The 57,671-nt window shown below is 47.0% G+C and carries 51 protein-coding genes (1 of these 51 running past the window's edge); 22 read left to right on the plus strand and 29 right to left on the minus strand.

All coding sequences use genetic code 11. From position 1 onward, the window contains the following. Positions 1–32: 32 nt before the first annotated feature. Complete coding sequence (locus tag ICN35_RS04250) at positions 33–290, minus strand: type I restriction-modification system subunit M N-terminal domain-containing protein (protein WP_216124543.1); 258 nt, start codon at positions 288–290, stop codon at positions 33–35. Between the two features lie 109 nt (positions 291–399). Between ICN35_RS04250 and ICN35_RS04255 the strand changes: the two genes are divergently transcribed. Further along, positions 400–702 carry a hypothetical protein gene (locus ICN35_RS04255; protein ID WP_216124545.1) on the plus strand — a complete coding sequence of 101 codons (303 nt, stop codon included), beginning with the start codon at positions 400–402 and terminating at the stop codon, positions 700–702. A 35-nt stretch (positions 703–737) separates the two neighbouring features. On the opposite strand, the gene ICN35_RS04260 is transcribed toward ICN35_RS04255, so the two are convergent. The 5 genes from ICN35_RS04260 to rpsU all read right to left on the minus strand — a co-directional run bounded on the left by ICN35_RS04260 (position 738) and on the right by rpsU (position 7,857). Beyond that, entirely contained in the window at positions 738–1,742 is a 1,005-nt protein-coding gene (locus ICN35_RS04260) for a HEPN domain-containing protein (RefSeq protein ID WP_216124547.1), read from the minus strand. A 628-nt stretch (positions 1,743–2,370) separates the two neighbouring features. Then, complete coding sequence (gene rpoD / locus ICN35_RS04265) at positions 2,371–4,851, minus strand: RNA polymerase sigma factor RpoD (protein WP_216124560.1); 2,481 nt, start codon at positions 4,849–4,851, stop codon at positions 2,371–2,373. Positions 4,852–5,082: 231 nt separating this feature from the next. Next, a complete protein-coding gene (gene dnaG, locus ICN35_RS04270) occupies positions 5,083–7,050 on the minus strand; it encodes a DNA primase (protein ID WP_216124563.1) in 1,968 nt (655 codons plus the stop codon). Positions 7,051–7,077: 27 nt separating this feature from the next. Continuing rightward, the gene (locus tag ICN35_RS04275) at positions 7,078–7,524 is read right to left on the minus strand and encodes a GatB/YqeY domain-containing protein (protein ID WP_215318755.1); all 447 of its coding nucleotides are present in this window, start codon (positions 7,522–7,524) and stop codon (positions 7,078–7,080) included. Positions 7,525–7,644: 120 nt separating this feature from the next. Further along, positions 7,645–7,857 (minus strand): 30S ribosomal protein S21, encoded by a 213-nt coding sequence (gene rpsU / locus ICN35_RS04280; RefSeq protein WP_011903537.1) that lies wholly within the window; start codon positions 7,855–7,857, stop codon positions 7,645–7,647. A 77-nt stretch (positions 7,858–7,934) separates the two neighbouring features. On the opposite strand from rpsU, the gene tsaD reads away from it, so the two are divergent. After that, positions 7,935–9,008: a tRNA (adenosine(37)-N6)-threonylcarbamoyltransferase complex transferase subunit TsaD gene (tsaD, locus tag ICN35_RS04285; protein ID WP_216124566.1), complete on the plus strand. Its 1,074-nt coding sequence runs from the start codon at positions 7,935–7,937 to the stop codon at positions 9,006–9,008. Between the two features lie 6 nt (positions 9,009–9,014). Here the strand turns inward: tsaD and folE2 are convergent, their stop codons facing one another. The 4 genes from folE2 to xseB are packed head-to-tail and all read right to left on the minus strand — an operon-like array spanning position 9,015 to position 12,930. Then, on the minus strand, positions 9,015–9,851 hold the full coding sequence (folE2, locus tag ICN35_RS04290; RefSeq protein ID WP_215318759.1) for a GTP cyclohydrolase FolE2: 837 nt from the start codon (positions 9,849–9,851) through the stop codon (positions 9,015–9,017). 25 nt (positions 9,852–9,876) lie between these two features. Then, on the minus strand, positions 9,877–11,778 hold the full coding sequence (dxs, locus tag ICN35_RS04295; RefSeq protein ID WP_216124570.1) for a 1-deoxy-D-xylulose-5-phosphate synthase: 1,902 nt from the start codon (positions 11,776–11,778) through the stop codon (positions 9,877–9,879). Between the two features lie 15 nt (positions 11,779–11,793). Continuing rightward, positions 11,794–12,696, minus strand: a complete 903-nt coding sequence (locus ICN35_RS04300; protein WP_216124572.1) for a polyprenyl synthetase family protein — start codon at positions 12,694–12,696, stop codon at positions 11,794–11,796. Continuing rightward, positions 12,697–12,930: an exodeoxyribonuclease VII small subunit gene (xseB, locus tag ICN35_RS04305; RefSeq protein ID WP_216124582.1), complete on the minus strand. Its 234-nt coding sequence runs from the start codon at positions 12,928–12,930 to the stop codon at positions 12,697–12,699. It abuts the gene before it with no gap. A gap of 161 nt (positions 12,931–13,091) precedes the next feature. Here xseB and ICN35_RS04310 point away from each other — a divergent pair, with 161 nt between their 5' ends. Both ICN35_RS04310 and ICN35_RS04315 read left to right on the plus strand, forming a co-directional pair. Further along, the gene (locus tag ICN35_RS04310) at positions 13,092–14,198 is read left to right on the plus strand and encodes an SRPBCC family protein (RefSeq protein ID WP_216124584.1); all 1,107 of its coding nucleotides are present in this window, start codon (positions 13,092–13,094) and stop codon (positions 14,196–14,198) included. 52 nt (positions 14,199–14,250) lie between these two features. Further along, positions 14,251–15,081 (plus strand): sulfurtransferase, encoded by an 831-nt coding sequence (locus ICN35_RS04315; RefSeq protein ID WP_216124587.1) that lies wholly within the window; start codon positions 14,251–14,253, stop codon positions 15,079–15,081. Positions 15,082–15,096: 15 nt separating this feature from the next. Here ICN35_RS04315 and ICN35_RS04320 read toward each other — a convergent pair whose 3' ends face one another. The 3 genes from ICN35_RS04320 to polA form a co-directional block, all read right to left on the minus strand. Further along, complete coding sequence (locus tag ICN35_RS04320; RefSeq protein ID WP_216124590.1) at positions 15,097–15,870, minus strand: ZIP family metal transporter; 774 nt, start codon at positions 15,868–15,870, stop codon at positions 15,097–15,099. A 6-nt stretch (positions 15,871–15,876) separates the two neighbouring features. Further along, on the minus strand, positions 15,877–16,737 hold the full coding sequence (locus tag ICN35_RS04325; protein WP_251369983.1) for a dienelactone hydrolase family protein: 861 nt from the start codon (positions 16,735–16,737) through the stop codon (positions 15,877–15,879). 68 nt (positions 16,738–16,805) lie between these two features. Further along, on the minus strand, positions 16,806–19,631 hold the full coding sequence (gene polA / locus ICN35_RS04330; RefSeq protein WP_216124593.1) for a DNA polymerase I: 2,826 nt from the start codon (positions 19,629–19,631) through the stop codon (positions 16,806–16,808). A gap of 85 nt (positions 19,632–19,716) precedes the next feature. Between polA and ICN35_RS04335 the strand changes: the two genes are divergently transcribed. The 3 genes from ICN35_RS04335 to ICN35_RS04345 are packed head-to-tail and all read left to right on the plus strand — an operon-like array spanning position 19,717 to position 21,901. Then, the gene (locus tag ICN35_RS04335) at positions 19,717–20,127 is read left to right on the plus strand and encodes a hypothetical protein (protein ID WP_255535704.1); all 411 of its coding nucleotides are present in this window, start codon (positions 19,717–19,719) and stop codon (positions 20,125–20,127) included. Positions 20,128–20,153: 26 nt separating this feature from the next. Next, the gene (locus tag ICN35_RS04340; protein ID WP_216124600.1) at positions 20,154–21,131 is read left to right on the plus strand and encodes a homoserine kinase; all 978 of its coding nucleotides are present in this window, start codon (positions 20,154–20,156) and stop codon (positions 21,129–21,131) included. Next, a complete protein-coding gene (locus tag ICN35_RS04345) occupies positions 21,128–21,901 on the plus strand; it encodes a BPSS1780 family membrane protein (RefSeq protein ID WP_216124602.1) in 774 nt (257 codons plus the stop codon). The genes ICN35_RS04340 and ICN35_RS04345 overlap by 4 nt, the downstream gene beginning before the upstream one ends. 34 nt (positions 21,902–21,935) lie before the next feature. Here the strand turns inward: ICN35_RS04345 and ICN35_RS04350 are convergent, their stop codons facing one another. Further along, entirely contained in the window at positions 21,936–24,299 is a 2,364-nt protein-coding gene (locus ICN35_RS04350) for a UvrD-helicase domain-containing protein (RefSeq protein ID WP_216124604.1), read from the minus strand. Between the two features lie 24 nt (positions 24,300–24,323). Between ICN35_RS04350 and ICN35_RS04355 the strand changes: the two genes are divergently transcribed. Together ICN35_RS04355 and galU are read left to right on the plus strand one after the other, a co-directional pair. Beyond that, positions 24,324–27,215 (plus strand): valine--tRNA ligase, encoded by a 2,892-nt coding sequence (locus ICN35_RS04355; RefSeq protein ID WP_216124613.1) that lies wholly within the window; start codon positions 24,324–24,326, stop codon positions 27,213–27,215. Positions 27,216–27,229: 14 nt separating this feature from the next. Continuing rightward, positions 27,230–28,114 (plus strand): UTP--glucose-1-phosphate uridylyltransferase GalU, encoded by an 885-nt coding sequence (galU, locus tag ICN35_RS04360; protein WP_216124616.1) that lies wholly within the window; start codon positions 27,230–27,232, stop codon positions 28,112–28,114. Positions 28,115–28,129: 15 nt separating this feature from the next. On the opposite strand, the gene ICN35_RS04365 is transcribed toward galU, so the two are convergent. Together ICN35_RS04365 and alaS are read right to left on the minus strand one after the other, a co-directional pair. Beyond that, entirely contained in the window at positions 28,130–28,357 is a 228-nt protein-coding gene (locus ICN35_RS04365) for a sulfurtransferase TusA family protein (RefSeq protein ID WP_216124753.1), read from the minus strand. A 14-nt stretch (positions 28,358–28,371) separates the two neighbouring features. Further along, positions 28,372–30,996 carry an alanine--tRNA ligase gene (gene alaS / locus ICN35_RS04370; protein ID WP_216124618.1) on the minus strand — a complete coding sequence of 875 codons (2,625 nt, stop codon included), beginning with the start codon at positions 30,994–30,996 and terminating at the stop codon, positions 28,372–28,374. Positions 30,997–31,127: 131 nt separating this feature from the next. Between alaS and ICN35_RS04375 the strand changes: the two genes are divergently transcribed. From ICN35_RS04375 to ICN35_RS04385, 3 genes are all read left to right on the plus strand, one after another. Then, positions 31,128–31,589: a tripartite tricarboxylate transporter TctB family protein gene (locus tag ICN35_RS04375; RefSeq protein WP_215295713.1), complete on the plus strand. Its 462-nt coding sequence runs from the start codon at positions 31,128–31,130 to the stop codon at positions 31,587–31,589. A gap of 19 nt (positions 31,590–31,608) precedes the next feature. Then, the gene (locus tag ICN35_RS04380) at positions 31,609–33,111 is read left to right on the plus strand and encodes a tripartite tricarboxylate transporter permease (protein WP_215295714.1); all 1,503 of its coding nucleotides are present in this window, start codon (positions 31,609–31,611) and stop codon (positions 33,109–33,111) included. 84 nt (positions 33,112–33,195) lie between these two features. Next, a complete protein-coding gene (locus ICN35_RS04385; protein ID WP_216124619.1) occupies positions 33,196–34,968 on the plus strand; it encodes a glutamine--tRNA ligase/YqeY domain fusion protein in 1,773 nt (590 codons plus the stop codon). Here ICN35_RS04385 and ICN35_RS04390 read toward each other — a convergent pair. After that, positions 34,949–35,845, minus strand: a complete 897-nt coding sequence (locus ICN35_RS04390; protein WP_251372040.1) for an SDR family oxidoreductase — start codon at positions 35,843–35,845, stop codon at positions 34,949–34,951. The two genes, ICN35_RS04385 and ICN35_RS04390, sit on opposite strands and share 20 nt — an antisense overlap. Before the next feature lie 27 nt (positions 35,846–35,872). Between ICN35_RS04390 and ICN35_RS04395 the strand changes: the two genes are divergently transcribed. Both ICN35_RS04395 and ICN35_RS04400 read left to right on the plus strand, forming a co-directional pair. After that, positions 35,873–36,913 carry a 2Fe-2S iron-sulfur cluster-binding protein gene (locus ICN35_RS04395; RefSeq protein WP_216124623.1) on the plus strand — a complete coding sequence of 347 codons (1,041 nt, stop codon included), beginning with the start codon at positions 35,873–35,875 and terminating at the stop codon, positions 36,911–36,913. A gap of 59 nt (positions 36,914–36,972) precedes the next feature. Continuing rightward, complete coding sequence (locus ICN35_RS04400; protein WP_216124627.1) at positions 36,973–38,163, plus strand: acetylornithine transaminase; 1,191 nt, start codon at positions 36,973–36,975, stop codon at positions 38,161–38,163. Between the two features lie 56 nt (positions 38,164–38,219). On the opposite strand, the gene ICN35_RS04405 is transcribed toward ICN35_RS04400, so the two are convergent. From ICN35_RS04405 to ICN35_RS04435, 7 genes are all read right to left on the minus strand, one after another. Further along, a complete protein-coding gene (locus ICN35_RS04405) occupies positions 38,220–38,933 on the minus strand; it encodes an ABC transporter ATP-binding protein (RefSeq protein WP_216124630.1) in 714 nt (237 codons plus the stop codon). Then, positions 38,930–39,706, minus strand: coding sequence for an ABC transporter ATP-binding protein (locus tag ICN35_RS04410; RefSeq protein ID WP_216124632.1), 777 nt, complete (start codon positions 39,704–39,706; stop codon positions 38,930–38,932). Before ICN35_RS04410 ends, ICN35_RS04405 begins: the two co-directional genes overlap by 4 nt. Next, positions 39,706–40,767: an ABC transporter ATP-binding protein gene (locus tag ICN35_RS04415; RefSeq protein ID WP_255534295.1), complete on the minus strand. Its 1,062-nt coding sequence runs from the start codon at positions 40,765–40,767 to the stop codon at positions 39,706–39,708. Before ICN35_RS04415 ends, ICN35_RS04410 begins: the two co-directional genes overlap by 1 nt. 19 nt (positions 40,768–40,786) lie before the next feature. Further along, positions 40,787–41,722: a branched-chain amino acid ABC transporter permease gene (locus ICN35_RS04420; protein ID WP_216124755.1), complete on the minus strand. Its 936-nt coding sequence runs from the start codon at positions 41,720–41,722 to the stop codon at positions 40,787–40,789. A 71-nt stretch (positions 41,723–41,793) separates the two neighbouring features. Further along, positions 41,794–42,957: a branched-chain amino acid ABC transporter substrate-binding protein gene (locus tag ICN35_RS04425; RefSeq protein WP_216124756.1), complete on the minus strand. Its 1,164-nt coding sequence runs from the start codon at positions 42,955–42,957 to the stop codon at positions 41,794–41,796. Between the two features lie 53 nt (positions 42,958–43,010). Next, complete coding sequence (ispH, locus tag ICN35_RS04430; protein WP_215318810.1) at positions 43,011–43,952, minus strand: 4-hydroxy-3-methylbut-2-enyl diphosphate reductase; 942 nt, start codon at positions 43,950–43,952, stop codon at positions 43,011–43,013. 3 nt (positions 43,953–43,955) lie between these two features. After that, on the minus strand, positions 43,956–44,402 hold the full coding sequence (locus tag ICN35_RS04435) for a peptidylprolyl isomerase (RefSeq protein WP_215295723.1): 447 nt from the start codon (positions 44,400–44,402) through the stop codon (positions 43,956–43,958). Between the two features lie 30 nt (positions 44,403–44,432). Here ICN35_RS04435 and radC point away from each other — a divergent pair, with 30 nt between their 5' ends. From radC to rpmG, 3 genes are all read left to right on the plus strand, one after another. Further along, entirely contained in the window at positions 44,433–45,128 is a 696-nt protein-coding gene (radC, locus tag ICN35_RS04440; protein ID WP_216124638.1) for a DNA repair protein RadC, read from the plus strand. A 155-nt stretch (positions 45,129–45,283) separates the two neighbouring features. Beyond that, entirely contained in the window at positions 45,284–45,517 is a 234-nt protein-coding gene (gene rpmB / locus ICN35_RS04445; RefSeq protein WP_088526345.1) for a 50S ribosomal protein L28, read from the plus strand. An 11-nt stretch (positions 45,518–45,528) separates the two neighbouring features. Beyond that, on the plus strand, positions 45,529–45,696 hold the full coding sequence (rpmG, locus tag ICN35_RS04450) for a 50S ribosomal protein L33 (protein ID WP_015421876.1): 168 nt from the start codon (positions 45,529–45,531) through the stop codon (positions 45,694–45,696). Between the two features lie 88 nt (positions 45,697–45,784). Here rpmG and ICN35_RS04455 read toward each other — a convergent pair whose 3' ends face one another. Genes ICN35_RS04455 through purN form a run of 3 tightly spaced genes read right to left on the minus strand, consistent with a single transcriptional unit; the run spans position 45,785 to position 49,197 of the window. After that, a complete protein-coding gene (locus ICN35_RS04455) occupies positions 45,785–46,984 on the minus strand; it encodes an acyl-CoA desaturase (protein WP_216124641.1) in 1,200 nt (399 codons plus the stop codon). A gap of 42 nt (positions 46,985–47,026) precedes the next feature. Further along, positions 47,027–48,571, minus strand: coding sequence for an RsmB/NOP family class I SAM-dependent RNA methyltransferase (locus ICN35_RS04460; RefSeq protein ID WP_255535706.1), 1,545 nt, complete (start codon positions 48,569–48,571; stop codon positions 47,027–47,029). Further along, a complete protein-coding gene (purN, locus tag ICN35_RS04465; RefSeq protein ID WP_216124644.1) occupies positions 48,568–49,197 on the minus strand; it encodes a phosphoribosylglycinamide formyltransferase in 630 nt (209 codons plus the stop codon). Before purN ends, ICN35_RS04460 begins: the two co-directional genes overlap by 4 nt. Before the next feature lie 39 nt (positions 49,198–49,236). On the opposite strand from purN, the gene ICN35_RS04470 reads away from it, so the two are divergent. Genes ICN35_RS04470 through dut form a run of 5 tightly spaced genes read left to right on the plus strand, consistent with a single transcriptional unit; the run spans position 49,237 to position 55,255 of the window. Beyond that, complete coding sequence (locus ICN35_RS04470) at positions 49,237–50,187, plus strand: bifunctional riboflavin kinase/FAD synthetase (protein WP_216124646.1); 951 nt, start codon at positions 49,237–49,239, stop codon at positions 50,185–50,187. Continuing rightward, positions 50,162–53,041 carry an isoleucine--tRNA ligase gene (gene ileS, locus ICN35_RS04475; protein WP_370625659.1) on the plus strand — a complete coding sequence of 960 codons (2,880 nt, stop codon included), beginning with the start codon at positions 50,162–50,164 and terminating at the stop codon, positions 53,039–53,041. The genes ICN35_RS04470 and ileS overlap by 26 nt, the downstream gene beginning before the upstream one ends. Positions 53,042–53,054: 13 nt before the next feature. Further along, positions 53,055–53,543 (plus strand): signal peptidase II, encoded by a 489-nt coding sequence (gene lspA / locus ICN35_RS04480; RefSeq protein WP_215295730.1) that lies wholly within the window; start codon positions 53,055–53,057, stop codon positions 53,541–53,543. Between the two features lie 9 nt (positions 53,544–53,552). After that, the gene (gene coaBC, locus ICN35_RS04485) at positions 53,553–54,764 is read left to right on the plus strand and encodes a bifunctional phosphopantothenoylcysteine decarboxylase/phosphopantothenate--cysteine ligase CoaBC (RefSeq protein ID WP_215295731.1); all 1,212 of its coding nucleotides are present in this window, start codon (positions 53,553–53,555) and stop codon (positions 54,762–54,764) included. 41 nt (positions 54,765–54,805) lie between these two features. After that, positions 54,806–55,255 (plus strand): dUTP diphosphatase, encoded by a 450-nt coding sequence (gene dut, locus ICN35_RS04490; protein WP_216124653.1) that lies wholly within the window; start codon positions 54,806–54,808, stop codon positions 55,253–55,255. Between the two features lie 74 nt (positions 55,256–55,329). On the opposite strand, the gene ICN35_RS04495 is transcribed toward dut, so the two are convergent. Both ICN35_RS04495 and clpA read right to left on the minus strand, forming a co-directional pair. After that, on the minus strand, positions 55,330–55,563 hold the full coding sequence (locus ICN35_RS04495) for a hypothetical protein (protein ID WP_216124656.1): 234 nt from the start codon (positions 55,561–55,563) through the stop codon (positions 55,330–55,332). Between the two features lie 33 nt (positions 55,564–55,596). Then, positions 55,597–57,671: the 3' portion of an ATP-dependent Clp protease ATP-binding subunit ClpA gene (clpA, locus tag ICN35_RS04500; RefSeq protein WP_215295734.1), read on the minus strand. The gene runs 232 nt beyond the window's last position; the window shows 2,075 of its 2,307 coding nt (coding positions 233–2,307); its start codon lies off the right edge, out of view — the gene reads right to left on this strand; its stop codon occupies positions 55,597–55,599.

Below are 57,671 nucleotides of genomic sequence, written 5' to 3' on the forward strand. Positions count from 1 at the left end.
AATTTAGTCAGACCACACTCAAGTTTGGATTATCAAACCCCAACAGAGTTTGTCGCTGGATGGCAAAAAGAATTAATAACGGGAGCCAGAGTTTCTAGATGAGATTGGTCCGATAAAACCAGACAGGTCATACCTGCTAAATCTGCGGCAAGCGCCTTATCTTGCTCTAGCGCATCTAAATACTTTAGGAAAAGAATCCAAGAGGTCTGTTCGGTGTAATCGAGCTCAGTTGATGAGCCACCATCGTTCTTGAGAATGGTATCGATATTCTTAAATGCTTTTTCAAACATAGTTTTTCTTAGTTTTGTAGGTAAAACAATTCTAATCGGTATGGATACCTAAACTTGTCTTATCGGGATAAGATTAAGGTTATAAAAACTATAGACAGGCCAAAATCCCATGAAATACCTAGTTGCCTTATTTTTAAGCGCCCAATTTTGGTCTGTTTGGGCTCAAGCCATTTATGACGCAAACGGTCAATATAAGGGCTACAGCCAAACTAGCCCAAGCGGCGTAACCAACATATATAACGCTCAAGGTCAAAACGTCCAATCATTTCAAACTGATAACGGACAAACTAACTTTTACAGCCCTCAAGGCCAATATCAAGGCTCCAGCACCACCCCAATCCAAACTACTCCGAATACAACAATCAATACACCTTGCCAAGCGCCTCAGGTTCCAACTGTTAAAGGATGGTAATAGGCAAGCGTTACTTTAAGTAACGCTTACAACCATCAATTCTTCGAAATAAAATTGGTAATTACGGAAAGCTTCATCCCGTAAATAATTTCATCCGTAGGATGTGGGTCTACGCCATCGTACTCAAAACTTCCATTTGTAGACATCAACAATGATTGATTGGTGAAATTCCCCCCTCTGTGTCCAAATGCAAGAGGCTTAGATGGCAATCCTTCAATTAGGTTGTATATTAAATTCCAAACTACTGAAGCTGTCTCATCAATTACTGAGTCAATTGTTAGCTTTAATTTTCTTTCAATTAAGTCAATAGAGCCTCCATGCATTAAAGCGTCCCTAACTTTGAATAATCTTTTTGAAATCACAATTGCATTCTCATGACCATACAGGCCTCCAATAAGTTTAGTTATTTGCGCTTTAGCCATCGGCACTTTTTCAATAGACTCATTACAACATTTGCACACTAAAGCACTGTTGCAATGAGCGCATTTGATCGCTTCTTTCACACTATCTTTTGAATTTTCACCGAGAATTTCAAGTGCCATCCAAAATTTAATAAACTGATCATCTGGACTATTTTCGATAACCCCATACCTAAAATATTTAAGTGCAGTCCTTATATAACTATGTATATCTAACTTTTCAATTTCAGAAGCTGTTATCAATAAGTCCTTATGTAGCTCGGGATCAGGGGGATCTCTCGTATCACTCTTAAGTAATATTTTGAAGTTTCTCTTCCTTTGATGAGGCACCCAATCAATAATTCTCATTGGGCAAAGTATTTCAAATCTAGAATGAGATGAGAAAGTCATTATGTCCAATGCACATGCCAACTCATTTTTAAATACACTTTGCACATTATCGATGTTTTCAGCCTCACCAATCACCGATGCCAATAACCGGGTATATTGGCCTGCATCATTTTTATCTGAATTTTTAAAGCTTATCTGGAAATTATTTTTAGTAGAAATTGGTGGTACCAATTCCTCGCCATATATAACTAAGTCTGGTTTTATTAAATAGTCGGCTCTAAAAATTGGCATTTCATTTCCTTGAGAACTTATAGGTTAAGAGAGCCTTAAGCCTAAATCAAGCCAAAAGACAAAACCCCCACCATTTCTGATGAGGGTTTGCTTTTCTGGTGGGCCCACCAGGACTTGAACCTGGGACCAAAGGATTCCGGTTTGTGTAGCTTTCACTACTCCCTGGACTATGCCTTCACCGTATTCATTTCTGAACTTAGGTGGGTGCCGTCTAGTCTCTACACGTTCAAAGTAATTTCTTACTAAGCTTCGCTCGGCGTTAGCTTGGATATTTCTACCTTTAGCTTTCTCCGAATTTGACACCATCCCTTATGCAGTTTCCACGCATAAGGCACAACTTTCGCTATGAGTCCTCTGCTCTAACCAACTGAGCTATGGGCCCTAAAACTTTATATTTACTACACACCTTTTTACAGATGTTGACCACTTCAAAACCACACTAAAACCGCATTTACTACACACCATGAAAAAAGCTCTGGTGTGTAAGCGGTGTGTAGTGAATTTATACCGCTTAATTCACCACTAACCTCTTGAATCTATTGAGATCTTTGCGACAAGACCCCTAGGGCTTCTTTCTTATGAGTCCTCTGCTCTAACCAACTGAGCTATAGGCCCGTTAATCCTTCGATCAATCTTCCTCTAGGAAAGTCTTGAGTTTGTCGCTGCGGCTTGGATGACGCATTTTTCTCAGAGCCTTGGCTTCAATCTGACGAATACGCTCACGGGTTACATCAAACTGCTTGCCTACTTCTTCGAGCGTGTGATCTGTACTCATCTCAACACCAAAGCGCATACGCAATACTTTTGCTTCGCGTGGTGTCAGTGAATCAAGAACATCTTTCACTACATCGCGCATCGAGTCATGCAATGCTGCTTCAGCTGGAGCCAAGGTGTTGCCATCTTCAATGAAGTCACCTAAATGAGAATCTTCGTCGTCACCGATCGGTGTTTCCATAGAGATTGGCTCTTTTGCAATCTTCATGATCTTACGAATCTTATCTTCTGGGATTTCCATCTTCAGTGCCAAGGTTGCGGCATCTGGCTCATGACCAGTTTCTTGCAAGATTTGACGGCTGATACGGTTCATCTTATTGATGGTCTCAATCATATGAACTGGAATACGGATCGTACGCGCTTGATCAGCAATAGAGCGAGTAATCGCCTGACGAATCCACCAGGTTGCATAAGTGGAGAACTTATAACCACGACGGTATTCAAACTTATCTACTGCTTTCATCAAACCAATGTTGCCTTCTTGAATCAAATCAAGAAACTGCAAACCACGGTTGGTGTATTTCTTAGCAATCGAGATCACCAAGCGTAAGTTGGCTACGGTCATCTCACGTTTTGCTTCACGCGCACGCTTCTCGCCCGCAATCATTTGCTTGTTCACTTCTTTTAATTCAGGAAGTGGGATAACCACATTCTTCTGAATATCAATCAACTTCTGTTGAAGTTCCTGAATCGCTGGTACGTTCCGTTGTAAGAGAGCGCTATAGGGCTTGTTCTCTTTGAGTAACTTGTCAGTCCAAGTGAGATTCATCGACATCTTAGGGAAATCTTTTAATACTTCACCACGATTAACGCCAACTTTATCTACCAACAAGTTAACGATGCCACGCTCTAGTTTCCACACTTGATCTACTTGTGAGCGCATCGTGTCACATAACTTCTCAACACTCTTCGCAGTTAAACGGAAACCCAGTAACTCTGCACGAATTGCATCTTGTGCCTTGATATAGGCCGGGCAGTTATAACCATCTTTATCAAAAGCACGACGCATCTTGTCAGCTTGCGTGCGAACAATTGCAAACTTCTCTAAGGAAATTTGCTTTAACTCTTCAAGCTGTTTAGCGTTCGCAGTTGCAGCGCCACCGCCACCACCTTCGTCTTCACCTTCCTCTTCACCTTCTTCAGCATCAGGATCAATCTCTGGCTCTTCTGGTCCAAGCTTGATGTCTTCCGCATTAGGATCTACCAAGCCATCAACGAACTGATCGATTTCCATTTCGCCGGAAGCAATCTTATCCACGTTGCTCAGAATCTCTGCAATCGTGACAGGGCAAGCAGCTAAAGCCATCACCATGTCTTTGAGGCCGGCCTCAATCTTCTTGGCAATGACGATCTCGCCTTCGCGAGTCAACAAATCTACTGTACCCATCTCACGCATATACATACGGACTGGATCAGTGGTACGACCGAACTCTGAATCTACTGTAGAGAGCGCTGCTTCAGCTTCTTCTTCAGCTTCTTCTTCAGACGCTGCAGCAGCAGTGTTATCAGACAGAATTAAGGTTTCAGCATCAGGCGCTTGTTCGTAAACAGTAATACCAATGTCGTTCAACAAACTGATCAAGGTTTCTAATGCATCAGCATCAGACAACTCGTCAGACATCACGTCATTCATCTCGCCATGGGTTAAATAACCCTTGGACATACCCATCTTGATCAAAGTCTTCAAGCGCGCACGACGTAATTCTTGTTGCTCTTCAGTACCTAACTGTTGTGCTGCGAATTCTTTTAAGAGGGCTTTTTCTTTCGCTTTACGCTCACGGGCTTTTTGACGATCCGTTAATACTGGCTCAGCGCCATCTGCAGGAGTCTCAGCTTTGGCTTTACGGCCGCGCTTTTTTTCTTCCTCAACGACTGGAGCAGCAAGCTCGGCGCCTTTTGCTTTTTTACCTTTTAACTCTTCTACTTTTGGTGCTGGTGCAGCCTTGCCTTTTTTAGCCGGCTCTACCTTTGCAACCTTAACTGGTACTTTAGCAGCAACCATGACCGATTTGGCTGGAACTTTTACCGGTGCTTTCTTGGCGGCTGGCTTGGCAGCAGCTTTCACTGGTGCTTTAGCTGCTTTCACAGGAGTCTTCACTTTTACAGCTGGCTTAGCAGGTGCTTTCTTGGCAGCTGGCTTGGCAGCAGCCTTTACTGGTTTAGCAGTGGCCTTCTTAGCCGCTGGCTTAGCAGCAGCCTTTACTGGTTTAGCAGGAACCTTCCTAGCAACCGGTTTTGTGGTCGCCTTTTTGGCTGTTGGTTTTGCAAGCGCTTTTACTGGCTTAGCTGGAGCTTTTGCTGTTTTAACTGGTTTTTTGGTCTTGGTATTAGGCATTTATTAGCACTTACTCACATTACTGTTATTGATCTCGACTGATAAAACACAGCCCCTTAACTCACTTACTCACTTACCCCAAATTTCTTCAAAATAAAGCGCAAGTGGCTGAATTAATTCGTTTTTTTCTTGGGAACAGAGGATTATAGTCGATTGCGACTTTTTTAGCCCCTGATTACCTAAAAATATGGGGTGTTTTTCAGGTATTTCTAGGGGTGTTTCAGTAAATTCTTAGGAGAATTTCAGCTTTTCACCCAATTCACGATATCGGGCTTTATCTTGGTCGCTGGCGGTCTCACCAGCGATTTTTTGGGCAATGTCGGTCATTTCTTGTTTGAGGTGAATCAACTCTAGTTTCTTAAAGGCCCCGTCTAAATCGGCAGCTGCCCCCTCAAGCTCCAAGTCAGAATCCATGACACGCTTTCTGAGTACTTCATACATTGAGGCAAGCTCACTACGAGAGAGTTGATCTTGAAACATTGCAAATGCCCCGGCGCCTACTGTGTCAGGTTTTCCGTTTTCCCCTGGAATCAATTCCACTTGATCACATTGAGATAAAAGATCTTTCATTAATGCGAGTGCATTGGCTGATCGTTGCTCAGCAGCTTTGAGTGCGAGTGCACGCTGATTGCTATCGAGCGCTTTACCTAAATGCGGAAACTGAATTAACACACGTAACATCTGCTCGGCTAAATCGGTTGGCGCTTTTGGTGGCTCAATATTCTGTGTCGCCACTCGCTTTGCAGAGCCTTTAGAGGCTTGCCATGGAGCGCCTTGTCGATTGCCGGTATTAGAGTAATTGCTTTGATTGTTTTGATAATGGGTTTGCTTTGCCTGAGCAGGCTGATAGCTTGTCTGTCGAACAGGCACTACCGTTAATCCGCAAAAAGCTTCTAACTCAGCAGGAGTGGTGTTAGTTCGAATGGCGAGCTCACGCAAAATTTGAGTACGCAACGCAATCGGTGGCATGGATAGTAGCAAAGGCTTGGCCGCATGATGCGTATGGGCTCTACCTTCCGGAGTTGTTAGATCGTGATCTTCGCTCGCAATCTTAAAGAAGAAGCTGGAGATCGACATTGCCTCTTTGATAACTTTTTCAAAAGCAGGTGCGCCATAAGCACGCACATAACTATCAGGGTCGTGCTCAGTTGGTAAGAATAGGAAACGAATTTCTTTATCGTCAGACATGAGAGGTAGACAGGCTTCAAGAGCGCGCTGGGCTGCACGTTGACCAGCAGAGTCGCCATCAAATGAAAAAACAACTTTGTCAGTTTGACGCAATAACATGCGTACATGGTTTGCAGTACACGCCGTACCCAGCGTGGCCACTGCATTAGGGAAACCCAATTGCGCCAGTGCTACAACATCCATATAACCTTCACACACCAAGACATATTCTTGCGCACGAATCGCTTGTCTTGCCTCAAATAAACCGTAAAGCGTATTGCCTTTAGAAAAGAGTGGTGTCTCTGGAGAATTTAAATATTTAGGCTCACCTTGATCTAAGATACGACCACCAAAGCCAATCGTTTGACCTTTGGGATTCCGAATCGGAAACATCACACGATCCCGAAAGCGATCGTAGCGCTTGACTGCTGGCTTAGTCACAGGGGAGCCTTCAGCCTGCTCCCCCTGAATCAGTAAGCCGCCTTCCACTAAAGTCTTGACTACTTCATCGTTGGCGTAGGAGCCAAAGACAGCTTCAAGACCTTGCCAACCATCAGGGGCATAGCCAAGTGAATATCGTTTAGCAATCTCACCAGTCAGGCCGCGCCCTTTTAAATACTCTACTGCGCGAGTACTACCCTTAAGTTGTTGGCAATACCAATCAGCTGCAGAACTCATCACCTCGCTAAGTGCCATCGCCTGCTGTTGTCTTGCAACATCATTCGCTGTGCGCTCTTCACGCGGTACATCTAAACCTGCAGAACGCGCGAGCTCTTCAATAGCATCGACATATCCAAGACCAGAATATTCCATCAGAAAACTGATGGCAGATCCATGGGCACCACAACCAAAGCAGTGATAGAACTGTTTGGTTGGTGATACAGAAAATGAGGGGGACTTCTCTGAATGAAAGGGGCACAAGCCTTGGTAGTTTGCGCCTGCTTTTTTTAACTTTACGTGCTGCCCAACCACATCAACGATGTCGACCCGATTTAAAAGATCGGCAATGAAGGATTGTGGAATGAGCGCCATAAGGCTAAGAGTATGGAGCGAGTTCTCTTATTTTGCGAGTGCGGCTTTTACTAAGCCAGATACCTTACCCATATCCGCTTTACCAGCCAATTGACCTTTGAGTACGCCAATGACTTTACCCATATCCTGTGGACCAGCAGCGCCTGTAGAGGCAACCGCGGCTGCTACTGCAGCAGCAACTTCAGCATCGGACATTTGGGCAGGCAAGTAAGCCTGCAGAATGACCATCTCAGCAGATTCCACCGCGACCAAATCATCACGCTGTGCTTTTTCAAATTGAGAGATCGAGTCTTTGCGCTGCTTGATCATTTTTTCAATTGTTGCAATGATGGCTGCGTCATCGAGCACAATGCGATCATCTACTTCGCGTTGTTTGATAGCGGCTAACAAAAGTCGAATGGTACCAAGACGTGCAGTCTCTTTAGCGCGCATCGCGTTTTTCATATCTTCGGTAATTTGATCTTTCAAACTCATTTGATTCTTTCTGATGTTGAATGTATCCAGTTTTATTTGGCTATTTAAAAAGCAAAAACCCGCTGCGTTTCACCGTCAGCGGGTTTCAAAGCTTCTCGGTGAAGAGAGCTTTAAATTCTATTAGTAAAGCTTCTTCGGCAACATTTGGCTGCGAATACGCTTGTAATGGCGTTTAGCAGCGGCAGCCTTTTTACGCTTACGCTCAGCCGTTGGCTTCTCGTAAAACTCGCGGGCACGCAAGTCTGTCAAAAGACCATTTTTTTCAATGGTGCGCTTGAAACGGCGCAATGCCACTTCAAATGGTTCGTTTTCGCGGAGGCGGACTGTAGTCATACTTATTTAACTCGTATATGCTCGATAAATATCGAAAAATTAACTGAATTGCGATTCTAGCACGACCAAACCAAAAAATGATTGTTTTAGGAATAGAAACTTCTTGTGACGAAACCGGGGTGGCTTTATACAACACCACCCCCTGGGAAGAGGGCAAACCTGCATTCCAAGGCATTCTGGGGCAGGGTTTGCATTCTCAGATCGCCATGCACCGAGATTACGGGGGCGTTGTCCCAGAGTTAGCCTCTCGAGACCATATTCGCCGGGTTTTACCCCTTTTAGACCAATCTTTGACCCAATCTGGCCTGAAATTAGCCGACATTGATGCGGTTGCTTTCACTCAAGGTCCGGGCCTAGCGGGCGCCCTACTGGTTGGCAGTGCTTTCGCCAAATCCCTCGCCCAAGGCCTCCATTTGCCCTCGATCGGGATTCATCACCTCGAAGGACACCTACTTTCGCCACTTTTGGGCCATACTGCACCCCAATTTCCCTTTATCGCCCTCCTGGTTTCTGGTGGACATACCCAACTCATGAAAGTCTCTGGCATTGGCCAATACGAACTTTTGGGTGAAACCTTAGACGATGCCGCGGGTGAAGCTTTTGATAAAACTGCCAAATTATTAGGTCTTGATTACCCCGGTGGTGCAGCTATTTCTAAACTCGCAGAACAGGGTCGCGTCGGAATATTTGATTTACCAAAACCGATGCTGTACTCTGGTGACTTGGATTTCTCATTCTCGGGATTGAAAACTGCAGTTCTGAATCAAGTCAAAAAGTTTGAAGAGAAAAAAGTATCTGATCCTACTAAGGTTGCACAATTTCATGCGGATCTTGCGAGAAGTTTTGTTGATGCCATCGTCGCAGTCTTAGTCAGTAAATCTGAAAAAGCACTAAAACAAACTGGCTGTCAGCATTTAGTACTTGCTGGCGGTGTTGGTGCCAACTTGCAATTGCGTGGCGCTTTAAATGAGAAGGCTACACGTCAAGGTTTTGAGGTGCACTACCCACCACTAGAGTTGTGTACCGATAACGGCGTGATGATTGCTTTTGCTGGTGCACTACGCATGCTTGCCAAAAATAATGGCTCCACAACTTCTGGAGCCTTTGATATCAAACCCCGTTGGGATTTGCAAAGCAATAATTTGGTTTAGCTTGCTTTATTTCTTATGACTGATACGAGCAAATGCACTGTGATTGTGGATAGACTCAAAGTTCTCAGCCTCAACTACAAAAGACTGGATACGCTGATCTGCCTTAAGATTGCCAGCTACATCACGCACTAAGTCTTCAACGAATTTAGGATTACTGTAGGAATGCTCAGTCACCCACTTCTCGTCTGGGCGCTTAAGTAAACCCCAGAGTTCGCTAGATGCCTCGCTCTCGGCAGCGGCAACTAAATCTTCTACAGTCATCTGTGTTTTGGAATCCAATGTCACCGTCATCGTGACATGTGAGCGCTGATTGTGCGCACCAAACTCCGAGATCTCTTTTGAGCAAGGGCATAAACTCATCACAGGTACTTGTGCGCGTAGAACCAATTCAATATCGGTACCACCAGCCGTATGTTGCGTATTTTGTTTAGCAGTGGCCATCCAAGTGACTTCGTAATCCATCAAGCTTTCGACACCAGAAACGGGCGCCGCTTTTTTAACGAAGTGGGTGTAAGTAAATTGCACATGGCCTTCTTTAGCATCTAACAAAGGCAACATCTCTTTTACGAGTGCGACAACCGTAGTGCTATCGACTGCCGCATCTTGCTTTTGCAAGAGCGCCATGAAACGAGACATGTGCGTGCCCTTGACATGCGCAGGTAATGCCACATCCATCTCAAAAGTACCAACCGATGGAAAGTTGCCAGTCTTGCTGCGAATCATCAGTGGATGACGTACACCCCGAATACCGACTTGCTCAATGGGCAACGCGCGCACATCCAAAGTGGATTGCACATCAGGCATTGCACTAGCTTTCAGAAAGGCGGGGTTCATGTCATTCATGACTCTATTTTCAAGCAAAACGGGCTTATTTGCCTGAAATTGCTGAATTTGCCATTAATACCGCAGGAAAACGCTTTTTAATAGAGTTTGTAATACCCTCGACATCCAAGCCACACTTAGTCATGAGCAGCTGATAGTCGCCATGTTCGATAAATTCATCAGGAAGACCTAACTGCAATAGGGGCTTGTTAATCCCGAGTGAGGAGAGCGCCTCCAAGCAAGCGCCACCAGCGCCACCTGCAATGGCGCCATCTTCAATGGTGACTAGATAATCATGATCAGCCGCTAATGATTTGATGAGATCAATATCGAGTGGCTTTACAAAACGCATATTGGCAACAGTCGCATCGAAACCTTCAGCTGCTTCTAATGCGGCATACAACAAAGTGCCAAATGCCAAGATCGCCACACGCTGTCCAGCGGGTGCGTTCGATTTACGACGAATCTCACCCTTACCCAAAGGCAAAGTACGCAGCTCTGTTGAAGGAATAGTGCCAACACCTGAACCACGCGGGTAACGCACGGCACTAGGGTGAGCTTGATGATATGCAGTCGTCAATAAATCGCGGCACTCTGCTTCGTCTGCTGGCGTCATCACCAACATATTTGGAATACAACGCAAGAATGGAATGTCATACGCACCGGCATGTGTTGCGCCATCAGCACCCACTAAACCTGCGCGATCGAGTGCAAATAAGACTGGCAAATCTTGCAGAGCAACGTCATGAATCAATTGATCGTAGGCGCGTTGCAAGAAAGTGGAATAGATCGCCACCACTGGCTTCATGCCTTCGCAGGCCATACCTGCTGCAAAAGTCACTGCATGTTGTTCAGCAATACCAACGTCGTAATAGCGTTTAGGAAAAGTCTTTTCAAATTCAACCAGACCAGAGCCTTCCCGCATGGCTGGTGTAATGCCAATCAACAAAGGATCAGCACGGGCCATATCGCAAAGCCATTCACCAAACACTTGAGTGAATGTTTTCTTGCTAGCAGCAGCTTTCTTGACGCCCTCTTTAGGATTAAATTTGCTTGGCCCGTGATATAGCACTGGATCAGCCTCAGCCAACTCATAGCCCTGACCTTTTTTAGTCACCACGTGCAAGAACTGTGGGCCATTTCCCTCGAGCGCTAGGCGGCGTACGTTCTGCAACATGGGAATCAAAGCATCTAAGTCATGACCATCAATCGGGCCAAAGTAGTTAAAGCCAAATTCTTGGAAGATGGTTGATGGTGAGACCATGCCCTTGGCATGATCTTCCAGGCGTTTAGCAAACTCGCGCAGTGGGGGTGCGATCGATAGCACGCTATCAATTCCTTTTTTGGTTGCAGAGTAAATATTTCCACTAAGCAATCTGGCAAGGTGACGATTAAGCGCACCCACTGCTGGTGAGATCGACATATCGTTGTCATTCAAAATCACCACAAGGGGCAAATCGTCATACACACCCGCATTATTCATCGCTTCAAAAGCCATGCCGCCCGTCATCGCACTATCACCCATCACAGCAACTGCAACTTGGCGTTCACCCTTGGTTTGAAAAGCACGTGCCATACCCATTGCTGCAGAAATACTAGTCGATGAGTGGCCAGTACCAAAAGCATCAAACTCGCTTTCAGCACGCTGAGGAAATCCTGATAATCCTTTGAATTGACGCAGAGTGCTCATGCGCTCACGACGACCAGTCAAAATTTTGTGCGGATAGCTTTGATGACCTACATCCCACACGATGCGATCGCGCGGCGTATCAAATACGTAATGCAAGGCAATCGATAACTCTACTGTGCCCAAGTTGGAAGACAAATGTCCACCAGTTTTGGAAACGGATTCCAAAACAAATTGGCGTAACTCATCGGCAAGAGCAGGCAGCTCTTCGCGAGAAAGTGTTTTTAAATCGTCAGGAGAATTAACGGAATGCAAAGTCATCGAATCTAGTTTGTCTCATTTGCCTCTATTGACAACCAATAGGGCTAAATCTTTTAAGGCCTGCGCTTGATCACCAAAACCATCCAAACTACTGATGGCGGTTTCTTGCAATTCTTTCGCCTGTTTCTGTGCATAGTCTAAACCCATCAAGGTCACATAGGTTGGCTTGTCATTGGCTGCATCTTTACCAGCAGTTTTTCCAAGAGTTTGGCTATCAGCCGTAGCATCCAGCACATCATCCACAATTTGGAAAGCCAAACCCAGGGCTTTTGAGTATTTTTGGAGTTGGGCCAATTGATTTGCATTGAGATCGGCAGCAATACCACCGAGTTCTACCGCACAAGAAAGCAAAGCACCGGTTTTCATGGCGTGCATTTGTTGTAAACCTGCCAGATCTAATTTCTTGCCAACGCTCTCTAAGTCAATAGCTTGACCACCCGCCATACCGCGCGAACCAGAGGCTGCAGCTAAGACACTGATCATGCGTAAACGATTATTCATATCGCACTGGGCGGTAGCCAGAATTTCAAATGCGCGGGTTTGCAAAGCATCGCCCACTAACAATGCAGTTGCTTCATCAAAGGCTTTGTGTACTGTTGGTCTACCGCGGCGCAAGTCATCATCATCCATGCAAGGCAAGTCATCGTGCACTAATGAATATGCATGAATACATTCGATCGCTACTGCTGCAGCATCTAATGCCGCATTCTTTTCCTGGGAAAATTGATCACCCAGTTCACCTGCCGCATAAACCAATAGAGGACGAATCCGTTTGCCGCCACCTTGTGCTGCATAACGCATGGCTTCATGTAAACGCTGAGGCGTTACCTGCGCAGAATCAAGCAAACGATCTAAGGCAGATTCAGTGTGTTCAGAGTGAGCGGTAATCCACTCCTGAAATTGAAAAGGAGTACCCAATTAAGCCTCGAACACTCTCACTTGCTGTTCGACTTGCGCAAGAACCCCTTGGCAATGTTTCAGCAAAGCTGCGCCCCGTTGATAGGCCAATAAAGTCTCTTCTAGAGAAAATTTGCCAGACTCCATATCAGAAATGAGCTTTTCAAGCTCTTTTACAGCTTGCTCATAGCGCAGATCTGGGTCGATTTGGATCTCAAGACCTGGTTTTTGACTCTCTGATTTCTTGGCTGACATAAGCGGGTTCCTTCATATTTCCGATACGGATTGCCCTCCATATTAAAGCGAGATGCCCCTCAGATGGGTATAATCGACCCCTTCCTTTCCAATATCGATCCGTCGATGGTTGGATTGGTTATTCCGCTTAGCTTCGGCTGACGTTTTCGGGGGTGGGGAGAATGACTAATCTGGCTACCGCGCAGAAGCTTGCGCTGTCCAATCTACAACTGCCGGTTTCGGCATATTTCGATGCTGATTTGTATCAGCAAGAAATTGAACTGCTTTTTAAGCAGGGTCCTGGCTATGTTGGCCACGAACTCATGGTGCCTGAAGTGGGCTCCTATCAAACTTTAAGCGCAGAAAATGAAGGGCGCATCCTCGTTCGCAATAATGAGGGTGTTGAACTACTTTCCAATGTTTGCCGGCATCGTCAAGCACTGATGCTCAATGGCAAAGGTAAAACTGAAAATATTGTTTGCCCACTACATCGGTGGACGTACGACTTAGGGGGCAATTTACTGGGTGCACCGCACTTTGAAGATAAGCCTTGTTTAAATCTTGGCAAGTCCCCTTTGCAAAATTGGCAAGGCCTGTTGTTTGAAGGTCCCCGCGATGTGCGCGCTGATCTTGCCAAACTCGGTGTGGCAGACGATCTCCAATTTGATGGCTATGTGTTCGACCATGTTGAAGTACACGATTGCAATTACAACTGGAAAACTTTCATCGAGGTATATCTCGAGGATTACCACGTGGTGCCGTTTCATCCGGGCTTAGGCAAGTTTATTTCATGCGAAGACTTGCATTGGGAATTTGGTGATTGGCATAGCGTACAAACTGTGGGCATTCATAAAGATCTCCAAATCCCGGGATCGCCAACCTACCGTCATTGGCACGAAGCCGTGCTGCGCCAATTTGACGGCAAAGCACCAAGCCATGGGGCGATCTGGCTGACCTACTACCCTAATGTGATGGTGGAGTGGTACCCAGGTGTTCTGTGCGTTTCTACATTGCATCCAATGGGTGTCAACAAGACTCGAAATATCGTTGAGTTTTACTACCCAGAAGAAATTGCCTTATTCGAGCGTGAATTTGTGGAGGCCGAACGTGCCGCTTACATGGAGACCTGCATCGAGGATGATGAAATCGCAGAGCGCATGGATCAAGGAAGAGCAGCACTACTTGCTCGTGGCATTAATGAGGTTGGTCCTTATCAAAGCCCGATGGAAGATGGCATGCAACATTTTCATGAATGGTACCGTCGCGCTATGAATTTTCAAGGTGCATAATCTAAATTAGTAGCTTTACTCCTTTCCTCGCTACCTCAATATAGGAAACATCATGACTCCTCTAATTACCGCAAACCAGTTAGAAGAAATCATCAATAGTGGTGAAGATGTTTTGCTCTGCGACTGCCGCTTTGATTTAACCGATCCAGAGTCAGGCAAGAAAGCGTATGAAGAGAGCCATATTCCTGGTGCGATTTACGTCGATCTTGATCGCGATATGTCGGGCAATAAAACGGGCAGTAATGGCAGACACCCCTTGCCAAGTCCTGAGGCATGGGCACAAACTAAAACCCGTTTAGGCATGACTCCCAATACCCTCGTAGTTGGGTATGACAAACAGGGCTCGGTCTATGCCAGCCGCTTGTGGTGGATGCTCAAAGCTACCGGCCATGCGAAGGTTCAAGTCTTAGATGGCGGCCTTGATGCCTGGAATGGCCCTATGGGAACGGTGCCACGCAAACCTAACCCTGCACCCCAAGCCATTGAGCCAAGAACCTATGTTGGGCTTGCCTTAGTAGATGAAGTGGTAGCCAACTTACAAGCCAAGAAACTTACGGTCATTGATGCGCGAGCTAACGATCGCTTCCATGGTCAAAACGAAACTTTAGACCCCATTGCTGGACATATCCCTGGCGCAATCAATCATTTCTTCAAAGGCAATTTATCTGCGACTGCATTTAAACCCGCAGAGCAACTCTTTAAAGATTTTGTTGAATTACTAGGCCCTGTCAAACCTGCTGAAGTTATTCACCAATGTGGCTCAGGCGTTACTGCATGTCACAACCTTCTGGCGATGGAAGTCGCTGGTCTCAAAGGCTCTCGCTTATATGCGGGCAGCTGGAGTGAATGGTGCGCTGACCCTAGCAGACCAGTCGAAACTTAAAAACAAACTTTTGAATTAGTGCAGGAGCGAGAGTAGGATCACAAATCCTACGCCGCAGGCAATCAACACTGTTTGACGCAGTGACTCAGCCCAGTGTGGGCGACGGTGCATTTGCGGAATTAAATCGCTCACCGCAATGTAAATAAAACTGCTTGAAGCAATCACGAGCAAATACGGCATCGCTGCATGCGCCTTCTCTAAAAAGAAGTAGGCCAATACCCCGCCCACTACAGCTGACAAACCACAGATGAAGTTGTAGAGCAAGGCGCGCGCGCGTGAGAAACCTGCATTGAGAAGCACAATGAAGTCACCAATCTCTTGTGGAATCTCGTGAGCAATGATGGCGATCGCCGTAAAGATACCCAATTGATAGTCGGCCATAAAAGCAGCAGCAATCAAAATGCCGTCCACAAAGTTATGAATACCATCACCTACCAAAATCATCCAACCACTGCGCCCTGCATTCTCCGCATCATGACCGTCATGATGGTGGTGACCATCACCTTCGTGATGATGGTCATGGCGCAACAAGGCAATTTTTTCTAGCAAGAAAAATCCTAATAGCCCAGCCAACAATGTCGCAAATAAGTACTGGGGGTTAGTACCCTGCATATTAAATGCTTCGGGTAATGAGTGTAAGAGCGCTGTGGCCAGCAGAATACCAACCGACAAGCTGACCATGTTATTGACCATCTTCGACAGCAGCGCGATTGAAAAACTGGCGGCGACCAAAACGCTAGCAGTACCTGCTAATGCTGTCACCAAAAGAATACTTTGAAGAACCGTCATCGAGAGTTACGCTACGCCCATTTTCTTAAACCAAGCAAGACATTTCTCCCAACCATCTTTAGCAGGGCCTTCGCGATAGGTTGCGCGATAATCAGCATGGAAAGCATGAGGGGTATCGGGATATACCTCAATCAGAGAGGCTTTTGCCGCAGGATTTTTCGGTGCTGCTTGCGCAAGTGCTGCACGCATTTGCTCAACACTCTCCAAAGAGATACCAGTATCAGCGCCACCATATAGGCCTAGTACTGGGGCTTTTAAATCTGCAGCTAAATCGACTGGATGACGTGGGCTATTTTCAGTTTTTTCACCAATCACTCTTCCATACCAAGCCACACCTGCCTTGACTTGCGGCAGAGTTGCAGATAGCCAAGTGATGCGCCCACCCCAGCAAAAACCAGTTACACCGACTCGCTTCAGATCACCACCATTTTTGCCAGCCCATACTAAGGCAGCCTGCAAATCATTTAAGACTTGAGCATCGGGTGTCTTGGCCACAATGTTTGCCTGAATTTCAGCAATGGTGCCGTAAGTATTAGGATCTCCTGCGCGCGTAAAAAACTCAGGGGCAATCGCGAGATATCCAAGCTTTGCAAAACGACGTGTGACGTCAGCAATGTATTCATGAACACCAAAAATTTCACTCACCACGATGATGATCGGCAAATTGCCTTTTGCATTTTCTGGACGAGAAACATAAGCAGGTAGCTGGAAGTTACCGATAGGAATCATTTGCTCGCCTGCTTTGAGGCCCTTGAAGTCGGTCTCAATGGCGGCCGCCATCACAGGATCAGAGGCAACTACAAAGCCAACACCCAGTGTAGTGACAGCACCACGTAATGCGGTAGCGCCGGCGACCGAGGTTTTCATAAAATTTCTTCTACTATTCAGTGTCTTATTGCTCATCGTGTTTATCTCCTAGCTATTTACTAACGCTACTAATGCGCCTCTTCCCAATTATCGCCAATCCCAATACTAACGACCAATGGCACCTTCAATTGAGCCACATTGCACATCAAATCCGGTAACTTTTCCTGCAACAGATCGATTTCATTCAAGGGAACGTCAAATACCAACTCATCATGCACCTGTAATAGCAGCTTCGTCTTAAGTTGTTGCTTTTCAAGCCAGTCTTCTACGGCAATCATGGCAAGCTTGATCAGGTCGGCAGCCGTTCCTTGCATCGGTGCATTAATCGCAGCACGCTCAGCACCCTGACGACGCGGACCATTGGAGCCTTTGATTTCAGGCAACCAGAGACGTCTACCAAAAACAGTTTCAACATAACCATTTTCTCGAGCCTCTAGGCGAGTACGCTCCATATATTGCGCCACCCCAGGATAACGATCAAAGTACTTTGCAATATAGTTTTGCGCTGCTGAACGCTCAATCCCCAGATTGCCTGCTAAACCAAAAGCGCTCATGCCATAGATCAGGCCAAAGTTAATGACCTTGGCATAACGACGTTGCTCTGAATTGACATCATCTAGCGGGATACCAAAAATTTCTGCGGCAGTGGCTTGGTGTACATCTTTGCCATCACGAAAGGCTGCCAAGAGATTTTCGTCTTCCGCAATATGCGCCATGATGCGCAGCTCAATTTGAGAATAGTCGGCTGATAACAATTTGCAGCCCTCAGCCGCTATAAAGGCTTCGCGTATACGACGACCCTCTTCTGTGCGCACTGGAATGTTTTGCAAGTTTGGATCACTCGATGCCAAACGCCCGGTGACTGCCGTTGCTTGCGAAAAGTTGGTATGGACGCGCCCTGTTTTAGGGTCAGCCATGCGCGGTAGCTTTTCAATATAGGTCGACATTAGCTTGGCTAAGCTGCGATAGTCCAAGATACGCGCTGGTAATGGATAGTCCTCTGCCAATTTCTGCAAAACTTCCTCGTCGGTTGACGGTGCGCCTGATGGCGTCTTCTTAATCACTGGCAGTTCCAGTTGTACGAAGAGGATTTCAGCAATTTGCTTGGGCGATTGAATATTGAATGGCTGCCCCGCCAGTTGATGAATCTCACCCTCCAGTTCCAAAAGGCGCTTGCCAACTTGCTGACCCTGTTTACCCAATAAAGCAGAATCGATTCGTATGCCATTACGCTCCATGATTCCCAGAACTCGCATGGCAGGCATCTCGATCTTTTCATACACATAGAGCAGGCCCGGACTTTCCTGGATCTGTGGCCAAAGCTCGTGGTGCAGGCGCAAGGTAATGTCCGCATCCTCTGCCGCATATTCAGTAGCAATCTTCAGATCGACATGGTCAAAGCCAATTTGATGAACCCCTTTGCCACACACCTCTTCATAGCGGATCGTTTTCATCCCTAAGTGGCGTTCAGCCAAACTATCCATATTGTGCGGAAGGTGTGACTCCAGCACATACGACTCGAGCAGAGTATCAAATGTAATGCCGCCTAAAGTAATTCCATAGTTTGCAAAAATATGCGCGTCATACTTTAAGTTTTGCCCTACCTTGAAATGACTCGCACTCTCTAGCCAAGGTTTTAATTTAGCAAGCACAGCATCTCGATTAAGTTGTACTTCACCATTACGATGCGCAACTGGAATGTAACAAGCTTCACCTGGCTTTACTGATAAAGAAATCCCAACCAACTCTGCAGCCAATGCATCTAGGCTGGTTGTTTCTGTATCGACCGCAGTCAGTTGCGCGCTTGCAATTTTTTTCAACCACTTTTCTAAAGCAAGATCATCAGTGACACACTCGTAGTGACGCTCAATTGCATCCTGAAGATCTGTCGTGTCTTGCGAGAGCGCTTTAGTGGGGGCAGTGGCAATAACTCGTGATTTTTTAGAGTCATTTTCTGCGCTGGTATTGGTGATGGGCGTACCCACCAAATCAAAGGCAGCGGGCTCAGAACTATCATTTCCTAGGCTGGTGAGCTGCTTTTCAACATCACGCAACCAAGTCTTAAAGGCATAGCGTTCGAATAGTTCCCGAAGCAAAGCAGCATCTTCTGACTTCGCATGCAAATCATCTAAGCCTGGCAAATGAGGAGATAAATCACAATCCGTTTTGACGGTGATGAGTTGTCGTGCTTGTGGCAACCACTCTAAAGAAGCGCGAAGATTTTCACCCACTACACCTTTGACTTGATCAGCGTTGGCCATCAAATTATCGAGATTGCCAAACTCTGCTAACCATTTGTTCGCAGTTTTGGGGCCTGCTTTAGGAACGCCTGGCACGTTATCCACGGCATCGCCAATGATGGATAAATAGTCGACGATGAGTTCAGGAGGTACACCAAACTTTTCCTTTACCCCTTGGATGTCCAGCTTTTCATTGGTCATCGTGTTAATAAGTGTGACAGAGGGATTGACTAACTGGGCTAGATCTTTATCACCAGTAGAGATAATCGTTTCCCAACCTGCTTGGGTTGCTTGGCAAGCTAAAGTACCGATCACATCATCCGCCTCAACGCCTGACACCATCAATACCGGCCAACCTAAAGCTTTGACCATCGCATGAATCGGTTCAATTTGCTTCACCAAATCCTCGGGCATGGGAGAGCGATGGGCTTTGTACTCGGCATACATTTCATCTCGGAATGTCTTGCCCTTGGCGTCAAAGACGCAAGCGATATGGTCAGTCTTGAGCTCAGATCTAGCCCGGCGCATCATATTGACCATGCCATAGATGGCGCCAGTAGGCTCCCCAGCCCCGTTTCTGAGGTCTGGCATGGCATGAAAGGCGCGATACAGGTAGCTAGAACCGTCTACCAACAAGAGTCTATGTTTAGTCATACCGCAATCGTACAATCTAGTTATGAATTGCCTACAGGTCTGGTTAAAGAACCACCCGAGAGTAGGCCAAAAAAGGTGAAAAATGATGCATGCTCTAACAAACTTAATTAGCCATAACCTCAGCCAAAGCCCTGCTTTAATCAGCTTTTTGCTAGCTTTTAGCCTATTTGGAGCAGGATCGGCATTAGCTCAGAATACCAGCCAAGCCCTCAGCCAATCTGAGCTCAACCGAATCAACAACCAGCCGCTTGCTCCTGCGGTCAGTCCAGGGGGAGTCTTTGGTAGCCCAGAAAGTCGCAAACCCAGTTTTCAGCACAAAGAGTCTACTGGTACTGAAATCATTGAGTACAAAGACGCTAACAGCCCAACTCAAGTGCAAGTGAAAACCAAATACACCACTTATGAGATGTCACCACCCGACTCTGTTATGCCTGGACCCCCATCTGGTGAAGGCGGCCTCTTAAGCGTACCTAGCATTAGCATTCCCATTAAGTAAAGAATTGAAAGCATAGTTACTGCTTTATGGCTGTATTCACACCTATTGAATTGAGTGAGATCTCTCCTTGGATTTCTCAACATTTCAATATTGGTGAAGCCACCGATATTCGCGGCATTCATGGTGGGATTGAAAATTCCAATTTCTTTTTAGATACAATCCAAAACGGTAGCAAGCAAGAATACGTTCTCACTATTTTTGAAAGATTGTCCGCCGAGCAACTCCCCTACTACTTAGAGTTAATGCGCCACTTGGCAAACAAGGGCATCCCAGTACCCAAGCCAATTGAAAATCATCAGGGAGAAATTCTTTTCTCTCTAAAAGGTAAGCCTGCAGCCATCGTCAGTAAATTACCGGGCGTATCTAGACTGCAACCCGCAGCAAAACACTGCGCCCTGGTTGGTGAGATGTTAGCCAAGATGCATTTAGCTGGCAAAGATTTTCCTCATTCACAAGAAAATCTGCGGAGCCTGGGCTGGTGGCAACAAACCATTCCTTTGGTATTGCCGCATGTCAATTCATCCCAAAAAGATTTGCTGACAAATGAACTTGCTACGCAAGAAGCATTTTTTGCTTCCAGCAACTACGATGTACTTCCACAAGGTGCTAGCCATTGCGATCTCTTTAGAGATAATGTACTCTTCGATCCCAATAGCAGCAACGATCCTCACGAGGATCAACTCGGTGGTTTCTTTGATTTTTATTTCGCCGGTACCGATAAGTGGTTGTTTGATCTTGCTGTGACCGTGAATGATTGGTGTCTAGCTGACAATAAACAAGATCTTGACCTGGCGCGCTGTAATGCCCTGATGCAAGCCTATCAAGCTATACGCCCCCTCACCAAAGAAGAGCAAGCTAGCTGGCTCCTCATGATGCGTGCTGCGGCACTGCGTTTCTGGGTCTCTCGCCTCTGGGATTTTTATTTACCGCGCAATGCGCAGATGCTCACCCCTCACGACCCAAGTCACTTTGAACACATTCTTCTCAGCCGTCGCTCCTTATGAAACTAAACACTGTCGCCCCAAAAGAGGGTTATACCTGGATCAGACAAGGGATTTGGCTTTTTAAGCAAAATCCTTTGGGCTTTTTGATGCTGGTTTTTATGTATGTCTTCGCCGCACAACTCGCCGTCATCATCCCGGTGATTGGGGTGTTTGCAGTATTGCTGTTAACGCCCACTTTGTCAGTTGGTTTCATGACAGCTTGTCGCCAAGCAATTCAAAAAGAGCGTATTCGTCCTACTGTGTATTTGGTGGCACTTCAATCAGGCGAACTGATTCGTAAACGGATACTGCAGTTGGGATTAATTTATGCGGCTCTAATCTTATTACTCAGCTTTGTCTTAAGTCTCTTAGTCGATTTTGAAATGCTCATACCTCTCTTGACGAGTGACACCGTCATTACACCTGAAGCACTTCGTCAAATCTATTTAGTACTTTTGTTTGGCGCTATCTTGTATATCCCTGTAGCCATGTTGATGTGGTTTTCCCCTGTCTTAGTAGCTTGGGCAGATATGTCGGTTTCTCAAGCGCTCTTTTCTAGTTGGCTTGCCTGTTGGACAAATAAAGCAGCTTTCTTTTTCTACCTCTCCATTTGGAGTGTCGTGTTGATTGCCATTCCTTTGACGATTGGCATGCTGTTTGATGCCTTAGATTTTGGTCAAGCAGCATCCTTCCTTGTCGCCCCCATTTCTATGGCGGGCCTAACACTGATGCACTGCTCTTTCTATGCCACCTGGAAAGCGTGCTTCACTGAAGATGAAGTTATTCTGTAAGTTTTATAAACTTCGTTTTACAGACTGAGATTCATCAATCAATCGCAGCAAGCTTGGCAATACTGAGTTGTAACCACTTCACACCGTGACGCTTGAAGCTCACTTGCGCACGAGCATCTGTATCAACGCCCTCTAAACCAGTCACACGACCTTCACCAAATTTAGTGTGAAATACATTCTGTCCAATCTTAAATGGATAATCTCCACGCGGCGGCGATGCTAAGCGCTTCACTTCCATTGAAGCTGAGCCTACCCGCCTCACAGGTCGCTGTTGATCGCTGCCGGAATCAAAGAAATCATTAGACTCATATTCACGTTGACGGGTATAGCCGTCTTGCCAAGTCGAGCCTGATCTGGAGCTACCGCCCCAGCGCGCATCTTTTGCTTTAGGCGTTAACCATTTCAGTGAGTCAGAGGGTAGCTCCTCTAAAAAACGGGAGGGCATGTTGTAACGTACCTGACCATGCAACATTCGCGATTGGGTGTGCGACAAATATAAGCGCTCTTTAGCACGAGTAATTGCCACATACATCAAACGACGCTCTTCTTCGAGACCATTGTGCTCGTTAATGCTGTTCTCATGAGGGAACAAGCCTTCCTCAAGACCGGTAATAAAGACCGAGGTGAACTCTAAGCCTTTGGCAGAGTGCACTGTCATCAATTGCACGGCATCTTGACCTGCTTGGGCTTGGTTATCACCCGCCTCTAATGAAGCATGAGATAAAAACGCAGCCAAAGGAGAAATATCTACAACACCAGGCGCATTTTCACCAGGCAGCATCGCAGCGGCAGCATCTTGACCATAGCCTTCTTCCGCAATGAAAGCCGTAGCAGCATTGATTAATTCTTGTAAGTTTTCTACGCGATCTTGTCCTTCGCGTTCAGATAAATAATGTTGAATCAAGCCACTGTGCTGGATCACAAACTCCACCGTTTCAGGCAGGGTATTATGACGGGTTGCTTCGCGCATATGATCGACTAAGCGAATGAAACTACCCAAGGAAGCACCGGCCTTACCTTCAAGAGACGAAGCGGCCAAATACAAAGAACATTGCTGCGCTCTTGCCGCATCTTGTAAGGCTTCAATCGATCTTGCACCAATTCCCCTGGTTGGGAAATTCACCACCCGAGAAAATGAGGTGTCATCGTTCGGATTCTCAAGCAAGCGGAGATAAGCAAGTGCATGTTTAATTTCAGCGCGCTCGAAGAAGCGCAGACCACCATAAACTCGATAAGGAATCGCTGCCGAGAACAAAGCGTGCTCAATAATGCGTGACTGTGCATTACTTCGATACAATAATGCTACCTCTGTACGCTTGATCCCACTATTGATCAGCGCTTTGATTTCATCTACCAACCATGCGGCTTCGGCATGATCACTGGGGGCTTCATAAATACGGACTGGCTCGCCATGCCCAGCATCAGTCCGTAGGTTTTTGCCAAGACGCTCAGAGTTATTTGCAATCAGGTGATTAGCAGTATCGAGAATGTGGCCGTGTGAGCGATAGTTTTGCTCGAGCTTGACCAATAAGGGATGAAACTGCTTTTCATAGAGGCGCATGTTCTCGACATCGGCACCACGGAAGGCATAAATACTTTGATCATCGTCACCCACCGCAAAGACAGAACTACTACCCATGCCACTCACATTGACTCGACTAGCATCATGTCCGGAAAGCAATTTAAGCCAAGCGTATTGCAAGGCGTTGGTATCTTGAAACTCATCAATCAAGATGTGACGAAAACGTTCTTGATAATGCGTACGAATAGGTTCGCTATGTTTTAGTAATTCATAGCTACGTAAGAGTAGTTCCGCAAAATCAACCACACCCTCACGCTGACACTGCTCATCATAAGCGGCATAGAGTTGCGCCATCTTCGCCTGAAAGTCATCGCCTACCGATAAATCCTTGGCGCGTTGACCGCGCTCTTTGGCATGCGCAATGAAATACTGCAATTGCTTGGGTGGATACTTTTCATCATCTACCTTTAAGCCCTTCAAAAGACGCTTAATCGCTGAAAGTTGATCTTGGGTATCCAATATCTGGAAGGTGGACGGCAAGCCCGCTTCTTTATGGTGAGCTCGTAATAAACGGTTACAAAGACCATGAAAGGTGCCAATCCACATTCCCCGAGTATTGATGGGCAACATGGCGCTCAAACGCACCATCATCTCTTTAGCTGCTTTATTCGTAAAGGTAACTGCCAGCACACCAATGGGAGAAACCTGACCGGTCTGGATCAACCAAGCTATACGGGTTGTCAGTACACGCGTCTTACCGCTACCAGCGCCAGCCAAAATTAAGGCTGATTGGGCTTGGCCATCTGGGCTAACAGGCGGGAGGGTCACTGCCTCGCGCTGTTCTGGATTGAGGTTCGCGAGCAAGTCTGAGTACATCAGCCCAATTATAATTTGCCTCTTATGCCAAACGCCTCAAATACCCCTAATTCACCAGCAGCCGGTTCAGTTGACGAACTGGCCAAATCCTATGAACCCGCCCCAATCGAAGCTTACTGGGGACCAGAGTGGGAACGCCGAGGCATTGCTGATGCCAGCATGGATGAGGGCAAAGACAATTTTTCGATTCAGCTGCCACCACCCAATGTGACCGGCACCCTGCATATGGGTCACGCCTTTAACCAAACCATCATGGATGGCTTGGTGCGTCATGCCCGCATGTCTGGCAACAATACCTTGTGGGTTCCAGGAACCGACCATGCTGGTATTGCCACTCAAATTGTTGTTGAACGGCAACTCGATGCGCAAAAAGTGTCACGTCACGACTTAGGTCGCGAGAAGTTTTTAGAAAAGGTGTGGGAGTGGAAAGAAACTTCTGGTAACACCATCACTCGTCAAATTCGTCGCCTCGGCGCTTCGATTGATTGGGGAAAAGAATATTTCACGATGGACAGCAAAATGTCCAAAGCAGTCGTTGAAGTGTTTGTGCGCCTCCATGAACAAGGTTTAATTTATCGCGGCAAGCGTTTGGTGAACTGGGATCCTGTATTGGGAACGGCAGTCTCTGATTTAGAGGTGGTGAGTGAAGAAGAAGATGGCTCCATGTGGCACATCCACTATCCCTTAGCTGATGGCTCAGGCCGCTTGACCGTTGCTACCACTCGCCCAGAGACCTTACTGGGTGACGTAGCAGTCATGATCAATCCAGAAGATGAACGCTACAAACACCTCATTGGCAAATCAGTGAATTTGCCTTTATGTGATCGTCAAATTCCGATCATTGCCGATGACTATGTAGATTTGAACTTTGGCACTGGTGTGGTGAAGGTTACTCCAGCGCATGACTTTAATGACTACGCAGTTGGACAACGTCACCAATTACCGCTCATCAACATCCTCACCTTGGATGCCAAGATTAATGAAAATGCTCCTGCCGCCTATCAAGGTATGGAGCGCTTTGCTGCTCGTAAACAAATCGTGGCCGATTTAGATGCTGCTGGTTTATTAGAAAAAGTTCAGCCACATAAACTGATGGTGCCCCGTGGTGATCGCACCCAAACCATTATTGAGCCCATGCTCACTGACCAGTGGTTTGTGGCGATGTCTAAACCCAGTCCAGATAACCAATATCAACCTGGCTCATCGATTGCCGGTGCTGCATTGGATGCGGTAACCAAAGGTGATATCAAACTGGTTCCAGAAAACTGGATTAATACTTACACCCAGTGGTTAGCCAATATTCAAGATTGGTGTATCTCTCGCCAACTCTGGTGGGGCCATCAAATCCCGGCTTGGTATGGTGATGATGGACAGATTTTTGTGGCACGCTCAGAAGATGAGGCCAAAGCGAAGGCTGCTGCTGCAGGCTATACGGGCAAGCTCAATCGCGATCCAGATGTGTTGGATACCTGGTTTAGCTCTGCGCTTGTGCCCTTTAGTTCATTAGGCTGGCCAGAAGAAACAGCTGCTCTCAATCACTTCTTGCCATCATCCGTATTAGTAACTGGCTTTGACATCATTTTCTTTTGGGTGGCGCGCATGGTCATGATGACTTGCCACTTCACCGGTAAGGTGCCTTTCCATACCGTCTATGTTCATGGCTTAGTACGTGATGCAGAAGGTCAAAAGATGAGTAAGTCCAAAGGCAACACTTTGGATCCAATTGATTTGATCGATGGCATCCAGATTGAAGACCTAATAGGTAAGCGCACTACAGGCCTCATGAATCCCAAGCAAGCAGAGAGCATTAGCAAGAAAACCAAGAAAGAGTTTCCGGAAGGTATTCCAGCATTTGGTACTGATGCTTTACGTTTTACTTTTGCATCCCTTGCCTCGCTCGGTCGCAACATTAACTTTGACCAGAAGCGCTGCGAAGGCTATCGCAACTTCTGCAACAAGCTTTGGAATGCGACGCGTTTTGTACTGATGAACTGCCCTGGTGGTGATGAAGACAATGGCTTAGCGCCTTGTGATAACCAATGTGGCCCAGAAGGCTATTTAGATTTCTCACCAGCAGACCGCTGGATTGTGTCCCAACTACAGAGAACGGAAGCCGAGGTAGCAAAAGGCTTCCAGAACTATCGCTTTGACAATATTGCTAGCAGCATCTATCAATTTGTCTGGGATGAGTATTGCGATTGGTACCTAGAGCTTGCCAAGGTACAACTCCAAACCGGCACACCAGCGCAGCAACGCGCAACTCGTCGAACCTTGCTACGCGTGCTAGAAACCATCTTGCGTATGGCGCATCCACTCATTCCGTTTATCACTGAAACACTTTGGCAAACCGTTGGACCAAAGTCTGGCAAGGAATTAGCAAAACAAAGTCAGCAAACCATCGCCTTGCAATACTACCCCGTTGCTCAGCCTGAAAAGATTGATGAGCAAAGTGAAGCGTGGGTTGCCCAAGTGAAAGCGATTGTGGATGCCTGCAGAAATCTTCGCGGCGAAATGCAGGTGCCCCCAGGGCAAAAAGTGCCGCTGTGGATTTATGGTCCAGAAGCCTTCTTACAAAAAGCGACTCCTTACTTACTCGCATTAGCCAAGCTCGCTGAAGTCAAAATCTATAGCGATGAATCCGCCCTCGAAAAAGATGCGCCTGGCGCACCAATTGCATTAGTTGGCGATATCAAGCTCTTACTCAAAATCGAAGTGGACGTGGCGGCTGAGCGTATTCGACTGGGTAAGGAAATTGAACGCCTTGCTAATGAAATCACTAAAGCCCGCAGCAAATTGGGAAATGAAAGCTTTGTGGCTCGCGCTCCTGCCGAGGTTGTAGCCCAAGAAAAACAGCGCCTTGCTGGATTTGAACAAAATCATGAGAAGCTTGTTGCACAATTAGAGCGTCTTCAATAAAGATCGGATACCCCATGCCATTGACTACTAAAGCCGTTACAAAAGCCGTCTTCCCTGTTGCCGGTCTTGGTACCCGTTTCTTGCCAGCCACCAAGGCAAGCCCAAAAGAGATGCTCAATGTAGTCGACAAGCCACTGATTCAATACGCAGTAGAAGAGGCAATTGCCGCTGGCATTACTGAAATGATTTTTGTCACTGGTCGCAGCAAGCGTGCCATTGAAGATCACTTTGATAAAGCGTATGAGCTCGAAGCAGAGCTCGAGGCTAAAAATAAACAAGCGCTACTAGACATCGTGCGTAACGTGAAACCCAGTCATGTTGACTGCATATACGTCCGTCAGCCTGAAGCACTAGGTTTAGGTCATGCCGTATTGTGCGCAGAAAAACTCGTTCGGGATGAACCCTTCGCCATCATTTTGGCTGATGACTTATTAGATGGTCAGCCTCCAGTCCTCAAGCAAATGCTCAAAGTCTTTAATGAGCAAAACGGCTCTGTCATTGCAGTTGAAAAAATTGATCCAGCAAAAAGCAGTTCTTACGGTATCGTCGCCGGCTCAGAAGTGACCAAGGGCATCTACCGCCTCAACGGTATTGTCGAAAAGCCTCAACCTCAAGATGCGCCTTCCAACCTCGCTGTGGTTGGTCGTTATGTGCTCTCCTCAGAAATCTTCAAACACATCCGCAATCTCAAGCCTGGCGCTAGTGGCGAGATCCAACTCACCGATGCGATTGCAACCTTGCTTAAGGAAGAGCCAGTATTTGCTTATGAATACGATGGCGTGCGTTATGACTGCGGTAGCAAGTTGGGTTATCTCAAAGCGTCGGTGGAATTTGCATTGCGCCACCCCGAGGTTTCTGCTGATTTTGCAGCCTACTTAAAGAGTCGCTCTTTAACTTAAGGCTGCTTGCCTTGCTTATCTTCTCTTTAAGAAGAACACCAAGACATCACCTTCAGTACTGCTAGCAATCAGCTCATTGCCCGTTTGCTTCGCAAAGGCTGGAAAATCTCTCGCCGCTCCTGAATCAGTTGCCTTGATCTTTAAGACTTCACCAGACTGCATTGTTGCCAATGCTTTCTTGGTACGCAAAATCGGCAGTGGGCAGTTCATGCCAATCGCATCCACTTCTGCGTTAAATACAATGCTTGCTACACCATTCATTTGCTAGCCACCCAATCTTTAACACCATCTAAAGCAGCACCAAGCTTAGTAGGATCGTTACCGCCAGCCATGGCCATCTCTGGCTTACCGCCACCTTTGCCGCCAACCTGCTGCGCAACAAAGTTCACTAGATCACCAGCTTTCACTTTGCCAATCGAATCTGCAGTCACACCGGCAATCAAGCTAACCTTATCGCCTTGCACAGAAGCCAAGACAATCGCAGCCGTTTTGAGTTTGGCTTTTAGTGCGTCCATGGTTTCGCGAAGAACCCCTGCATCGGCGTCGTCCAATCTAGCAGCTAATACTTTTAATCCGTTGACGTCAATAGCCTGACCAGCTAGCTCATCGCCTTGGCTAGCGGCTAATTTGGAATTGACTTTTTCTAATTCGCGCTCAGCCTGACGCAAGCTATCTTGCAGTTGCGCAACCCGATTCACTAAATCGCCAGGATGGGTTTTGAGGATGGCTGCAGCCTCGTTAATTTTGTCTTCAAGGCCTTGCAAGAAGTGGAGTGCATTACTACCGGTCACCGCCTCAACTCGACGAATACCAGCAGCAACCCCGCCTTCAGAAACAATCTTCAAACTACCGATATCGCCAGTACGTGACACGTGAGTACCGCCACACAATTCTTTAGAGCTGCCGATTTCTAAAACACGGACTTCATCGCCATACTTCTCACCAAAGAGCATCATGGCACCAGTCTTTTGGGCATCATCTAAAGACATGACTTTTCCAGAGGTAGCTGTATTCGCCAAGATCTCTGCATTCACAATATCTTCAATACGACGAATCTGTTCAGCCGCTATAGGAGCATTGTGCGTAAAGTCAAAACGGGTTTTAGTTGCATCGACTAAGGAACCTTTTTGTTGCACATGATCGCCCAAGACTTCACGCAGAGCTTTGTGCAAAATATGGGTTGCACTGTGATTACGCATCGTATCGGTTCTTTGCTGTACATCAACCAAGGCATTGAGTGCATCACCTACTTTAAGCTCGCCCTCGAGCACCTCACCTTGATGACCGAATACGTCAGCTTGAATCTTGAAGGTGTCATCTACTGAAAAACGGACAGACTCATTGCGAAGCTCGCCCTGATCACCGACCTGACCACCAGATTCAGCGTAGAAAGGGGTATTGTCTAAAACGATTACCGCAGCATCGCCTGCTTTTACTGAGGCAACTTCAGAGCCATCGATATATAGCGCAGTCACTTTGGCGCCCTCATGTTTCAAGGAATCGTAGCCGTGAAACTGCGTAGGCTTTCCTTTGTAATCTAAACCTTGAGCCACTTTGAACTTGCCGGCTGCTCTGGCTTGATCACGCTGCTTTTGCATAGCGACTTCAAAACCTTCGGCGTCTACTGTCACACCACGTTCGCGACAAACATCTGCTGTTAAATCTAATGGGAAACCAAATGTGTCGTGCAAGCGGAAAGCGGTTTCACCGTCAACCACTTTAGCGCCACCCGCTAATGCACCATCCAAAATTTCCATGCCATTGGCAATCGTTTGGAAGAAGCGTTCTTCTTCTTGCTTGAGTACCTCACTCACCTTATCTTGCGCAGCACGCAACTCTGGATAGGCCTCGCCCATCTCTTTTACGAGTGCAGGGACTAGTTGATAGAAGAATGGTTTACGTGCCCCTAACTTATAGCCATGCCGAATCGCACGACGTGCAATACGACGCAAGACATAACCACGTCCTGCATTACCGGGAATCACACCATCCACGACAATAAAACTACAAGCCCGAATATGGTCAGCAATCACTTTTAATGAAGGGCTTTCCGCATCACAGTTCTCGCCGCCAGCAGCGTCTACCGCTTCCTTAGAAGCCCTGAGTAGGTTGACGAAGAGGTCAATTTCATAATTAGAATGCACGTGTTGCAAGACGGCAGCAATGCGCTCAAGGCCCATACCCGTATCGACGCTAGGCTTAGGCAATGGATGCATGACGCCTGCCTCATCGCGATTGAACTGCATGAACACGTTGTTCCAAATTTCGATAAAACGATCGCCATCTTCCTCTGGACTGCCAGGAGGGCCACCTGGAATGTGATCACCGTGATCATAAAAAATTTCAGTACAAGGTCCACAAGGGCCGGTGTCACCCATCATCCAGAAATTATCGGAAGCGTAACGCGCCCCTTTGTTATCCCCAATCCGAATAATGCGATCTGCAGGAACGCCAATTTGGTCTTTCCAGATGGCATAGGCTTCGTCATCTTCTGCATAGACAGTAACTAACAGTCTATCTTTTGGCAGCTTAAATACTTGGGTCAATAAATCCCAAGCAAATTGAATCGCATCTTTTTTGAAATAGTCTCCGAATGAGAAATTACCCAACATTTCAAAAAAGGTATGGTGGCGGGCGGTATAGCCCACGTTATCCAAGTCATTGTGTTTTCCACCCGCCCGAATGCACTTTTGCGCTGTCGTGGCACGATGATAGGAGCGCTTATCAAAGCCCAAAAACACGTACTTAAACTGGTTCATGCCTGCATTCGTAAATAGCAGGGTAGGATCATCCCCAGGCACTACCGGGCTGGAAGTGACGATTTGGTGGCCTTTTTCGGCAAAGAAATCCAGGTAAGCCTGGCGAATTTGGGAGACTTTCATGTCAATAATTATCGCATTGGCACTAGCCTAGGGCAAAAGCTAGGCAATATGCCCTCGTCCTGCCTTACAATCCCACAACATTAATATAAATCGGCACCTTAGCAATTAAGTCGACATACAAGGAGAGCAACTTGAAAATTCGCAATCAACGGGATTTTGGGGCGGGGGTCATGTATATGGTCATCGGCCTCTTCTTTACCATTGTGGCTAGAAATTACCCCATGGGAACTGCCGCCAAAATGGGTCCTGGCTACTTCCCCTTCTACTTGGGCATATTGATGATTTTGCTAGGTTTACTGGTCGCCGTTAAAGCATTCAACGCAAAAGCTGCCATCGAATCCATTCCGAAATTCAACTGGAAGATCATTGCTCAAATTACGGGTGCGGTTGTCTTGTACGGACTTTTGCTTCCAAGAATGGGCTTCTTAGTTGCCGTAGTGGTTTTGGTATTCGTATCTGCCAGTGCCAGCAAAGAATTCACCTGGAAAGGCACTGCTATTAATGCAGCATTCTTAGTGACTTTCACTTATTCCGTGTTTGTAGTGGGCTTGAAACTTCAGTTCCCACTCCTGCCTGTCTTCCTACAACAATAACGAAACGGGACTCTGAAAAATGGATTTATTTGCTAACTTAGGTCTCGGTTTTGAAACCGCATTTACCTTACAGAATCTTTTGTACTGCCTGATTGGCTGTATCTTAGGAACCCTCATTGGTGTTTTGCCTGGACTTGGTCCGATCGCTACGATTGCGATGCTCTTGCCAGCAACGTATGCCTTGCCTCCCATTGCCGCATTGATCATGTTGGCCGGTATTTACTACGGCTCACAATATGGTGGCTCAACCACTGCGATTTTGCTCAACATCCCAGGGGAGACGTCCTCAGTGGTGACGGCGATTGACGGCTACCAAATGGCCCGCAATGGCCGAGCAGGTGTTGCCTTGTTTACCGCTGGCATGGGTTCATTCTTTGCGGGTTGCGTCGCAACTTTGGTGTTGGCTGCTTTTGCTGCGCCACTCTCACAGCTTGCCTTTAAGTTTGGACCTGCTGAATACTTCTCCCTCATGGTCTTGGGTTTAATTGGTGCAGTGGTATTGGCATCCGGATCTTTGATCAAGGCAATCGGCATGATCGTGCTTGGTCTATTGATGGGCTTGATTGGTACTGACGTGAACTCCGGTGTATCCCGCTATGCGTTTGATATTCCCGAATTGAGTGACGGTATTGGCTTTGTGGCAGTTGCTATGGGCGTATTCGGCTTCGCTGAAATCATGGGCAACCTTGAAAAAACAGGTGATGACGAAGGCTTCCTTAATAAGCTCACGAGTATGGTCCCCACCAAGACTGATGTGAAGCGCATGATTCCATCGATCTTGCGCGGTACAACGATTGGTTCGATCTTAGGCATTCTGCCCGGTGGTGGCGCAGCTCTAGCCGCATTCGGTGCTTACTCTGTCGAGAAGAAATCTTCCAAGTACAGCCATGAGTTTGGTAAAGGTGCGATTGAGGGTGTTGCTGGTCCAGAAGCAGCGAATAACGCAGCTGCTCAAACCTCCTTCATTCCATTACTCACATTAGGTATTCCACCAAATGCGGTGATGGCCTTGATGGTTGGTGCGATGACAATTCATAACATTCAACCAGGTCCACAAGTAATGACCAGCAACCCAGCTTTGTTCTGGGGTCTGATTGCATCCATGTGGATTGGTAACGTGATGCTGATTCTCTTGAACTTGCCTTTGATTGGTATCTGGGTAAAGCTCTTGAAGATTCCTTATCGCTTCCTCTACCCAGCGATCTTGGTGTTCTGCTGTATCGGTGTATACACCGTGAACAATACGGTGTTTGACGTGTATGTCACCGCAGGCTTTGGCTTGATTGGTTACCTCTTTTTCAAACTCGGTTGCGAACCCCCTCCATTACTCTTGGGCTTTGTGCTTGGACCGATGATGGAAGAGAATTTCCGTCGTGCGCTACTCTTGTCGCGCGGTGATTTCACAACCTTTGTCACTCGCCCACTCTCCTTAGGATTGCTGATTGCAGCAGCCCTCTTAGTCGTGATCGTGGCTTTGCCAGCAGTGAAGAAGACCCGCGAAGAGGCATTCGTCGAAGACTGATTGTCTTAGACCTTACAGAAACGAGCCCGCAGCAGTTTGCGGGCTTTTTCTTTATGATGCGGGGGTTTTCTCTACAATGTGGCTATGTCCCAAGATAGCAAACCCTCTAAAGTCGTTGCCGGCGCAGTCGCCGAGCCTTCTAACTTTTTACGTCAGATCATCGATCATGACTTAGCCAGCGGTGCTTTTTCACAGCGTACGAATTTAGCGGGCGAGCCTATCCCATCGATCATCACTCGTTTTCCACCAGAGCCAAACGGGTATTTGCATATTGGTCATGCTAAAAGTATTTGCCTCAACTTTGGCTTAGCTGCCGATTACAACCATCAAGCTGGTGGTGCGCGTTGCAATATGCGCCTAGATGACACCAACCCCGTTAAAGAAGATGTTGAATACGCTGACAGTATTCTGGATGCAGTGAAGTGGCTTGGATTTGATTGGGGCACACATCTTTATCATGCCAGCGATTACTTTGATCGACTGTATGAGTTTGCAGAGATTCTGATTCAGAATGGCAAAGCGTATGTCGATAGCCAAAGTGCGGATGATATTCATACCAATCGTGGCAACTTTGGACAAGCTGGAAAAAATAGTCCCTATCGTGAGCGTAGCCCTGAAGAAAATCTGACCCTCTTTCGCGAAATGCGCGATGGCAAGTTCAAGGATGGTGAACATGTTCTGCGTCTCAAAATTGATATGGCGCATCCCAATATCGTGATGCGTGATCCTGTGGTCTACCGTATTCGCCATACTGATCACCATCGTACCGGAAGCAAATGGTGCATCTATCCACTATATGACTTCACGCATTGCATCTCCGATGCGCTGGAGAGTGTCTCTCACTCGATTTGCACACTCGAATTTGAGAACAATCGTCCACTGTATGACTGGATCGTGAATTCACTTAAAGAATTGGGTGTCTTTAAAGATCCCGTGCCTCACCAATATGAATTTGCCCGACTCAATTTAACTTACACCATTACTAGCAAGCGTAAGTTATTACAGCTCGTTGAAGAAAAACAGGTTGATGGCTGGGATGATCCACGGATGCCAACCATTGTTGGTATCCGTCGTCGTGGTTACACCCCAGAAAGTATTCGTCTGTTCTGTGAACGGATTGGTGTCTCAAAAGCCGATAGCTGGATTGATATGAGCACGCTCGATCAAGCCTTGCGTGATGACCTCGAAGCAAGAGCACCACGCGCAACAGCTGTCTTAAAACCACTTAAGCTGGTAGTTGAAAACTTTGATGCTGCTGCAAAAGAGTCTTGTTCAGCACCGCGCCATCCTCAACACCCTGAATGGGGCAATCGTGAATTCAACTTCACCAGCGAACTCTGGATTGAAGCGGATGACTTTATGCAAGAACCGATTAAAGGCTTCTTCAGGCTCTACCCACCAATTGGCGATCAAGCTGGTAGCCGTGTGCGCCTACGTCATGGCTTTGTTGTTGAGTGCACTGGTTTTGAGACGGATGCGCAGGGCAATGTCACGCAAGTCAATGTGAGCTACTTCCCAGACAGTAAGAGCGGCACCGCTGGTTCCAATAGCTATAAGGTGAAGGGTAATATTCACTGGATTAGCGCTGCAGAAGCAATCCCAACCGAAGTGCGCTTGTATGACCATCTCTTCACTGATCCACATCCGGATAGTGGCGATAAAAATTTCTTAGATGCCATCAATCCAAACTCTAAAGAAACAATAACAGCTTACTTAGAGCCTTGCATGAAAGATGTGAAAGCTGAAGATCGTTTTCAATTTGAACGTCACGGCTACTTTGTTGCAGATAAAACAGACTCCAAACCTGGCAAGCCTGTATTTAATCGCACAGTTGGTCTTAAGGATTCTTGGAAGTAGTCTGCAAAAAATCGGCTACGCTGGGATAACGCAGCGGAGTTTTCAACTCATGTAATCGAGCATTTGTCACTCGTCTCGATTCCCGCATAAATGACCACAGCATCGGGCTCACCATCTGTTGCAGTTCACTAGCAGGCATACGTGGTGGCCTATCCAAACCAAAGGCATCAGCCACTTCATCAAAGTAATCGCCCATTTTGGTTTCACTCCCATCGCAGGTATTGATAATGCGCTGTGGCTTACCGTGATATACCGCCGCGCACACTAAGCGCGCTAGATCATCACTATGAATATGATTTGAGTAAGCATCTTCCTCTGGGAGTAGCGCCGGGGTTTTAGACTGTAAGCGCTCTAGTGGCAAACGATCAGCCGCATAGATTCCGGGCACACGCAAAATGGTGACAGCCACACCATGTGCTGGCCCCCATAAACGGAGTGCCTGCTCTGCGTCTACTCTTCTCTGGGCTCGCTCACTCTGAGGGCTAACGGGGGTTGCCTCGCTCACCTTGGCGCCACGATGATCGCCATATACGCCTGTGGTGCTGACATAGATCAAGCGCCTGACGACATTGGAGCCTTGGGCTAAAATTCTCAATAGGTTGCGGGTTCGGCAATCACGATTTCCTTGGTTTTGGGGTGGCGCTAAATGAATGACGGTTTGAGCTAAACCGGATAGACGCCATAAAGTTTCTGGATGATCCAGATTCCCCAACATCGGAGTCGCGCCAACCTCCCTCAACTCCTGAAAACGATTTTGCGAAGATGTGAGTGCAAAAACTCGATGACTACGGGAAAGCTGTTTTGCTACCCGAAGACCAATGTCACCGCAGCCAATAATCAGGATTGAAGGTTTACCAAAAGATTGCATAAGTGACATCGTAACGATTTATTGAAAGGAATGAGAGTGTCTCATCAGGTCACGCTCAAAACGAGCGGCAAACAATTTACTGTAACCCAGGATGAAACCGTCCTGGAGGCCGCTCTTCGCCAAGGCATTAAGCTACCCTATGGCTGCAAAAATGGTGCCTGCGGCTCTTGTAAAGGTAAGGTCTTGGAGGGTCAAGTCAGCCATGATCAACACAGCGAGAGCGCTTTAAGCAAAGCCGATGAAACAGCAGGCGGCATCTTGTTTTGCTGCTCTCATCCACAATCCGATCTACTCATTGAAGCTCGTGAAGTCCAAGGCGCAGGCGATATCGCGATTCGGAAGATTCCTTGCCGCGTTAACACCATCATTAAGCCTAGTGACGATGTGGCGATTCTGAAGTTGCAACTTCCAGCTGCTGAACGCTTCCAGTTCTTAGCGGGGCAATACCTCGAGTTTCTTTTAAAAGACGGGCAACGTCGTGCTTATTCGATCGCCACTGCGCCCGAGCAAGAAGGTCCATTAGAACTGCATATCCGCCACTTACCTGGCGGCGTATTTACAGACTTTGTATTTGGGGCTGCAACGCCAGCACTAAAAGAAAAAGATATCCTGCGTTTCGAGGGACCCTTGGGTAGCTTCTTCCTCAGAGAGGACTCTAAAAAGCCCATCATTTTTGTCGCCGCTGGTACTGGCTTTGCGCCAATTAAATCCATCATTGAACAAATACAAGCCAAGAAAATGGATCGCCCGATTAAGCTGTATTGGGGCGGTAGGCGCCCAAGCGATCTGTATCTCCATGATCTATGCAAAACCTGGGAACAAGACATCCCCCATTTCCAATACATCCCAGTGATCTCAGACGGTTTACCAGAAGATGCGTGGCAGGGCCGGACAGGCTTTGTACACCTTGCGGTCATAGATGACCACCCTAGCCTCAAGGACTTTCAGGTCTACGCCTGTGGGGCGCCTGTCATGGTCAACGCAGCCCGTGAGGACTTTTCATCCAAATGTCATCTGCCTGAGGAAGAATTCTTTGCTGATTCTTTCACTAGCGCGGCAGATTTAGCCACAAACTAATCTCCATAAAGTTAGATAATAGAAACTTCACTAGCCTTATTTATTTACCCTAGCCCAGCATGAACACTCCAGCCCCTATTGACACCCATTCAGTCATGTTTATTACTCAACGCCCAGATGTAGTGATGGTTGAGGGTGCTGGCTCATGGCTAACGGATAACAACGGCAAACGCTATTTAGATTTCTTACAGGGGTGGGCGGTAAATTGCTTGGGTCATAGTAATCCAGGAATGATTGCAGCACTAAATGCTCAAGCCAAGAAACTGATTAACCCCAGTCCAGCGTTTTATAACGAGCCGATGATTGGCTTATCCAACCTCTTGACTGCTAATAGCTGCTTTAACAAAGTCTTTTTTGCCAACAGTGGCGCCGAAGCCAATGAAGGCGCCATTAAGCTAGCCCGCAAATGGGGTCAGCTGAATAAAAATGGTGCCTTTGAAATCATCACCTTTGATCACAGTTTTCATGGTCGCACCATAGCCACCATGAGCGCCTCTGGTAAGCCAAACTGGGACACCATGTTTGCACCACAAGTTGCCGGTTTTCCGAAAGCAGATTTGAATGATTTGGAATCTGTTAAGAAGTTAGTGACGGATAAAACAGTGGCCGTGATGTTAGAGCCTGTTCAAGGTGAAGGCGGCGTCATTCCCACCACGAAAGAATTTATGCGTGAACTACGCCAGTTCACTAAAGAAAATAATATTCTACTCATCGCCGATGAAGTGCAAGCGGGCTGCGGCCGCACAGGCACCTTGTTTGCTTATCAGCAATACGGTATCGAGCCAGACATCATGACCTTAGGTAAAGGTATTGGTGGTGGCGTTCCCTTAGCAGCCTTAATGGCGACTGATGCGGTAGCTTGCTTTGTGCCTGGCGATCAAGGTGGCACCTATAACGGTAATCCTTTGATGACTGCGGTAGGCATCAGCGTCATCGAGCAATTACTGGCTCCCGGATTTTTAGAGAGCGTGAAAGCCAAGGGTGAATTACTCAAATCAGAATTACTCAAGCTTTGCGCTGAATTTAATCTGGAAGGTGAGCGTGGTGAAGGTTTATTGCGCGCCCTCATGCTCGGTAAAGATATTGGCGGTAAGCTAGTTGATTTAGCTCGTGAGCGTAGCCCTGAAGGCCTATTGATTAACTCCCCCAGACCTAACTTATTACGCTTTATGCCAGCACTCAATGTGAGCGATGATGAGATTCATCAGATGTGCAGCATGCTACGTGAGTTGCTGAAGGAAACTGCTTAAGCCATTTTCATGACTGCTTAGTCGCCTCACTTAGTCACCTAACTTAGTCGCCTACCTTACTCCCCTAAATAAGCAGTGCGCACTCTCGGGTCTTGAAGCAATTCTTTGCCGGCCCCTGTAAGCGTGATCAAACCACTCTCCATCACATAAGCACGATCGGCCATCTCTAAGGCTAGACGGGCATTTTGCTCAACTAGCAGAATGGTCATCCCGTTTGCTGAAAGATTACGAATCACATCAAAAATTGTTTCCACCATGATGGGGGATAAACCCATAGATGGCTCATCTAGCAATAAGAGCTTAGGTTCAGCCATCATCGCTCTACCCATCGCCACCATTTGTTGCTCGCCACCAGACAGTGTGCCAGCGAGTTGCGAGAGCCGCTCTTTCAGTCTCGGGAAATAAGAAAATACTTCCTCTAATTTTTGATGGATGACTTTGGTATCTGTTTTCAGAAATGCGCCCATCTGCAGATTTTCTAGAATGCTCATGCGCTTAAATACGCCACGCCCCTCAGGAACAAGACCTAAGCCAAGACGAACCAATTCATAAGCGGGTAGCTGATTAGTTTTGTGCGCAAGAAATTCAATCTCACCTGATGTAGGAGTCAGTAAGCCTGCAATCGCTTTCAGAGAGGAGCTCTTACCTGCTCCGTTAGCACCAATCAAGGCTACTAATTCACCTTGATTAACATGTAGGTCAATGCCTTTAACGGCATTAATGCCGCCATAGGCTACCTTGAGATCTTGCACTTGCAGCAAGGCGCTCATGACACTGCCCCCTGACCAAGATAGGCTTTAATCACTTCAGGGTGTATGCGAACATCGGCTGGCTTGCCTACAGCAATCACCTTGCCGTAATCGAGCACCGTCAAGCTATCGCAAATCCCCATCACCAAACTCACATCGTGCTCAATCAAGAGAATAGTTTTGTCATCCGCCCGAATACGCAGCAACAACTCACGCAGTTCTAATTTCTCGGTCGCATTCATGCCAGCAGCAGGCTCATCTAAAGCGAGGAGCTGAGGCTCAGTTGCTAAGGCTCTAGCAATCTCTAAGCGACGTTGATGCCCATAAGACAAATGACGCGCCTGCATTTCTGCATAATTACTCAAGCCCACGTAAGCCAGCAGTACAAGAGATTTCTCCCGAATCGCTTGCTCCTCGCGCTGCGTGGATGGAAAGCGGAAGATAGCGCCCAAGAAACCCGCCTTAGATCGGCAGTGACATCCCACCATCACATTTTCTAAAACAGACATTTCTCCAAAGAGACGGATGTTCTGAAAGGTTCTCGCTAATCCCGATTTAGTGACTTCTGAGACTGACTCTGGGAAATAGGATTGACCATCAAATAAAAAGATGCCGGAATCTGCAGGGTAGAGGCCAGTGATGACATTAAAGAAAGTAGTCTTGCCTGCGCCATTGGGGCCAATCAAACCGACAATCGATCCCTTTGGCACCTGCAAACCGACAGAATCTAAGGCTTGCACTCCACCAAAGCATTTAGAAACATCCGTGACATCAAGTAGCAAAGGAGCAGACATTATTTGCCTCCTCCTTTTTGCCAAATACCGCCTGGGCGATACAGCATGATCAAAATCAGTGCTAAGCCATAGATCAATTGACGAATCACTTCAACATCAACAATTACATGACCAAAGAGCGCCTTTTGCACTGGCTCGGCTACGCCCCGTAATACTTCTGGAAAGACTGCCAATACGATCGCGCCTAAGATCACCCCAGGAATATGTCCAATACCGCCCAACACCACCATCGCTAAAACAACGATTGATTCCCAAAGGGTGAACGACTCAGGGGAAACAAATCCCTGAAATGCAGAAAAGAGCACTCCCGCAACGCCAGCAAATGAAGCGCCAATCGCAAAAGCGAGCAACTTCATATTGCGTGTATTGATACCCATCGCTTTAGCAGCGATCTCGTCTTCTCGAATCGCAACCCAAGCCCGACCGATACGAGAGTTCTGTAAATGCAAACACACAATGGTTACAGCAATAGCTAAAGCTAGAAAAAGGTAAAACACCAAATACAAACCCGGGATCTGTATAAAGCCCAGGTCAACCGGTTTGGTAAATGAAACCCCAAACATCTGAATTGGATCAATCGCTGTAATGCCTTTAGGGCCATTGGTGAGATTCAATGGGCGGTCTAGATTATTCATAAAGATCCGAATAATTTCACCAAAACCTAAAGTGACGATTGCTAAATAATCCCCGCGCAATTGCAAGGTGGGCAGCCCCAAAATAATCCCGAAGAGAGCGGCCAAGATGATGGAAAACACTGCCACCATCCAGGGAGAAAAATGCATGCCTTGCGGAAATGCAGAGGCAATCGTTTCAAAATGCTGAGGCAAATGTGGCGAAGCTAATAAGGCATAGCTATAAGCACCTAATGCATAAAATGCGATGTAACCTAAGTCGAGCAGACCAGCAAAACCGACAACTACATTGAGGCCAAGGGCGAGAACGATATAGAGCAAAGCAAAATCAAGCACGCGCACCCAATAGTTACCGCCACTCGCACCCACAATCCATGGCAACAGTATTAATGCAAACGCGCCTAAGTAAAGATAGGTAGATTGACTCAAATGATTTGAGACAAGCTTCCTAAGCACGGTCAGAAACCTTCTCACCCAGCAAGCCAGTAGGTCGCAATACCAGCACTAAGATCAATACCAAGAAAGCAAAAATATCTTGATAGTTCGAACCAAAGACGCCACCAGTGAGTTCGCCAATGTAGCCAGCGCCCAAAGACTCAATTAAACCAAGCAGCAAACCCCCAAGCATCGCACCCTGCAAGTTACCAATGCCGCCCAACACCGCCGCTGTAAAGGCTTTTAGGCCAGGAATAAAGCCCATATAAAAGTGCACATTACCGTAGTTGCTAGCGATCATGACGCCAGCCAAACCTGCTAAAGCACCACCCAACATGAACGTAATTGAGATCACCCGGTTTGGGTTCACACCCATCAAGGCGGCAATTTGGGTTTGCTCTGCAGTAGCGCGCATAGCCCTACCGAGTTTGGTTTTCTCAACCAAGAACAATAGGCCGCACATCACTGCCAAGGCAACCGCAACAATCACAATCTCTTTACCGGTAATCGTTGCACCAGTAGCGCCTATTTCGATAGGACTGGATGGCAATAATTGTGGATAGGTCATCGGATTTCGAGACCAAATCAACATGGCGATTGTTTGTAACAGTATGGACATACCGATCGCAGAAATCAGTGGCGCCAAGCGTGGCGCATGACGCAGAGGGCGATAAGCAATACGCTCAATCCAATAACTCAGACCCGCACAGACAGCCATCGTGATGGGCAAGACAATCAGGAGTGTGAGCCAGCCCGGTAAATCACTAGTCAAACTTAAAATCAAGCGCAGCAATGAGAGCGAGACCATTGCGCCGATCATCAACACCTCGCCATGGGCGAAATTGATAATCCCCAGCACGCCGTAGACCATGGTGTAACCCAAGGCGATCAAGGCATAGATACTACCCAGCACCAAACCATTGATGATCTGCTGTAGAAAAATATCCATTAAAAAATATTTATCAGAAATGTAGAGCACAAAAAAAGAGCACCGCATTTGCGGCGCCCTTTTCATGTTTCTTACATATTGATGACGTCAAGAACCGTTTTCTTTTTGTCTTTAAAGTCATAGAGGGTAATGACGCCCTCTTTCATATCGCCCTTACTATCAAAAGCAATATCACCAACCAAGCCATTCATTTTAGTTTCAGGCATGACTACCAAGATCTTTGCTGGATCAGTTGAGTTGGCACGCTTCATCGCATCCACTAATACATAGACAGCGTCGTAAGTAAATGGTGCGTATATTTGTACATCAGCATTAAAGCGCTCTTTATAACGCTTTTGGAAATCAGCGCCTTGCGCCATCTTTGTGAGTGCCTTGCCTGCCTCAGAGCAAGTAACATTGACAACTGCATCGCCAGCCAATTCAGCTAGCTTCTCAGTGCACATACCATCGCCACCAACAATCTTAGACTTGATGCCCAACTCAGTTGCTTGCTTCGTTAATGGGCCACCAGTTGCATCCATGCCGCCGTACATGATGACATCAGGTTTGCTGCCTTTGATCTTAGTCAAAATAGCCTTGAAGTCAGTTGCTTTGTTATTGCTCGCTTCACGCGTGACAACTTTCACACCAGCCGCTTTCACCGTCTTCTCAAACTCATCAGCTAGACCTTTGCCGTACTGAGTCGAGTCATCAATGATGGCGACTGTTTTGGCATTCAAAGTCTTGGCAACATAATTAGCTAAAGCAGGGCCTTGCTGCGCATCGGTTGCTACTAGGCGATAGGTAGTTTTAAAGCCTTGCTTGGTGTAATCTGGGTTAGTAGCGGACGGAGAAATCTGCGTAATACCAGCATCACTGTAGATTTTTGAAGCAGGAATACTAGTGCCAGAGTTCAGATGACCTACAACACCAACGACTTTTGCATCTACTAATTTTTGCGCTACTTGCGTTGCAGTTTTTGGATCTTCAGCATCATCTTCAGGCACTAAAGTGAGAACTACTTTTTTGCCATCAATCGTCAAGCCTGCTTTATTAATTTCTTCTAGCGCCAAGCGTGCGCCATTTTCATTATCTTTACCCAAGTGGGCGATAGGGCCAGTCAATGGAGCCACATGGCCAATTTTGACTTCAATACCATCTGCCGGTACAGCCGCAGATTTATCTCCGCCCTTACCGCAACCTGCCAGAATCAAGGCTGCTGCCGATACAGCAATAGCACTTTTCATAAAAATCATTTTTGATGCACTTGAATAAATCATCTACAGCTCCTTGGTTATAAATCAATACTTCAATCGACTAAATTTTTTGGCAGGGAGAATGTGACATCCTCAACTACCCCAGAGAGAGCCCTTACGCTGCGCGGCCCAAATTCTTGAATGCGCGCAACGATCGCTTGCGCCAAACTCTCTGGAGCAGATGCTCCAGCAGTCAATCCCACGCGCTTCTTGCCAGCAAACCATTCTGGTTTCAATTGATCAGGTGCATCGACCATGTAAGACGGTACACCCAATTTTTCTGACAATTCACGCAAGCGATTGGAGTTCGAGCTGGACGCACTCCCCACCACAATGACTACCTCCACTTGAGGTGCCATAAATTTCACCGCATCTTGACGATTCTGAGTGGCATAACAAATATCTTGCTTACGGGGTTGAACAATATCAGGGAATTTTTGAGTGAGTGCCGCAACAATTTCTTTAGTCTCATCTACTGACAAAGTCGTTTGCGTGACAAAAGCTAGTTTTATATCGCCTGTAAAAGACAAATTGGCAACATCGGTCGAATTTTCAATCAAGAACACGCCTTCTTTCACTTGTCCCATCGTGCCCTCTACTTCAGGGTGGCCAGCGTGACCGATCATCAAGACCGTGTAGCCTTCTTTACACAACTTAATCACTTCGAGATGCACTTTGGTTACCAGTGGGCAAGTAGCGTCATACACCTGCAAGCCACGTTCCTCAGCATCTTTTCGCACCTCCTGAGAAACACCATGGGCACTAAACACCACAATGCCACCCTTGGGCACCTCGTGCAACTCTTCAACAAATACGGCGCCCTTACTGCGCAATTCATTCACGACATGGGCGTTATGCACAATTTCGTGACGCACGTAAATAGGTGTACCAAAGCGTGTAAGTGCTTCATTCACAATATTGATTGCACGATCAACGCCCGCACAAAAACCGCGGGGTTGCGCCATCAAGATCTCTGCGTTATCAGTTGTATTCATATATTAGAGAATAGCCACAATTTGTGCTTCAAAGGTAACCTCTCTTCCGGCCAGAGGGTGATTGAAATCAAACCAGGCGCCCTGCTCATCAATAGACTGCAAAACACCCGCATATTGAGCTCCACCCGGCGCATTAAATTCAATTACATCACCGGGATTAAATTCAGCATCGTCATCACGACCTTCTTTGAGCGCCTGCAAAGTAACCCATTGCACCAAATCTTTTTTACGCTCACCAAAACTTTCATCGGGTGATAACAAAGCGCTTTTTTTATCGCCAACACTTAACCCTAGCAACACTTTTTCAAAGCAAGGTGCAAATTGTCCAGAGCCCATCAGAACCGTCGCAGGACGATCAACAAAAGTATTGATGTAATCCTCCCCGTTGGGCAGAGTAAGCCGGTAGTTGAGAGTCAAATAGGAGTTGGGCAAAACGTTAAGCTTGGTCATAAGGTAATTGTATCTAGCCCTGCGTCGGCTATGGATTCTCCCATCCCAAATTGGCCCAAAAATGAGCAACCTCGAGAAAAGCTTCGTCTGTATGGCGCCCGCTGCCTCACAGATGCTGAATTACTCGCCATCTTTTTGCGGGTCGGCGTTAAGGGGAAAAGCGCCGTCACCTTAGCCAACGATGTATTGCGCTACTTTGGTAGCCTTCCTCGCCTCTTGGCCAGCACCCCTGAAGAATTGACCCGAATCCACGGTATGGGAATCTCAAAATGGTCTCAAATACAGGCTGCCTATGAACTCGTAAAGCGCAGTCTTGAGGATGGTTTGGCTCAAGGCTCGATTTTTTCATCACCAGGTCACGTTAAGGAGTTTTTACAGGCCAAAATTGGCGGTCTACCCCATGAGGTCTTTTTATGCCTTTATTTAGACTCAAACCTACATCTCATAGAGTGCCAAGAGCTTTTTAGAGGCTCTATTACCCAGACCGCCGTCTATCCCCGAGAAATCCTCAAAGAGGCGCTAGCCAGAAATGCAAGCGCCATGATCGTGGCCCATAACCATCCCAGCGGCAACCCGCTCCCCAGTTCAGCAGACCAAGAACTCACCAAGACCCTGACTAAGGCCCTCCAGTTGGTAGATATTCCGCTTTTAGACCACTGCATTGTCAGTAATAGCGGTTTTTTCTCTTTTTCAGAATCAGGCCTTATGAATATTGAGAAAAATTGATAGTAATTGCTAACTTACAATAATGAGCCGGAGATTTTTGCAGGCCTTATGCACCCTATGAGGCTCAAACCCCAAAGCAAAAGCCAATAAGGACTAGCCCAAAATAGGCTTAGGCTGATACAATCTTCCTTTTTCGCAATTAATGGAGTTATGTCATGGCAAAAGTTTGCCAAGTCACTGGGAAGAAGCCGATGGTTGGCAACAATGTATCCCATGCAAACAATAAAACGAAGCGTCGCTTTTTGCCGAATTTGCAAAACCGTCGTTTCTGGGTTGAATCTGAAAACCGTTGGATTAGCTTGCGCTTAACCAATGCTGGCTTGCGCGTTATCGACAAAAACGGCATCGATGCTGTTTTGACTGATCTTCGTGCACGTGGCGAAATTTAAGGAGCACGCAAATGGCTAAAGGCGGCAGAGAAAAAATCAAGTTAGAGTCATCAGCAGGTACTGGTCACTTCTATACAACTTCAAAAAACAAGCGTACTAAGCCTGAAAAAATGGAGATCATGAAGTTTGATCCAACCATTCGCAAGCATGTTGCTTACAAAGAAACTAAGCTGAAGTAATTCAAACTTCATGCAAATAAAAAACCCGCTTAGTTGCGGGTTTTTTATTGCCTCAATCTTTGCGCTCTTTTAGATCGCTACTACCTGCCTAAGCATAACGACGCAATCGCAAAGAGAACTCACGCAAGCTTGTTAGACCGCTATCTTCAGCGCGTTGACACCAAGTATGCAACTGTGAAAGTAATTGCTCTCTGGTGGCGCTAGAACGACCCCAGATTGCCTGTAGATCACGACGCATCTCAATCATCTTACGCAGCTGTGCATTGCTCGCCATCAGCTCCTCTAGCTTAGCCTTCTCATCCTCGCTCAAGCGAGACTCATCCTTAGATAACCAAGTACGGGCGTCGCTTAAATGTGAGGCAAGAACTTGCATGTGTTGCACTTCATTGCTAAAGAAGTTGCGTAATGTTTTGCTATAGCGCGCCATGATTTCATAGCGATTAGCAATGATGGCCTCTAAGGTGTTTTGATCGGCAGGACGCAAATCACTCAAGACGGGTTTAGGTGGCGTTTTCTTTACTGTCGCCAAACCAACTGCACTCATCATCTGAATATAGAGCCAACCAATATCAAACTCGTACCATTTATTGGAAAGCTTAGCACTCGTTGCAAAGGTATGGTGATTGTTATGCAGTTCTTCACCACCAATCAAAATGCCCCATGGGAAAATATTGGTTGAAGCATCTTCGCAATCGAAGTTGCGATAGCCCCAGTAGTGGCCAATACCATTAATCACACCAGCAGCAGTAATTGGGATCCACAGCATTTGCACCGCCCAGACGGTTAATCCAATACCGCCAAACAAGAACACATCAATGATCAACATGATGGCAACGCCCTGCCAAGAAAACTTGGAATAGATATTGCGCTCGAGCCAATCATCGGGAGTGCCGTGGCCAAACTTCTCCATCGTCTCTGGATTCTTAGCTTCATTTTTATAAAGCTCAGCACCACGCGAGAGGACAGTGTTAATACCTAAAATTTGCGGGCTATGGGGATCATCTACGGTTTCACATTTCGCATGGTGCTTACGGTGAATCGAGGCCCACTCCTTAGTCACCATACCGGTTGTCAACCAAAGCCAAAAGCGGAAGAAATGGGAAACTATCGGATGCAGATCCAAAGCCCGGTGCGCTTGGCAGCGATGCAAGAAAATGGTGACTGCAGCAATCGTGACATGGGTAACAGCCAAGGTAAACAAGGCAATCTGCCACCAAGACCAATCTAAATATCCATTGGCAAGCCAATTGAGGAATAAATCAAAACCTGAACTTGAAAATGTATTCAAAAGAGAGTCCTATTTAAGTATTAGCTCTTATTTTAGATCTTTTTAGGTCTTTTTGGGCTTATCTTTCGCTATCTCTGGGGTTTTTGGCTCTTCTGCTTTTTCCAGCTTACTACCTTTTTTCTGGAAAACAGCACCAAAAAAGCCGTCTGTGCCATGAATATGCGGCCACAACTGCCACCAAGGATTATCTGACGAGCACCCTAAAGGTAATTTATCCTTTGGAAACAATGGCTTAAGTGCTTCAGCCGCTGGAACCACCTCAAATTCTGGGTGTTTCACCAAGAAATCTTCTGCAATGGCTTGATTTTCTTGGGGCAAAAGACTGCAAGTGGCATAAACCAGGCGACCACCCGGCTTTAATAAGCGAGCTGCTGAACCCAAAATATTCATTTGCTTCTGATTGAGCTCTAGAACGCCTTCCGGAGTTTGACGCCACTTCAAGTCAGGATTCCGGCGCAATGTACCCATTCCACTACAAGGGGCATCTACCAAGACTCGATCAATCTTTCCAGCCAAGCGTTTGATCTTGGCATCGTTCTCACTATCGATCCATACAGGATGCACGTTTGAAAGGCCACTACGGGCTTGTCTTGGTTTTAAATTTGCCAAACGACGCTCAGATGTATCAAAAGCATAAAGGCGTCCTGTAGAACGCATCAAGGCACCAATCGCTAAAGTCTTACCGCCAGCACCAGCGCAAAAATCAACCACCATCTCACCACGCTTGGGTGCAAGTAAATATGCCAAAAGCTGACTACCTTCATCTTGTACCTCAAACATGCCCGCCTTAAAGCCAGCAGTATTTTGTAATGCCGGCTTGCCCATGATGCGCACACCATCGGGTGCATATGGCGTTGGAATCGCTTGGTAGCGACCGCCCAAAGCATTCATCTGCACGAGCAATTCTTCCCGATTCATCTTCATGGTGTTCGCACGCAAATCTAGGAGTGCAGGATGCATCAATGATTTTGCGAGCTCTTCACGGGTTGCTTCACCAGGATATTTTCCAAACGCATCCCATAACCACTCGGGTAAATTGTTGCGTACCAAAGGATTTAATGCAGCAGGATCAACCATTGGAAATCGTTGCAACCATTCATATTCACCAGGCTTGAGAACATGCGCCAAATCGGCGATAGCACTCTCGGCACGGTTCGCGGAACCCAAACCACCCTCAGACAAAGCGGACAGCAAACCCAATAGGGCTAAGCGTCTAGCCTGTGAGCCTTCACCACTGACAGCAAATTGAGAGAACTCATTTTTACGACGCAAAATAGCAAAGGCACTCTCTGCAATTAAGGCGCGATCACGATTACCGAGCTGTGGTTCTGCGCGAAAATAGCGACTCACTACACGATCTGCTGGCTGCTCAAAACTGAGTAACTCAGGAAGTAGACGCTCCAAGTGAATGGCATGCTGAGGTAATGCTTTTGCATTCGAAAAATTCTTCTGACCTTCGGGCGCAATGAGATTGCCACTCGCATTACGTCGTTCAGGACGGCGCAAGGGATCTTTAGATTTAGCAGCGTAACTTTTTTGTGAGCTTAGGCGGGTGCCGGATTTACGGGGTGGACGTTCTGCGCTCATAATTTAAAAAATTGCGATTCTGGGGGTTGTAACTTCACTTGATTACCTTCTATTCGCAATCGTCCATCAAGGAACCATTTTACGGCCCGCGGGTAAATTTGATGCTCAGCAGTTAAAACACGAGCCGCCAAAGTCTCTGCATCATCCCCACCCAGGACTGGAACAGAGGCCTGGCAAATAATAGGTCCTTCATCAACACCCTCATTTACAAAGTGAACTGTGGCGCCATGCTCTTTAACGCCGGCCTCTAAAGCCCGCTCATGGGTGTGCAATCCTGGGAATGCTGGCAGGAGCGCTGGGTGAATATTGATTAATCGACCATCGAAATGACGAATAAAACCTGGCGTCAGAATCCTCATAAAACCGGCTAGAACCACCAAATCAGCCCCTAAGTCATCAATTTTCTGGGTGAGGGCAGCATCAAAGGATTCGCGACTTGCATGCTCTTTGTGCTCCAGGACATGGGCTGGAATACCCTGCGCGCGAGCAAAATCAAGACCTTTAGCCCCAGAGTGATTGGCGATGACCCCTGCAAACTTGACCGGCCACTGCTCTTTTTGAGCTGTTTTGACGATCGCCTCGAAATTGGATCCGCGGCCTGAGATTAAGGTAACGATAGAAAGCATGCCCACAATATAATTGATGGCTACCCTGAAAGCGATTTTGTGAACGTATTCCGCGGCCCGACCCAGTTTTCTGCAGGACCTGCTTGTGCCTTAAGCATCGGTAATTTCGATGGCGTGCACAGGGGTCATCGCGCCCTGCTCAAGCAGTTAGTTGATGGCGCCCATGAAAGAGGTTTGGTGAGTTGCGTCATGACCTTTGAGCCGCACCCCAAAGAATTCTTCTCTCCAGAGCAAGCACCGCCCCGCATTCTGAATCTACGGGACAAACTGGCCGCCTTATCCGAACTTGGTATTGACCATGTCGTGGTCGAACATTTCAATGCTGCTTTTGCTCGCCTTACACCCGATGAGTTTGTTTCAGAAATTATTGTGAAACGTCTCAACGCCAAATGGATTTTGATTGGCGATGATTTTTGCTATGGCGCAAAACGTGCCGGGAATTTTGCAAGCCTCCAAACAGCAGGTGAAAAATATGGCTTCAAGGTATCGAGTATTCAAACTATCTTAGAGGATGGCGAGCGCATCTCCAGCTCAGCCTTGCGTACTGCCCTTGCTCATGGCGATATGACTCTAGCTGAAAAATTATTAGGTCGTCCTTATGGAATTTCCGGACATGTCATACATGGACAGCAACTCGGACGCAAACTCGGATTCCCTACCTTGAACTTAGCAGTTGCCAATCACTTACACCATCGCAAGCCAGCAACTACCGGGATCTTCACTGCACAGGTATTGGGACTTAGTGATAAACCCCTGCCAGCAGTGGCTAGTTTAGGGGTAAGGCCTACCGTTGAAGATGAAGGTCGTGTTCTGCTTGAAACACACATCTTTGACTACCAAGAAGATGTCTACGGAAAAATTATTACCGTTGAGCTCTTAGAAAAAATTCGTGATGAGGCCAAGTACGATGACCTCGACACCCTAACAAATGCGATTGCAGCGGATGCACAGCACGCCAGAAATTATTTCCAGAAAAAAGCTTATGTCTGAAAAAGAAAATTCCTATCCAGTCAATTTACTAGATACCTCCTTCCCAATGCGAGGGGATCTGGCTAAGCGTGAACCGCAATGGGTTGCTCAATGGCAAAAAAATAAGCTCTACGAAAAGATTCGTGCAGCTCATGCTAATCAACCTCAGTTCATCTTGCATGATGGTCCTCCGTATGCAAACGGCGATATTCACATTGGTCACGCAGTAAACAAGATTCTGAAAGACATGATTGTGAAGTCGCGCTGGCTTATGGGTTATGACTCTGCCTATGTGCCTGGATGGGATTGTCATGGCATGCCAATTGAAATTCAGATTGAAAAACAATTTGGCAAGAACTTGCCAACTGCAGAGGTACAAGCTAAAGCACGTGCCTACGCCCAAGTACAAGTAGATAAGCAGAAGATAGACTTTGAGCGCCTTGGCGTTTTGGGTGACTGGAACAATCCCTATCTCACGATGAACTACCGTAATGAGGCTGATGAAATTCGTGCACTAGGTAAGATCTGGGAAAAAGGATACGTCTTTCGTGGTCTCAAACCAGTGAACTGGTGTTTTGATTGTGGCTCTGCACTCGCTGAGGCCGAAGTGGAATATCAAGATAAAACTGATCCAACGGTTGATGTTGGCTTTGCGTTTGATGATGCACAGCGACCACAGCTCGCAAAAGCATTTGGCCTTCCTGAGTTACCTAATAAGCCTGGCCAGATTGTCATCTGGACAACAACGCCTTGGACTATTCCTGCAAACCAAGCAATGAATGTTCATCCAGAGGTGACTTATGCATTAGTAGATGTTGGCGATAAGTTATTGATCCTGGCAAAAGATCGTGTTGACACATGCTTGCAGGACTATGGTCTTGAAGGTAAAGTGATTGCTACCTGCCTAGGCGCGCAACTAGCGAATATTTCTTTCTGGCATCCGCTAGCCCCATTACATGAGGGATATAAGCGCCTCTCTCCAATCTATGCCGCTGAATACGTCACGCTCGATACTGGCACAGGTATTGTTCACTCTGCGCCTGCTTACGGCGAAGAAGACTTTAAGTCTTGCAAAGCAAATAAGCTAGCCGATAAAGATATTCTCAATCCTGTGATGGGCAATGGTGTCTATGCCTCTTGGTTGCCACTCTTTGCAAACGAATATATTTGGAAAGCCAATCCCAAAATTGTGGAAGCAATGCGTGAAGCGGGCAGTTTGTTGCGCGACAAAACGTATACCCACTCTTACATACATTGCTGGCGTCATAAGTCGCCGATTATTTATCGCGCTACTTCACAGTGGTTTGCAAGCATGGACAAGAAACCATCTGATGGCAAAGCTAGCTTGCGTGAGACTGCCTTGGCTGGCATTGATAGCACCGAGTTTTTCCCGGCTTGGGGTAAACAGCGCCTACATAGCATGATTGCCAATCGCCCTGATTGGACCTTGTCACGCCAACGCCAGTGGGGCGTACCCATGGCCTTCTTTGTTCATAAAGAAACGGGCGATCCGCATCCTCGCACTGTTGAGCTACTGGAAGAAGTTGCTAAGCGTGTTGAAAAAGGTGGCATTGAAGCTTGGCAGCAACTCGAAGTTTCTGAGTTGCTTGGTGAAGAAGCATCACAATACGAAAAGAATCGTGACACCTTAGATGTTTGGTTTGATTCAGGGACAACACACTGGCATGTGATTCGCGGATCACATCGCAATGAATTACTAACTACCGATGCTGAGACACCGAACGGTCGATTAGCCGACTTATACCTCGAGGGTTCAGACCAACACCGCGGCTGGTTCCATTCCTCCTTACTCACCGGCGCCATGCTCGATGGCAAGCCACCCTATAAAGCACTACTCACTCACGGCTTTACTGTTGATGGTCAAGGCCGCAAGATGAGTAAGTCCGTAGGCAATGTCATCGCACCACAACAAGTGGCTGACAAACTCGGCGCTGAAATCATTCGCCTCTGGGTTGCCTCAACCGACTACTCCGGTGAAATGACTATCTCTGATGAGATTCTGAAGCGCGTGACTGAAAGTTATCGCCGCATTCGCAATACCTTGCGTTTCTTGCTCGCCAATCTTTCTGATTTTGATCCTAGCAAGCACACAATGCCTGCTGAACAATGGCTTGAGATCGATCGTTACGCAGTGGCGCTTGCTAATCAATTACAAGGCGATATCGAAGCCCATTACAAGGCTTATGAGTTTCATCCAGCTGTGACTCGCATGCTCACTTTTTGCTCAGAAGATTTAGGCGGCTTCTACTTAGACATCCTCAAAGATCGTCTCTATACCAGTGCGCCAAACTCACCTGATCGCAGAGCCGCCCAGAATGCGCTCTTTCACATCACTCGCAATCTCTTGAAGTGGTTATCGCCATTCCTCTCCTTCACCGCTGAAGAAGCATGGCAATCATTCCCGCATGGCTCAGGTAGTAAACCGTCTGAATCCATCTTTATGGAAGAGTTCGGCGCATTACCAGAAGTCGCTCATGCCGATGAATTGCTGGCCAAATGGAATCGCATTCGTGAAATCCGCTCTGAAGTGACCAAAGCCATTGAGTTAGAACGTGAGGCCGGTAATGTTGGCTCATCCCTACAAGCTGAGCTGACCATTAAATTAGGTGATGTTGACTTTGCTATCTTGCATTCACTTGAGGATAACTTGCGTTTCGTAACCATCACCTCAAGCGCTAAGATTGAACTCAGCAATGATGGTCTCGAGGTCCTAGTACGCGGTAGTCAATATAAAAAATGTGGTCGTTGCTGGCATCACACTAAAGACGTAGGTGCCAATGCTGATCATCCAGAGCTCTGTGGTCGCTGTATCAGCAATCTCTTTGGCGCCGGTGACCACCGCTTGTTTGCCTAAGTACCAGCAATTGATGAGCCTGCCAATGCTTCGCTATCTTGCTATTGCAACGATGATTCTGCTCTTAGACCAGTTGAGTAAGTGGGCTGCGTTAAGCAATTTGCAAATGGGTGTACCTGAACCCGTCCTTCCTTTTCTGAATTGGCTACTGCTTTTTAATCCAGGCGCGGCGTTTTCATTCTTGGCACAGGGATCAGGTTGGCAGCGTTGGTTCTTTACTATTCTTGGTCTCATAGCCAGTATCTACATCATTTACTTATTACGTAAAAGCCTTGGCGAGAAACTACTGTGCCTGGCACTCAGCCTGATTCTGGGTGGTGCGCTAGGCAATGTTTTAGACCGAATCATGTATGGTGCCGTAGTTGACTTCATCGATTTGCACTACGCCAACTGGCATTGGCCAGCCTTTAATATTGCCGATAGCGCAATCTGTATTGGGGCAGGCCTCATCATCTGGAGCGAATTGCGCAAGTCATTTGGCAAATCCCCTCAATCCCATTAAGCTGGCGCCATGCAATCACTTTTAAATAAGAAAATCGTTCTCGGCATCTCCGGCGGCATTGCTGCCTATAAGACACCAGAGCTCGCTCGCCTGTTAATACAAGAGGGCGCTTCTGTACAGGTAGTGATGACCGAGGCTGCACAACAATTTGTGACATCTGTCACCATGCAAGCGCTCACAGGCAATCCAGTCTTCACCAGCCAATGGGATAACAGCATTAGTAACAATATGGCTCATATCGAGTTATCACGCTCAGCTGACATCATCCTGATTGCGCCAACGAGTGCAGACCTTATGGCCAAACTTTCCCTTGGCTTGGCAGATGATTTGCTCAGCACGCTTTGCTTAGCAAGAGATTGCCCGTTGCTAATTGCCCCTGCGATGAACAAACAGATGTGGGAGCACGCAGCCACTCAGAGGAGTGCTGACCGCCTCCACCATGATGGGGTAACTCTTCTCGGCCCCGCGAGTGGCTTTCAGGCTTGCGGAGAAGTGGGCATGGGCAGAATGCTTGAGCCTGCAGAAATTTCTGAGCAAGTCATTGCTTTCTTTCAAAAGAAATCACTTGTAGGTAAAAAAGTATTGATTACTGCTGGCCCCACCTTTGAAGCGATTGATCCAGTCCGCGGCATTACCAATCACAGCTCCGGAAAGATGGGCTTTGCCATTGCTAGAGCCGCTTTGGAGGCTGGTGCCCAAGTACGTCTGATTGCAGGCCCCTGCGATCTTCCTACGCCATTAGAGGCGACTGGAAAGATTATCCGGACTAATGTCGTGAGCGCTAAAGAAATGCACGCTGCAACATTGGCAGCCACTGATTGCGATGTGTTCTTTGCGGTAGCGGCAGTAGCTGACTGGGGCATTGCAAAGCCTGCCAAAGAAAAAATAAAGCGCCAAGGTGATGGTGCTCCAAACATGGAATTTGTAGCCAATCCAGATATTCTTTTAGATGTTGCCAAGACAGTCAAAACCAAAAACGGCAAACCTTCCCCTTATTGCGTTGGCTTTGCTGCCGAATCCACTGATCTCGAAAAGCATGCGGACGAGAAACTGAAGCGCAAAGGTATTCCAATGATTGTTGGCAACATTGGTCCAGATACCTTTGGAAGCGACTTCAATCAGTTACTCGTTATGGATGCTAGTGGTAGTAAAAAAATAGCGAAGGCTGAAAAACTTCACCTTGCTCGCCAACTCATTCAACTAGTAGCCAAGAAAATTTAACGGCATTCTCTTTACTTACATTCCCTGTTTTAGGAAATTTCATGCAATCTTTACAAGTCAAAATTCTCGATGAACGGATGCGGTCTCAACTACCTACTTATGGCACCCCTGGTAGCGCTGGACTAGATCTACGTGCCTGTATCGATGAAACGATGGAGATTGCTCCGGGCCAAACTATTTTAGTGCCTACCGGTTTAGCCATTTATGTAGAAGATCCACGCTATGCGGCTTTTATTCTTCCTCGCTCAGGCCTTGGTCATAAGCATGGCATCGTCTTGGGCAACTTAGTTGGCCTCATTGATTCTGACTACCAAGGTCAATTGATGGTGAGCACCTGGAATCGTGGATCTACTCCATTTAAGCTTGAGCCAATGGAGCGCCTTGCACAACTCGTAGTGATGCCAGTGCAACAAGTTGAACTCAAAGTCGTTGAGGAGTTCAGTGAAAGTAGCCGTGGTGCAGGCGGCTTTGGCAGCACTGGTCGCAGCTAATTCATCTACCAATACGAATGAACAAAAAAGCCACCCGAGGGTGGCTTTTTTCCTTCTATAAATCCTACTGCTTATTACTTGCGAATATGCGCTTTACGTGCAGCATCTTGTGACATACCGGCACCCGCACCTTCGCGAGATTCTTTTTCTGCAGTAATTTCCATGCGACGCTCTTTGCAAGAACCAGCAATCTCTTGCAAAGCCTTGCGAGCACGAGCAGCAGACGCTTTAATGCCTTTGCCTTGGAACTTCTCATTCTCCGCTTTATAAGTTTCAAAGGCTTCTAGCAATTTATCGTGATGAGACATATTTTCCTTTTTGAGTAGTGCGTCTGTGATTGATTACATTTCTTCTGCAGGTGCTACGTCCACCTTGGCGGCTTTGCCAGGCAACTTAGGAGCCTCAAAGTTCAACTGCACTTTGCCATCAGCATCAATATCCACATCGACATGACCGCCTTGCGCCAGCTTACCAAAGAGTAGTTCGTCTGCCAAAGCCTTGCGAACCGTGTCTTGAATGATGCGCTGCATTGGGCGAGCGCCCATTAAGGGATCAAAACCATGTTTTGCAAGATGCGCGCGTAGTGCCGCACTGAAAGTAGCGTCAACCTTCTTCTCATGCAATTGCTCTTCTAACTGCATTAAGAACTTATCAACTACGCGCATGATGATGGTCTCATCCAGTGCCTTGAAGGAAACAATGGCATCCAAGCGATTGCGGAACTCAGGCGTAAAGAACTTCTTAATGTCGGCCATCTCATCGCCAGACTCACGTGCGTTAGTAAAGCCAATGGTCGACTTCTGCATGGCTTCAGCACCGGCATTGGTAGTCATGATGATGATCACATTGCGGAAATCAGTCTTGCGACCGTTGTTATCCGTCAAAGTACCGTGATCCATCACTTGCAAGAGAATATTGAAAATATCAGGATGGGCTTTTTCAATTTCATCGAGCAAGAGGACGCAATGAGGCTTTTTATTCACCGCTTCTGTAAGTAAACCACCTTGATCAAAGCCCACATAACCTGGAGGCGCACCAATTAAGCGGCTCACTGCATGACGCTCCATGTACTCAGACATATCAAAGCGCAAGAGCTCAATACCCAAAATGTAAGCAAGTTGTTTTGCAACCTCGGTCTTGCCGACGCCAGTGGGACCCGAGAATAAGAAAGATCCAATGGGACGATCGATCTTACCAAGCCCAGCGCGAGTCATCTTGATCGCACTCGCTAACGCTTCGATAGCAGGATCTTGACCAAAGACTACGCTCTTGATATCACGATCCAAGGTCTGCAACTTACTACGATCGTCAACGGTGACAGATTGAGGCGGTATGCGCGCAATCTTAGCCACAATCTCTTCAATCTCAGGACGACCAATGGTTTTCTTCTGCTTAGACTTTGGCAAGATACGTTGTGCAGCCCCCGCTTCATCAATCACGTCAATTGCTTTATCTGGTAAATGACGGTCATTGATATAACGAGCAGAAAGTTCTGCTGCTGCCACCAAGGCACCAGCAGCATATTTGACGCTGTGGTGCTCTTCGAAGCGAGATTTCAGGCCACGGAGAATTTGTACCGTTTGATCAACTGTTGGCTCGACCACATCGACCTTCTGGAAACGACGCGATAAAGCAGCATCCTTTTCAAAGATGCCGCGGTATTCAGTAAAGGTAGTTGCGCCAATACATTTGAGTTGACCATTAGACAAAGCCGGCTTCAATAAGTTGCTTGCATCCAATGTTCCGCCTGATGCAGCACCAGCACCAATCAAGGTGTGAATCTCATCAATAAATAAGACACCATGTGCATGGTCTTTTAATGACTTGAGCACACTCTTCAGGCGTTGCTCAAAATCACCGCGATATTTAGTGCCTGCTAACAAAGCACCCATATCTAAGGAATACACCGTTGCGTTAGCCAAGATTTCAGGCACATCGCCTTTAACAATTCTCCAAGCCAAACCTTCAGCAATCGCAGTCTTACCAACACCGGCCTCACCGACCAATAGCGGGTTGTTCTTGCGACGACGGCAAAGGACTTGAATCACTCGCTCCACTTCACTCTCACGGCCGATCAATGGATCAATCTTGCCTTGGCGAGCGAGGGCATTGAGGTTTTGGGTGTATTGATCTAATGGACTCTCTTTACCTGAAGAAGCAGCTTCTTCAGTTTCTTGAGTGTTGTCAGCAGGTTTGACGTGCTCAGCTTGATCTTTACGCACACCATGACTAATGAAGTTCACCACATCTAAACGGGTGACACCTTGCTGTTGCAAGAAATACACTGCATGAGAATCTTTTTCACCAAAAATCGCCACCAATACATTGGCACCAGTAACTTCTTTTTTGCCATTGGATGTTGATTGAACGTGCATGATCGCGCGCTGAATCACTCTCTGAAATCCTAAGGTTGGTT

The organism is Polynucleobacter sp. es-GGE-1 (assembly GCF_018882005.1).
GTDB lineage: Bacteria > Pseudomonadota > Gammaproteobacteria > Burkholderiales > Burkholderiaceae > Polynucleobacter.

What these genes read in the sequence shown, in the direction of transcription:
- ICN35_RS04250 (WP_216124543.1), bottom strand. Translation starts at nt 290, where the DNA reads ATGTTTGAAAAAGCATTTAAGAATATCGATACCATTCTCAAGAACGAT.
- ICN35_RS04255 (WP_216124545.1), top strand. Translation starts at nt 400, where the DNA reads ATGAAATACCTAGTTGCCTTATTTTTAAGCGCCCAATTTTGGTCTGTT.
- ICN35_RS04260 (WP_216124547.1), bottom strand. Translation starts at nt 1,742, where the DNA reads ATGCCAATTTTTAGAGCCGACTATTTAATAAAACCAGACTTAGTTATA.
- rpoD (WP_216124560.1), bottom strand. Translation starts at nt 4,851, where the DNA reads ATGCCTAATACCAAGACCAAAAAACCAGTTAAAACAGCAAAAGCTCCA.
- dnaG (WP_216124563.1), bottom strand. Translation starts at nt 7,050, where the DNA reads ATGGCGCTCATTCCACAATCCTTCATTGCCGATCTTTTAAATCGGGTC.
- ICN35_RS04275 (WP_215318755.1), bottom strand. Translation starts at nt 7,524, where the DNA reads ATGAGTTTGAAAGATCAAATTACCGAAGATATGAAAAACGCGATGCGC.
- rpsU (WP_011903537.1), bottom strand. Translation starts at nt 7,857, where the DNA reads ATGACTACAGTCCGCCTCCGCGAAAACGAACCATTTGAAGTGGCATTG.
- tsaD (WP_216124566.1), top strand. Translation starts at nt 7,935, where the DNA reads ATGATTGTTTTAGGAATAGAAACTTCTTGTGACGAAACCGGGGTGGCT.
- folE2 (WP_215318759.1), bottom strand. Translation starts at nt 9,851, where the DNA reads ATGAATGACATGAACCCCGCCTTTCTGAAAGCTAGTGCAATGCCTGAT.
- dxs (WP_216124570.1), bottom strand. Translation starts at nt 11,778, where the DNA reads ATGACTTTGCATTCCGTTAATTCTCCTGACGATTTAAAAACACTTTCT.
- xseB (WP_216124582.1), bottom strand. Translation starts at nt 12,930, where the DNA reads ATGTCAGCCAAGAAATCAGAGAGTCAAAAACCAGGTCTTGAGATCCAA.
- ICN35_RS04310 (WP_216124584.1), top strand. Translation starts at nt 13,092, where the DNA reads ATGACTAATCTGGCTACCGCGCAGAAGCTTGCGCTGTCCAATCTACAA.
- ICN35_RS04315 (WP_216124587.1), top strand. Translation starts at nt 14,251, where the DNA reads ATGACTCCTCTAATTACCGCAAACCAGTTAGAAGAAATCATCAATAGT.
- ICN35_RS04320 (WP_216124590.1), bottom strand. Translation starts at nt 15,870, where the DNA reads ATGACGGTTCTTCAAAGTATTCTTTTGGTGACAGCATTAGCAGGTACT.
- ICN35_RS04325 (WP_251369983.1), bottom strand. Translation starts at nt 16,737, where the DNA reads ATGAAAACCTCGGTCGCCGGCGCTACCGCATTACGTGGTGCTGTCACT.
- polA (WP_216124593.1), bottom strand. Translation starts at nt 19,631, where the DNA reads ATGACTAAACATAGACTCTTGTTGGTAGACGGTTCTAGCTACCTGTAT.
- ICN35_RS04335 (WP_255535704.1), top strand. Translation starts at nt 19,717, where the DNA reads ATGCATGCTCTAACAAACTTAATTAGCCATAACCTCAGCCAAAGCCCT.
- ICN35_RS04340 (WP_216124600.1), top strand. Translation starts at nt 20,154, where the DNA reads ATGGCTGTATTCACACCTATTGAATTGAGTGAGATCTCTCCTTGGATT.
- ICN35_RS04345 (WP_216124602.1), top strand. Translation starts at nt 21,128, where the DNA reads ATGAAACTAAACACTGTCGCCCCAAAAGAGGGTTATACCTGGATCAGA.
- ICN35_RS04350 (WP_216124604.1), bottom strand. Translation starts at nt 24,299, where the DNA reads ATGTACTCAGACTTGCTCGCGAACCTCAATCCAGAACAGCGCGAGGCA.
- ICN35_RS04355 (WP_216124613.1), top strand. Translation starts at nt 24,324, where the DNA reads ATGCCAAACGCCTCAAATACCCCTAATTCACCAGCAGCCGGTTCAGTT.
- galU (WP_216124616.1), top strand. Translation starts at nt 27,230, where the DNA reads ATGCCATTGACTACTAAAGCCGTTACAAAAGCCGTCTTCCCTGTTGCC.
- alaS (WP_216124618.1), bottom strand. Translation starts at nt 30,996, where the DNA reads ATGAAAGTCTCCCAAATTCGCCAGGCTTACCTGGATTTCTTTGCCGAA.
- ICN35_RS04380 (WP_215295714.1), top strand. Translation starts at nt 31,609, where the DNA reads ATGGATTTATTTGCTAACTTAGGTCTCGGTTTTGAAACCGCATTTACC.
- ICN35_RS04385 (WP_216124619.1), top strand. Translation starts at nt 33,196, where the DNA reads ATGTCCCAAGATAGCAAACCCTCTAAAGTCGTTGCCGGCGCAGTCGCC.
- ICN35_RS04390 (WP_251372040.1), bottom strand. Translation starts at nt 35,845, where the DNA reads ATGTCACTTATGCAATCTTTTGGTAAACCTTCAATCCTGATTATTGGC.
- ICN35_RS04400 (WP_216124627.1), top strand. Translation starts at nt 36,973, where the DNA reads ATGAACACTCCAGCCCCTATTGACACCCATTCAGTCATGTTTATTACT.
- ICN35_RS04405 (WP_216124630.1), bottom strand. Translation starts at nt 38,933, where the DNA reads ATGAGCGCCTTGCTGCAAGTGCAAGATCTCAAGGTAGCCTATGGCGGC.
- ICN35_RS04410 (WP_216124632.1), bottom strand. Translation starts at nt 39,706, where the DNA reads ATGTCTGCTCCTTTGCTACTTGATGTCACGGATGTTTCTAAATGCTTT.
- ICN35_RS04420 (WP_216124755.1), bottom strand. Translation starts at nt 41,722, where the DNA reads ATGGATATTTTTCTACAGCAGATCATCAATGGTTTGGTGCTGGGTAGT.
- ICN35_RS04425 (WP_216124756.1), bottom strand. Translation starts at nt 42,957, where the DNA reads ATGATTTTTATGAAAAGTGCTATTGCTGTATCGGCAGCAGCCTTGATT.
- ispH (WP_215318810.1), bottom strand. Translation starts at nt 43,952, where the DNA reads ATGAATACAACTGATAACGCAGAGATCTTGATGGCGCAACCCCGCGGT.
- ICN35_RS04435 (WP_215295723.1), bottom strand. Translation starts at nt 44,402, where the DNA reads ATGACCAAGCTTAACGTTTTGCCCAACTCCTATTTGACTCTCAACTAC.
- radC (WP_216124638.1), top strand. Translation starts at nt 44,433, where the DNA reads ATGGATTCTCCCATCCCAAATTGGCCCAAAAATGAGCAACCTCGAGAA.
- rpmB (WP_088526345.1), top strand. Translation starts at nt 45,284, where the DNA reads ATGGCAAAAGTTTGCCAAGTCACTGGGAAGAAGCCGATGGTTGGCAAC.
- rpmG (WP_015421876.1), top strand. Translation starts at nt 45,529, where the DNA reads ATGGCTAAAGGCGGCAGAGAAAAAATCAAGTTAGAGTCATCAGCAGGT.
- ICN35_RS04460 (WP_255535706.1), bottom strand. Translation starts at nt 48,571, where the DNA reads ATGAGCGCAGAACGTCCACCCCGTAAATCCGGCACCCGCCTAAGCTCA.
- purN (WP_216124644.1), bottom strand. Translation starts at nt 49,197, where the DNA reads ATGCTTTCTATCGTTACCTTAATCTCAGGCCGCGGATCCAATTTCGAG.
- lspA (WP_215295730.1), top strand. Translation starts at nt 53,055, where the DNA reads ATGAGCCTGCCAATGCTTCGCTATCTTGCTATTGCAACGATGATTCTG.
- coaBC (WP_215295731.1), top strand. Translation starts at nt 53,553, where the DNA reads ATGCAATCACTTTTAAATAAGAAAATCGTTCTCGGCATCTCCGGCGGC.
- dut (WP_216124653.1), top strand. Translation starts at nt 54,806, where the DNA reads ATGCAATCTTTACAAGTCAAAATTCTCGATGAACGGATGCGGTCTCAA.
- ICN35_RS04495 (WP_216124656.1), bottom strand. Translation starts at nt 55,563, where the DNA reads ATGTCTCATCACGATAAATTGCTAGAAGCCTTTGAAACTTATAAAGCG.